This window comes from Desulfobacter curvatus DSM 3379 (genome assembly GCF_000373985.1).
In the GTDB taxonomy this organism is placed as follows: domain Bacteria; phylum Desulfobacterota; class Desulfobacteria; order Desulfobacterales; family Desulfobacteraceae; genus Desulfobacter; species Desulfobacter curvatus.
In genome coordinates, this window is sequence record NZ_KB893064.1 from 1 (window position 1) to 49847 (window position 49847).

41 protein-coding genes are annotated in these 49847 nt (G+C 47.9%); 15 read left to right on the top strand and 26 right to left on the bottom strand.

Annotated features, from left to right (window positions below; all coding sequences use genetic code 11):
* Window positions 1–465 precede the first annotated feature (465 nt).
* The 3 genes from B147_RS0114400 to tesB all read left to right on the top strand — a co-directional run bounded on the left by B147_RS0114400 (window position 466) and on the right by tesB (window position 4253).
* Window positions 466–1560, top strand: a complete 1095-nt coding sequence (locus tag B147_RS0114400) for a hypothetical protein (protein ID WP_020587900.1) — start codon at window positions 466–468, stop codon at window positions 1558–1560.
* A gap of 685 nt (window positions 1561–2245) precedes the next feature.
* Window positions 2246–3007, top strand: a complete 762-nt coding sequence (locus tag B147_RS0114405; RefSeq protein ID WP_020587901.1) for a C40 family peptidase — start codon at window positions 2246–2248, stop codon at window positions 3005–3007.
* Window positions 3008–3365: 358 nt separating this feature from the next.
* Entirely contained in the window at window positions 3366–4253 is an 888-nt protein-coding gene (gene tesB, locus B147_RS0114410; protein ID WP_020587902.1) for an acyl-CoA thioesterase II, read from the top strand.
* Between the two features lie 15 nt (window positions 4254–4268).
* Here tesB and B147_RS0114415 read toward each other — a convergent pair whose 3' ends face one another.
* From B147_RS0114415 to arfB, 11 genes are all read right to left on the bottom strand, one after another.
* Window positions 4269–4661 (bottom strand): hypothetical protein, encoded by a 393-nt coding sequence (locus B147_RS0114415; protein ID WP_157237894.1) that lies wholly within the window; start codon window positions 4659–4661, stop codon window positions 4269–4271.
* 6 nt (window positions 4662–4667) lie between these two features.
* On the bottom strand, window positions 4668–5717 hold the full coding sequence (locus tag B147_RS0114420) for a prolipoprotein diacylglyceryl transferase family protein (RefSeq protein WP_020587904.1): 1050 nt from the start codon (window positions 5715–5717) through the stop codon (window positions 4668–4670).
* Window positions 5717–6748 carry a phosphatidylserine decarboxylase gene (locus B147_RS0114425; RefSeq protein ID WP_020587905.1) on the bottom strand — a complete coding sequence of 344 codons (1032 nt, stop codon included), beginning with the start codon at window positions 6746–6748 and terminating at the stop codon, window positions 5717–5719. The genes B147_RS0114420 and B147_RS0114425 overlap by 1 nt, the downstream gene beginning before the upstream one ends.
* 190 nt (window positions 6749–6938) lie before the next feature.
* Window positions 6939–9791 (bottom strand): SUMF1/EgtB/PvdO family nonheme iron enzyme, encoded by a 2853-nt coding sequence (locus B147_RS30340; RefSeq protein ID WP_020587907.1) that lies wholly within the window; start codon window positions 9789–9791, stop codon window positions 6939–6941.
* Window positions 9792–9814: 23 nt separating this feature from the next.
* The gene (locus B147_RS0114440; protein WP_020587908.1) at window positions 9815–10102 is read right to left on the bottom strand and encodes a hypothetical protein; all 288 of its coding nucleotides are present in this window, start codon (window positions 10100–10102) and stop codon (window positions 9815–9817) included.
* A gap of 83 nt (window positions 10103–10185) precedes the next feature.
* Window positions 10186–11352: an ABC transporter permease gene (locus B147_RS0114445; RefSeq protein WP_020587909.1), complete on the bottom strand. Its 1167-nt coding sequence runs from the start codon at window positions 11350–11352 to the stop codon at window positions 10186–10188.
* 23 nt (window positions 11353–11375) lie between these two features.
* Window positions 11376–12533: an ABC transporter permease gene (locus B147_RS0114450; protein ID WP_020587910.1), complete on the bottom strand. Its 1158-nt coding sequence runs from the start codon at window positions 12531–12533 to the stop codon at window positions 11376–11378.
* Window positions 12496–13203 (bottom strand): ABC transporter ATP-binding protein, encoded by a 708-nt coding sequence (locus tag B147_RS0114455; RefSeq protein WP_020587911.1) that lies wholly within the window; start codon window positions 13201–13203, stop codon window positions 12496–12498. Before B147_RS0114455 ends, B147_RS0114450 begins: the two co-directional genes overlap by 38 nt.
* Window positions 13196–14407 (bottom strand): efflux RND transporter periplasmic adaptor subunit, encoded by a 1212-nt coding sequence (locus B147_RS0114460; RefSeq protein WP_020587912.1) that lies wholly within the window; start codon window positions 14405–14407, stop codon window positions 13196–13198. Before B147_RS0114460 ends, B147_RS0114455 begins: the two co-directional genes overlap by 8 nt.
* A 197-nt stretch (window positions 14408–14604) precedes the next feature.
* Window positions 14605–17010 carry a hypothetical protein gene (locus B147_RS0114465; protein ID WP_020587913.1) on the bottom strand — a complete coding sequence of 802 codons (2406 nt, stop codon included), beginning with the start codon at window positions 17008–17010 and terminating at the stop codon, window positions 14605–14607.
* A gap of 113 nt (window positions 17011–17123) precedes the next feature.
* On the bottom strand, window positions 17124–17534 hold the full coding sequence (arfB, locus tag B147_RS0114470; protein ID WP_020587914.1) for an alternative ribosome rescue aminoacyl-tRNA hydrolase ArfB: 411 nt from the start codon (window positions 17532–17534) through the stop codon (window positions 17124–17126).
* A gap of 267 nt (window positions 17535–17801) precedes the next feature.
* Here arfB and B147_RS0114475 point away from each other — a divergent pair, with 267 nt between their 5' ends.
* Window positions 17802–18542 (top strand): cytidylate kinase-like family protein, encoded by a 741-nt coding sequence (locus B147_RS0114475; RefSeq protein ID WP_020587915.1) that lies wholly within the window; start codon window positions 17802–17804, stop codon window positions 18540–18542.
* Window positions 18543–18588: 46 nt separating this feature from the next.
* Here the strand turns inward: B147_RS0114475 and thiM are convergent, their stop codons facing one another.
* The 14 genes from thiM to B147_RS0114550 form a co-directional block, all read right to left on the bottom strand.
* The gene (thiM, locus tag B147_RS0114480) at window positions 18589–19488 is read right to left on the bottom strand and encodes a hydroxyethylthiazole kinase (RefSeq protein ID WP_245569021.1); all 900 of its coding nucleotides are present in this window, start codon (window positions 19486–19488) and stop codon (window positions 18589–18591) included.
* Between the two features lie 99 nt (window positions 19489–19587).
* On the bottom strand, window positions 19588–20019 hold the full coding sequence (locus B147_RS0114485; protein WP_020587917.1) for an acyl-CoA thioesterase: 432 nt from the start codon (window positions 20017–20019) through the stop codon (window positions 19588–19590).
* Window positions 20020–20239: 220 nt separating this feature from the next.
* Window positions 20240–21100, bottom strand: coding sequence for a hypothetical protein (locus tag B147_RS0114490; protein ID WP_169400717.1), 861 nt, complete (start codon window positions 21098–21100; stop codon window positions 20240–20242).
* A 148-nt stretch (window positions 21101–21248) separates the two neighbouring features.
* Window positions 21249–22277 carry a U32 family peptidase gene (locus B147_RS0114495; RefSeq protein WP_020587919.1) on the bottom strand — a complete coding sequence of 343 codons (1029 nt, stop codon included), beginning with the start codon at window positions 22275–22277 and terminating at the stop codon, window positions 21249–21251.
* Window positions 22274–23848 carry a B12-binding domain-containing radical SAM protein gene (locus B147_RS0114500; RefSeq protein WP_020587920.1) on the bottom strand — a complete coding sequence of 525 codons (1575 nt, stop codon included), beginning with the start codon at window positions 23846–23848 and terminating at the stop codon, window positions 22274–22276. Before B147_RS0114500 ends, B147_RS0114495 begins: the two co-directional genes overlap by 4 nt.
* 8 nt (window positions 23849–23856) lie before the next feature.
* Window positions 23857–25638 carry an SEL1-like repeat protein gene (locus B147_RS30345; RefSeq protein WP_020587921.1) on the bottom strand — a complete coding sequence of 594 codons (1782 nt, stop codon included), beginning with the start codon at window positions 25636–25638 and terminating at the stop codon, window positions 23857–23859.
* On the bottom strand, window positions 25620–25967 hold the full coding sequence (locus tag B147_RS32170) for a hypothetical protein (RefSeq protein WP_020587922.1): 348 nt from the start codon (window positions 25965–25967) through the stop codon (window positions 25620–25622). The genes B147_RS30345 and B147_RS32170 overlap by 19 nt, the downstream gene beginning before the upstream one ends.
* Complete coding sequence (locus B147_RS0114515) at window positions 25948–27330, bottom strand: radical SAM protein (RefSeq protein WP_020587923.1); 1383 nt, start codon at window positions 27328–27330, stop codon at window positions 25948–25950. Before B147_RS0114515 ends, B147_RS32170 begins: the two co-directional genes overlap by 20 nt.
* On the bottom strand, window positions 27323–27775 hold the full coding sequence (locus B147_RS0114520) for a PqqD family protein (RefSeq protein ID WP_026259666.1): 453 nt from the start codon (window positions 27773–27775) through the stop codon (window positions 27323–27325). The genes B147_RS0114515 and B147_RS0114520 overlap by 8 nt, the downstream gene beginning before the upstream one ends.
* A gap of 7 nt (window positions 27776–27782) precedes the next feature.
* Entirely contained in the window at window positions 27783–28976 is a 1194-nt protein-coding gene (locus tag B147_RS0114525; protein ID WP_157237895.1) for a hypothetical protein, read from the bottom strand.
* 1435 nt (window positions 28977–30411) lie between these two features.
* Window positions 30412–31647, bottom strand: coding sequence for a phospholipase A (locus tag B147_RS0114530; protein WP_020587926.1), 1236 nt, complete (start codon window positions 31645–31647; stop codon window positions 30412–30414).
* 306 nt (window positions 31648–31953) lie between these two features.
* Window positions 31954–33564 (bottom strand): acyl--CoA ligase family protein, encoded by a 1611-nt coding sequence (locus tag B147_RS0114540; RefSeq protein ID WP_020587928.1) that lies wholly within the window; start codon window positions 33562–33564, stop codon window positions 31954–31956.
* Between the two features lie 197 nt (window positions 33565–33761).
* Window positions 33762–34427 carry a response regulator transcription factor gene (locus B147_RS0114545; RefSeq protein WP_020587929.1) on the bottom strand — a complete coding sequence of 222 codons (666 nt, stop codon included), beginning with the start codon at window positions 34425–34427 and terminating at the stop codon, window positions 33762–33764.
* 21 nt (window positions 34428–34448) lie between these two features.
* Window positions 34449–36335 (bottom strand): cache domain-containing protein, encoded by a 1887-nt coding sequence (locus tag B147_RS0114550; protein WP_020587930.1) that lies wholly within the window; start codon window positions 36333–36335, stop codon window positions 34449–34451.
* Between the two features lie 148 nt (window positions 36336–36483).
* Here B147_RS0114550 and prmA point away from each other — a divergent pair, with 148 nt between their 5' ends.
* Window positions 36484–37464 carry a 50S ribosomal protein L11 methyltransferase gene (gene prmA / locus B147_RS0114555; protein ID WP_020587931.1) on the top strand — a complete coding sequence of 327 codons (981 nt, stop codon included), beginning with the start codon at window positions 36484–36486 and terminating at the stop codon, window positions 37462–37464.
* Window positions 37465–37490: 26 nt separating this feature from the next.
* On the opposite strand, the gene nhaD is transcribed toward prmA, so the two are convergent.
* Complete coding sequence (gene nhaD / locus B147_RS0114560) at window positions 37491–38930, bottom strand: sodium:proton antiporter NhaD (protein ID WP_020587932.1); 1440 nt, start codon at window positions 38928–38930, stop codon at window positions 37491–37493.
* A 212-nt stretch (window positions 38931–39142) separates the two neighbouring features.
* On the opposite strand from nhaD, the gene nhaR reads away from it, so the two are divergent.
* The 10 genes from nhaR (at window position 39143) to B147_RS0114620 (ending at window position 49111) form a co-directional block, all read left to right on the top strand.
* The gene (gene nhaR, locus B147_RS0114565) at window positions 39143–40048 is read left to right on the top strand and encodes a transcriptional activator NhaR (protein ID WP_026259667.1); all 906 of its coding nucleotides are present in this window, start codon (window positions 39143–39145) and stop codon (window positions 40046–40048) included.
* A gap of 236 nt (window positions 40049–40284) precedes the next feature.
* Window positions 40285–41400, top strand: a complete 1116-nt coding sequence (locus B147_RS0114570) for an ABC transporter permease (protein WP_020587934.1) — start codon at window positions 40285–40287, stop codon at window positions 41398–41400.
* Entirely contained in the window at window positions 41397–42143 is a 747-nt protein-coding gene (locus tag B147_RS0114575; RefSeq protein WP_020587935.1) for an ABC transporter ATP-binding protein, read from the top strand. Before B147_RS0114570 ends, B147_RS0114575 begins: the two co-directional genes overlap by 4 nt.
* 21 nt (window positions 42144–42164) lie before the next feature.
* The gene (locus B147_RS0114580) at window positions 42165–43229 is read left to right on the top strand and encodes an MlaD family protein (protein ID WP_020587936.1); all 1065 of its coding nucleotides are present in this window, start codon (window positions 42165–42167) and stop codon (window positions 43227–43229) included.
* 6 nt (window positions 43230–43235) lie between these two features.
* Complete coding sequence (locus B147_RS0114585; protein ID WP_020587937.1) at window positions 43236–43895, top strand: ABC-type transport auxiliary lipoprotein family protein; 660 nt, start codon at window positions 43236–43238, stop codon at window positions 43893–43895.
* 19 nt (window positions 43896–43914) lie between these two features.
* Entirely contained in the window at window positions 43915–44679 is a 765-nt protein-coding gene (gene hisA, locus B147_RS0114590) for a phosphoribosylformimino-5-aminoimidazole carboxamide ribotide isomerase (RefSeq protein WP_020587938.1), read from the top strand.
* Window positions 44680–45209: 530 nt separating this feature from the next.
* Window positions 45210–45596, top strand: a complete 387-nt coding sequence (locus B147_RS28475; RefSeq protein WP_020587940.1) for a GNAT family N-acetyltransferase — start codon at window positions 45210–45212, stop codon at window positions 45594–45596.
* 330 nt (window positions 45597–45926) lie between these two features.
* On the top strand, window positions 45927–46277 hold the full coding sequence (locus B147_RS0114610) for a DUF1330 domain-containing protein (RefSeq protein WP_020587942.1): 351 nt from the start codon (window positions 45927–45929) through the stop codon (window positions 46275–46277).
* A 137-nt stretch (window positions 46278–46414) separates the two neighbouring features.
* A complete protein-coding gene (locus B147_RS0114615) occupies window positions 46415–46906 on the top strand; it encodes a GNAT family N-acetyltransferase (protein ID WP_020587943.1) in 492 nt (163 codons plus the stop codon).
* 387 nt (window positions 46907–47293) lie between these two features.
* Window positions 47294–49111, top strand: coding sequence for an eCIS core domain-containing protein (locus B147_RS0114620; protein WP_020587944.1), 1818 nt, complete (start codon window positions 47294–47296; stop codon window positions 49109–49111).
* The last annotated feature ends 736 nt before the right edge of the window (window positions 49112–49847 follow it).

The window sequence follows — 49847 nt, forward strand, 5'->3', positions numbered from 1 at the left end:
GTTTTTTGCACAACGAACTGTTGGACTTCCATGAAGAGGTACCACGTATATAAAACTTTTATAGTATAAACCGACCGCCGCTGATGATTTAAAAAGTTGTCTTCTGTGCTTGAATTGTTATCCGAAAGAGATAGCTTTATTGATTTGATACCTTCAATTTGTAACGGTAATAAAAGTGTTGTGGAACAAAAAGCCATACAACCAATGGAACGCTATTCCCTTTTTTGAGGGGAGTGTTTCATATAAAAATAAAATACCGGATACTGCAAAAAAATGATTCCAATTCTTGATATCATATTGAAAGAAGTGATATTCCGATGTCATTGTGTATAACCGCCACGGACTGACCTGACCGATCAGCACCCAGGCTAAATCCACAAGAAAATTGAAAGATCTATGTAGATTACACAGACTTTCTTAAAAAGACAAGCGCCATAAACATGATTTAAAAATTAAGATAACGCCATGATACCGATCCGGCTTCTTAAAAAAATTGAACTTGGGCCCAGGCAGATGACCTTTGGATTTGACGACTCAAATGCCATAGATCTGGATTTTGTATATTCATTTATTGAAAAAGAATGCCGGACCCAAGGCCCAGTACCACTGCACTGCCTGATTGAAGCACAACACCTTATATCCAGGATACCCGAACCCCAGGATATCCTGCAGGCTGTTTTCTGGCTGGCTGAGGAACTAAAAATTCATCTGTATGTTGTAGACCATCCCGTTTCCCCCTTTCAAGCCAAACAGACGCTGCTCAAAAATGTGGACAGCACCATAGACATTGTAATCAACCAGCCGGTGGATGAAAACCGCTTTGCCCGGGCAAAGGATACAGCAGAAACGTTCCTGCCGTCTTTACCAAGGGATTCGGATCAATACACCTTTTCCCGTGCGGTTGCCAATGAACTCGAATCATGGCACACCCGGCTCACCGCATACCGGGACCATGCAGGGCAGCCAAACCTGCCGGGTAAATCCCTGATCAATAATTGCATAGTCCTCATGGACAGGCTGCTTGAACAAAAAGATTCCCATGCCATCATTCTGGCTCTTGTCAAATATCAGTCAAAAATACCGGAATTGGCGGGCAATGTGCAGATGCTTTCTGATTTTTATACCCACAAGTGCTCATTCTGGATCACCTTTGCCGAACAGATGGAAGATTTTAAACAAAACATGGAAATGATCCGTGACAACAAACAGATCCATTCAATTTACCGCAAACTCAAGGGAATACTCAACCATTCCCATCCCTTTGCCCAGGTTGAAAAAGCAGAACAGCTGTTGCCCGAACTAAAAGAATTTCATAACCGGATTGAACAGGAAAAAACGGAACGCCTTCGCAAAGCGTGTCTTGAACAGACCGACAAAATGATACGCAAACTGAGCGCATTGTTTGACACCTTTGACGCCGAAGATGAATACAGAAACAACACATTGCATGAACTCAGAGCGTTAAATAAAAAAATTGGGTCACGCCGGGATATGGATGAAATCAAAACACTATTCAACGATGCCAAAGACCTGTTCGTGGACATCATAGAGACGATGTAATAAGTGCTTTGTCCATGACCTCAAATATAAAAAAACATGGAGATCAATCAATATTAATTGATTCTTGGCATTCCAAGGCAGGCACAATTTATGGGAGTTTGAATAATCTTGGAACAGAGTTCAATCATATCCATTATTGATTTTTTTACCGATACTTTTATCTATTTCTTTCGCATTGTGTGATATAGCAATTATGAAATTTTTGAAACAATATTAATTCAAATCAACTTACTTTAAATTTAGAGAGTTACATTGACAATTAAGGGAAACCCTTAGGAAATATACCACCCCAAAAACCCACATATTTTTCTCACTAAAAAACTACCCAAAAAGCCTGTGAATGTTGACAATCAAAGCATTCGGCAATTTTATATTTTGGCATAAAATTCGCATAAAATTCAAGCAATCTGTTTATTATAACATGCATTATTTAGATAGGCTCAAGGTCAAAACAAAATTGCCATCTGCTTGTATTTTAAGCCACCTTAAGCGTTACGCCAAGGGAATAGATATTACCCAACATGCTTCTTGGCATGCTTTGGCAACAGCTTAAAATCCGGCGTATCTTAGGCCCATCGAATCCTAACCATAGGCCGAAAACAACGAGCGGCAATGGGTAAAAACACTTTCAGAAGTATTTTTTCAATAAAAGCCTGGGGATCATAATCAGGCAAGGAGTTACTTGATGACACAATCAAAAAAAATAGGATGGGTATCAGTTCTTTTCGTATTAATGTTTTCCCTGCATCCAGGTATTGTGGCGGCATCGGATTCAACAACAATTCCTTTTCCAGGAAATGGTTATGTGGGTGTTTGTTTACATACAGAAATACCTGTTGACCTGATGCAGATGATTTTTGCCATCACGGGTCAGACTGCAATGACTCATTGCTGGGTCACGGCAACTGTGAATGGGGTTCAGGGTGCTATCCATTCAGACGGTCGCATCCGCGAAGACGGCTTAAACGGTGTCCATTTTCTTTGTTGGTCCGACTTGTTAAATCTTTGTGCACAAGGGTCCATCCGGTTATTTAAGCCGAATAAAAAGGCCATCGGATATGCAGAACTTGAGGGGCTTGGTATCAATTTTTACGGCATCCCACCGTTTTTCATGAAATTACTGGCTCACCGGCTGGGAAATCTCATGATAAACATCTGGATACAAGAAATGCTTGCGTACTCCGGAGTTCCATATGATTTGGATTTCATGCCTTCGGATGATGAGATTTACTGCTCTGAACTACTGGCCCATGGATGGAACAATACAGGATCTTCTTTTGAACTGTTTCCATCGCAAAAAGCCGACACCCTGGACGGATGGAGCACGGTTGGGCCGCTGTTGGAACCCTTAGGATATAGCATTACCGAAGAGACGGATGTTTACAATATAACATATATCTTGAGCGATGAAATCCGCCCCTATTTTAAAGAAATAAGCTTAGATTAAACCGACAGAAAGACATTTTCCTTCCTAACAAACATCAGGCCACAGGCGCAACATAATGTGTCTGTGGCCCTTGCAGAAAAAAGGGACGTATCAAAATTTCAGCATTAGGATGGGTTGCAACAGAAATTACCAAAACAAACCTACTTTCCGGGCCGGACAAATAATGGTGTCGATTTGTGCAGACGAAATATAGCCAACCTCTTCCAACCGTTGCTGCACATCAAATCTCCCCTTTATTTACCTTCTTGTAATTGCCCCCCTAAAGAATTATACATAGCAATCACACGATTAAAAGGGCAAGCATATATATCCCATGATAATGGACGGCCCGGCCAGTTTAAATATTTAGGTGAATATCATGCCAGATGATGCCAGACAAAATGTACTTAAAGAACTTCTGGGGTTGCTCAGCCTGGAAAAAATTGAAGAGGATCTCTTTCGGGGCCAGAGCCAGGATTTGGGATACGGCGCCGTATTCGGCGGCCAGGTCCTGGGCCAGGCATTGTCTGCAGCCTCCCGCACAGTGCCGGACCATCTTTGTGCCCACAGCCTGCACGGATATTTCCTCCGGGCCGGAGATGCCGCCCGGCCCATTGTCTATATGGTGGAGCGCACCCGGGACGGCCACTCGTTCACCACCCGTCGGGTCAAGGCCGTACAAAAGGGCCGGACCATCTTTTCCATGTCAGCCTCATTTCACAAACTTGAAGAGGGATTTGATCACCAGGACCCCATGCCCGAGGTTAAAGGCCCTGACGGTCTGGAAAGTGATTACGACATGATCGTGCGCTATGCAGACAAGATTCCTGAAGATATCGCAAAAAAACTGTTGTATCCCAACCCCATTGAACTGCGGGCCGTCAATCCGGTAAATCCCTTCCATCCCGTTCCCATGCCCCCGGACAAGTATGTCTGGTTCAGGGCCACCGGTCCCTTGCCTGACGATGCCGCAACCCACAGGTATATGCTGGCCTATGCATCGGATTTTCACCTGGTCCCCACAGCCCTTTATCCCCATGGCAAAACCTTCTGGTCCCCGGACATGCAGGTGGCAAGCCTGGATCATGCCATCTGGTTCCACAGGGATTTCAGGATGGACGACTGGTTGCTCTACGTGATCCACAGTCCCAGTGCAGCCATGGCCCGGGGACTTAATCGCGGTGCCATCTACACCCGGGACGGGAAACTTGTGGCCAGCGTGGTCCAGGAAGGACTGATCAGAAGGTTGGACAAAAACAAAGTATAAGGTGAACCGTGTGTTTCACTGCTTTTCTGCAATCAAGCCGGCTCTGATCGTGCGAATCAGATTGGCAAGCATCAGTAAAATCAGTGCCCAGAACACCACCCAGGCGGCGGTGTCAAATTGCGGTCCGCCTGCAATGGCGGCATACACATAGGGCAACAGGGTATTAACCAGCACGACGAGTCCCCAGAAAAGGACCTTGGGCCATGCCATGACCCGGCCGCTCAGGGAGTTGACCAGCCGGGCACACCCCACAATAAATCCGGGCACGGTGATCATGTCAAGGAATAGAAATACCAGGGGATCTATCCCCCGGCTTTCCAGAAGGTCTTTGAATACCACATACTTTACAATATCGTAGCACCACAGAAAGCACATGCCCGAAACTTCATGGCACCTTCTAATTTTCATGATCAATTAAATATTGTCTTTAACCACATGAAAGGAAATTTTTGATGCAGTAACAGTGCTTCGGCCCGAATGAAGAAAACCAACAATCCAGACGCCCTGGAAAAACAAAATCATGCCCGGATGCCACAGGGCTTTAAATCCTTTATCCAGGGAAACGGCCACCTCGGGATCAGGGAAAAAGGCCAGGAGCGCAATAGTATAAGCAATGGCTGCCAGGGCCATGATCTGGTACATGGAAAATTTGCGTTGGCCCCTGAAATCCGCCCGGAAAAATTCAGACACCACCCGCCATACCTGGGTCACCACCAGGGTTTCCACAAGAGCGGTTCCGGCAAAGCCCCGGAGAAACAGCAAGGTCCCGGCAAGAGCAGATATCGCATAAATCACGGCGGTGATGATCTGGATGGGAATCAATGCTTCACCGGCCAGATCCGATGCATAGGCCACTTTTTTGGTCTCCCCTGTAAAGACCACATTAAAATGTTCAAACAGTTTGCGGGTGCGCCCGGTACACTGGTTCAACGGCTTGCCGTAACAGCACCCAAAGCTCAGGCAGGCAAGACGCCCCAAAGACTCCCCGAAGGTATACCCAATGCTTAAACAAGCCAGCATCACCGCAACGGGCACATGAAATTTAAAGGCTGCGCCCAACGTGGCATTCACCAGCATGATGATCCAGGGGGCGGTCACCACACCGGCAAACACGGCCCCGCCAATGGTCAGGGTGGCTTTTTTCTTTTCAACAATCCGGGCAATAATTTTAGACGCCGGAATGGTTACAGCCAGAATCAGAACCGTCAACAGCACCAAAACAGGGATGGGCATCCCGGCCGATGCGGCCAGAATCACGGCCATGATCACGCCAAAGGTATACGCATTGGCGGACAAAAGCCCGTACCAGGTCAAATTCATCCCCCGCCACTGGCCCTGGTCCATCTTTTCCAAGGGGAACGCCGCCACCATCTGCCACTTCTCTTTGGGCAGGGTTTTAAATCCCCAGCCCAGTACAAGACCCATCAATAACCCCAGCCCAACAACAAAAAAAACAGGCGTCATTACACATCTCCTAAAGATGCAGTTTCTGCACAAGCGCAGGCGTGGCCGATCCCTGAACGTACGGTCACTTCGGTTTCCACAAGGGGCCTGCCAAACCCTTCGCTGAAACGGCTGCTCACATCGGTGCGCATCTGGTTTTCCAGTAAATCTTTGGAAAAACAGATGCGCTGGTTTTGAAATATCACAATGGTTGTGGATGATCCCGGACGGTACAAACTTTTTGGGCACCCCTTTTTCATGAAAAGTCCGGGCATTACATTCTGGGGATTTTCATATCCCGTTCCACTGTAACACTGGACAATTTTTCCGATCATCATGGCCACCACTTCCACCATGCACACAAGCCCGCATCCGGTGCCCCCGGGCACATCCGTATCAATGATAGTGACCACCCGCCGATTCTTCGAATAGGGCGTCACCTCCCGGACCACAGCCCCGGGGTTGCAGGAATGAAAATGCCCGTCTATCTCATAAATATCCAATACAATTCCTGCAACGGGCGTATGATTATAGTGATATTTATCCGGGGTAAGCCGGGTCACAGCGAAACTACCCTGGTCAAAGGCGTAAAGCCACTGGGGTTTATCCCGGCCGATAAGCTCACAAAAATCAAAAAACTTGCCTTTGATAAACAGGACGGACTTTTTTGAAAAAGCCCCCACCAGAAGACGTGAATCAGCTGGAGAGACTACAGCATCAGCGTCTTCCGGCATGGGGCGAAGTTGTTCATACCGAATTTTGCGTTCAAAAACTTTTCGAAGGGTATCAAGTGCTGCAGGGTCTCCCACCACCTCATTTAAATCAATGCCATGGGTAGCTAGAAAATTCCCGGCATCACCCGGGGGAATCAAAAAAGGCAGGTCATAGGAAACAGCCCCGATCAGGCTGGACATCCGAGCCGAAATCATTAGACGAAACAAAAAAGAAGCATTTTCGCGAATCGGCGAATAAATGGTGCTGATAACGGGATCTGCTTTAAGGATCTCGGTTTTGACCTGCCGGGTTTTGCGGTCTATATATTGATGTTTCATAATGCAGGCATTATGCCCGCACTTTGTTTTAACCGTGTTAATTTACGACTAAAAGAATATGTGTGACGTATGAGAAAATCTTGAGATGTGCACAAACACCTATTAGGCGGATTTGCCGCTGATGCCGGGTCCGCATCCCAGCCGGCCAAACAGCGGTCCGCCGTTCCCCTCCGGGACGATGCGCCTTCCTTCACTGGCCGGACTCACCCTGCTGACCTGGGAGGCGGACAAGCCGGAAACCAATATAGTCGTACCGGAAGTCAGGAGGGATCCAGAAGCGGTTCGCTGACCGGCAGAACTCGGCGGAGAAGATCCACGACCCGCCGCGCAGCACCCGGAACGCACCATGTCCTATAGGGTCCTCAACCGTTTCTTCGTTATACTCCCTCTTATCATCCAAACACCACTCATATACATTCCCTGACATCTCCATTATTTCATAAGGACGTCTCCCTTTCGGAAAACATCCAACGGGACTGGTAATGCCGATTCCAGTTTCACGACAATTGGCCTTGTTCGGATCAAACACATCTGCCCAGGGATAAATTTTTCCATCCCTGCCCTTTGCCGCTTTTTCCCATTGCGCTTCCGTAGGCAGCGTAATGCATCCGGCAATATCCAGTTTCTCAGCAATCCATTCACAATACGCCTTGGCATCATCCCAGGAAACCTCGACAACCGGGTGATTGTCATATCGATTGTATCGCTTCCAGTCATCATCAAGATTCCGTTTTGTTTCTTCAGCGAACACTTTGTACTGGGCAACGGTTACCGGATAACGGGCCATGGCAAATTCCGACAGCACAACGGTATGCTGAGGGAACTCATTATCACGGGCTTCTGCATCTTTATCTTTGTCACTGCCCATCTGAAAGCCACCTGCCGGGATATCCACAAAACCATGGTTTTCTTCAACGGGCAGGTACCATTTTCCCTTGTCAAATCTGGGGTCCCCAAGGCGACTCAACACATTCCCCGCTGCCACACGATCGGCCGGTGCAAGCGCATGATCCGCACCCATGGCATCCTGCAGCCATTGTTGTACTTTTCGAAGAACGGTTTTTCCCAACCCCACCTGCTGAATGCTGACCAGACCGATCTCCAGCAACGCTTCTCCGGCGACAGCCGCCAAATGAAACGTACCACCCTCATAGCATTCGTCCACTTGAACACATTCCGATAAAAGATGGTTCACCAGAGAAACCGCATCACCCGGACGATCCTGACAGGCCGCATAACCAGCGGCCAAAACAAAAACAATCCGCCACCGGTCGGCATCCTCCCGGAGACGGCGGGCGGCCTCAAGGGGAAAATCGTTCATTCCCACCAGGTGACAGGCAGCCATGAACTCCTGAAAGGTCCGGTGGGGAAAGGTGTAGGCAGCGGGCTTGTGACGAATCAGCAAACCGACCCGGTCACGGATGTATTCAACCAGTTTACCGGCTTTGTTCCAGTCATCATTGAACATTTGGGCAAAATGCTGCCGCAGGTCTCCTTCCTTTATCTCACCGGTATCCTGGTTGTTTTTGCTTTGTGAATGGGCATCAAACGCGGCCGCATAAAACCCCGAATATAAATTCCGCATTTTCAACCCCGGTGTTTCAAGGGTCTCTAAAATCCCCTTTTCGCTACTGTAACGTCCTTCCCACCGTTCCATCAAAAGCTCCACCGTTTTTTGATATAACTCCACCCGGTCTTCGGGCAGTTGGCCCCGGAACGTATGCAGCAAAGCCATCACGGTCAGCAGCAGCGGCCGTTCTGCCAGACCGATCAGATCAGGCTTTACCGCCACGTCTTTGAGTTTTTCAGCCTTTGAATCGGCTTCGATTTCCGTAAAGCGACCCCGATGTTCCAATTCCCGGTACCATGCGCAAATAAAGGATTGGATTTGTTCCTTATTAAACGGCATCAGCGTGGTCTGCTGAAACCCGCCCAGCTGATAGGATTGCCCAATGTAAGCATAAATACGGCAGGTAACCAGATAACGATGCCACGTGAACTGGGCCGCAAAGGTATCAATGATGCGCACAATGATTTTCCGTTGACTTTCCGGGACTTCGTCCAACCCATCCAGCAAAAACAGGCAGGTGATCTTTTCGTCGAGCAGAAAGGCATTTAAAACCGGCCAGAATCCTGTCGGTTTTACGGTGTTTTCCAAATAATCGAGAAGAACATCTGCCGTTCCGGCTGCATCACGCCCGGAATTCAGAACCTGTGCCTGTACCGCAAATTCCCGTAAAACCACATGAACAGGAAACACCAGGCCGGTGGTCCAGGCCCCTTTGTTTTCCAATTGTGACAGCCATTTTTCAGAATCAGCCAGGCCGGCCTGGGCCAAGATATGGGTCAAATAATTAACCAGGGTCGATTTCCCCGAGCCGGGATCGCCCAAAAGAACCAGTTTTGACTCGGTGTCGATCATTTCCTGGGCCGAAATCCGCCGGGCTTCTTTTTGCCCCCGGAGATGTTTTCGAACCTCATCTTCCGATTCCGGCCGTTCCATGGTGGTTGTATCCAGGGCGGTATAAACCTGGGCCAATGACAGATTCTCACCCCGCCGCGGATCTGCGTAATCTTCGTTCATGGCGGCCCATGGCAGATGATTGGTTTTGATGGACAGGGCTTTGAAGTATTGCCCCAACAACGCTTCGGGATCATCCTTGCCCTGCTGAACCGTTACATTTTTTATGATCAGCGCCACCGCCTGATCCTTGGCAAAGGCCACATCCCCCTTGGTTTGGATGTCAATGTGATCGCCCGCTTTAATAAGCTTTTCCAGTGCGGCTAATACCTGAGGGTGATCTTCAATCTTGATGGCTGACATCACCTCTTCAAGTACAATCCGAAAGCCTTTGGATGTTGAATTTTTCTCCAACCGGCCCAAGGCATCACAAAAGTCGCTTTCAATACCAAACCCATCCTTTATGGTAGCTTTGAGTGTTTGATAAGCGGTTTTTACCGCTTGGGGAGCCTCATTTCTCGCCAGTTTTGAAACCGCCGACACAATGGCACGCACATATTGATTTAAGCGATTATCCATCATAACATTCCAGTAACCCCCTTTGTTTATTTCACGTTCACATCCCCTTTGATTTCAGCGTGATCCCCTACCACACCAACTTTGGAATTGATGATCTGAGTCGATATACTATGATCTTTGACAAATGCGACATTGTTGCCGCTAATGCGGATATCATCGCCTTTATTGACAACATTCACGTCACGGCCTGTGTGCCCTTGATCATCCTTTTCTTTCCTTTTTTTAAATATTTTTCCCAACACCCAACATACCGCAACCACACCAATACCTGAAAACATCCACTCCCAGACCTTATTTTCAACCAACCAATCCATTTCAGTCCTCCTTTTCTAAGAGCCTGTTTGGTACTTTTGCCTGAAGTATACACACAAAATAAAAGACAGACCAAACTTTCTTCCTAACTTTCCCGTAATGCCTCGATGATATTCATGCGCGACGCCTGCAGTGCCGGTAACAGGCCGCCGGCAAAACCCATGATCAGTGAAAAAGCAATGGATTTGTAAACGATTTCAAAGGTCAGATGAAAGGAAAAAGCCAGTTCGGAAAAGGTTTGAAAATTGGTTGTGGAAATGCTTGCAAACTGCAGCACAGAAGCCATAAGCAGCCCTGTAATACCACCGATCAAACCCAGAAAAAGCGATTCCGCCAAAAAGGCAGCAAGAATGCTCGTTTTCTGAAATCCCAGGGCACGCAGCGTGCCGATTTCCCCTACACGATTGGCGACTGCCGTATACATGGTGATCATGGCACCGATCACCGCACCAATGGAAAAAATAAGGGTCAGTGCCAGCCCCAGGATTCTAAGAAACGTGGCCAGTGCCTGGGATTGGTCCCGGTAATAGGTGGTTTCACGTTTGCATTCCACGGTCAGCCGGGGATCTTTTTCCAGACGCGTTCTGACTTCTGAAAATCGTTGAGGGTCTCGCAGTTTAAAAAGGATACAGGAATAGACGGTTCTTCGGAAAGCTTGCATGAACTGATCCACATCTCCCCAGATCTCGGAACTGAATCCGGTCTTTCCGGCATCAAAAACACCGACAACTGTCCAGGTTCTCATGCCAAAGGAGAGGGTTTCACCCATCCCGGCACCTTGAAACCGTTTGACAATACTTTCACCACCGATAATTTCAAAGGAACCGGGCCGGGGCAACCGTCCTGCAATCAATTTAATCTGGGGCCGAAGCTTGAGTGAATTTTTGTCGATGCCCCGAATGATAACGTTTGACGGTTTGTTGCTGCCCCGCTTGGACAGATTGATGAGCACCACCAATTCCCTGGCGGACAAACGTTGACCGTCGGTTCCGAATGCGATTTCCGGCTGGGTTTCCACAATGGAAGCCTGGAGGCGGTCGATGGTGCTCTGCATCTCGGAAGTGGAGGACTTTCTAAGGACGATGAGGTTATCTTCCGATCCGGTATCCACCAGGGTTTTTTTCAAGCCTTCGGACAACATCAGCAAGGCGGCAAAAACAAAGACCACCAACGCCATGCCCCCTGCGGTAAACACCGTGGTCAAACGCCGCGTCAGAAGGTTCCTTACACTATATAAAAAAGGAATTTTCAAAATACACCCCTTTTGTTCACTCTTCACTCCACCCGTCTCAATCCATCGGCAATACTGATTTTGCAGGCATGCCGGGCCGGTAAAATCGTTGCCAGTGTACCCACCGTCAGAGCCACCCCAAAATCCATATAGATCGTGGTGATATCGACGTTGAACACGGGAAAAATCGTTCCCACGGCATTGCTGAAAGCCCTGGCGGCAGGATAGGTTAAAGCCATTCCCAACAGGCCGCCGCTCAGGGTAATGACAAGGGCCTCTCCCCAGATCAACCCCCAAACATGGAGCGCACCGAACCCCAACGTTTTATAGATGGCATATTCACCAATCCGTTCACGCGTCGTCATGACCATGGTATTGGCCACAACAGCTAAAATAATCACGATGATCACCCAGGAAACGATCTGGATCACCCAGATCAGCGCATCACTCATGGCCACAAAACTCATCTGAAACGCTTTTTCCGTTTCAGTAAGGGTTTCGGCCAGGGAATTTTTAAAATTTTTATCAATAGCGGTGCAAACCTCTGCCGCCCGGTCAGGATCGGTCAGTTGGATGATGTAATATCCGACCTGATTGGCACGTGCCGGAGCCGTTTTTTTAAGGGACTCGTTAAGATAATCCCAATGAAAGAAAAACATCGATTGATCGATCGTCTGGTCCCGCCCCCGGTAGATTCCCTGTAATAACAGTTCCCAGTTACCGGGGAAAATCGTACCTTTGAGGGTGATGGTATCGCCGATTTTCCAGCCAAAGCGTTCAGCCAGTTTGACCCCGGCGGTACAGGCTTTGCGGTTGGTTAAAAAAGCCCTGAGCTGACCGGCCGGCAGAATGACTTCAGGGTAGAGGGCCAGATAGGTTTGGGGTTCCACGGCAAAGTTGGCAAAAAAATTTTTTCTCTCAATGTAAATCCCCCCAAACCAATTGCCGTAAGAAACCCCTTTAACCCCATCGGTTAAGCGGATTTTATCACGATAGGCCAGGGGCAATGGAAATACCAGTGAAATGGCGTTCCGGGTCACCAGGCGGTCTGCGGAGGATGCAGCCACACCGGCGGACCAAGCACTGATGACGGTGCGTATCAATCCAAAGGCAAGAATGGCGATACACATGGCAATGATTGTCAGGATGGTTCTCAGCTTGTGCCTAAAGGCATTCCGGACCAAAATCTTCAGTATATTCATGTGCCAGAACACCTTTATCGAGATATTGCACACCGTGTGCCCGTTTGGCGGCGCGCGGGTCGTGGGTTACCATAATAATGGTCTTGCCCAGGTCGGAACGAAGACGATCCAGGAGGCGCAGCACATCGTCGGCTGATTTGCGATCCAGGTCACCGGTCGGTTCATCAGCCACCACCAGGGTCGGATCGGTCACAATGGCACGGGCAATGGCCACCCGCTGCTGCTGACCTCCGGAGAGCTGACTGGGATAATGATCCCTGCGATCGGATAAATTAACCAGATTTATGGCAGCCTGCACATGCCTGTGACGTTCCTTCTTAGAAAGGTTGGTCAAAAGCAGGGGCAGTTCAACATTTTCAAAGGCGGTCAGCACCGGAATAAGATTGTAGAATTGAAAAACGAATCCCACATTAAGCGCCCGCCAGTCAGCCAGTTCGCGTTCCGAAAGCGTTGTAATATCCACACCGGCGACCCGGATAATACCGCTGTCGGCCTTATCCAGACCTGCAATAAGATTGAGCAGGGTACTTTTTCCCGAACCCGACGGCCCCATCAATGCCAAAAACTCCCCGACCCCGATGGTCAGGTTGATGTTTTCCAACACCGGTAACACCTGGCTACCGCGTCGGTAAGATTTGTACACCTCAATGATTTCAACCAAATCAGTCACGGATCACAACCTTCATGCCCTGCTTCAGGCGGTGGAGGGGTTTTAAGACAATAACATCATCTAACGCCAGACCGGACTTGACTTCAGTCATATCACCCAATTGCCGGCCCAAACGGACGGTTTTCTTCATGATTTTGCCGTCCTGCACCTGAAAAACAGTGTTTTCCCCCTTTGCTTCTCTCAAAGCCGCCGTTGGAACCGCCATGACCGGCTCTTTTTCGGAAACAGTCAGGGGCTGCGACAAGAAGGCCGCTTTGGCGCTCATTTCCGGCAGCATCTGACGGTCTTTTTCCAGAAATGCGATCTTGACCATCACAGACGCTTTGCTCCGATCAGCCGTCGGCACAATCATATGGACCCTGCCTTCAAACCGTGCCTCAGGCAGTGCATCCAAACGGATTTCACAGGGTTGTTTAACATAAACTTGACGGATATTGGATTCCGACACATCCACCTCGACCATCAGCGAGTCCATGTCCGCAATATTCACAACCGCAGCTTTGGAATCGGCAGCAGCACCCAGCGGTGTTACAATATCACCGATGTCGGCATTCTTGGTCAATACAAGTGAATCAAAAGGCGCTCGAATGATGGCATATTCCAGGTTCACTGCCGCAACTTGAAATGCGGCACGGCTTGCTTTAAGGGCTGCCTCCTGCGCCGATAGGGCTGCCCGGGCCGTGCGGTAGCGTGCCTCGCTGGCATCGCATTCCGCCCTGGAAATGTATTTCTTCGGCAGCAGCTGTTTATTGCGTTGATGGGAGCGGGTTGCATCGGTCAGCTCGGCTTTGGCCTGTTCGATTTTAAAGCGCACAAACTCAAGATCAGCCAAAGCCTGGTTACGGACAGCCTCAAGATCATCACTTTCGAGCCGGGCAATCTCCTGACCGGCTTTGACGGGACTTCCCTCTTCAACAGAGAGCGAAACCAGGCGGGCGGTTATTTTGGACGCCACCGCCGCTTTACGCTGGGCCACCACATAACCGCTGGCATTGAGCAGTGTATAGGCTTCGGAAGGATAAAGCCTGACAACCCGGGCAACATCCACTTTCACTGCCAATGTTAAAACGCCCTGGTAATACAACGCACCCACAATTATGAGGAGCACCGGCAGCAGGAGTAAGTAAACAAAGTGTTTTTTCTTTCCCCGGCGAGAAATACGTGATTTATCGATTTTGAGAACGGAAAGATCGTCGTTTGCCACAAAAACTCCCCTTGTGAAATATACTGATGATATTTAAAAATTGTTGGATTTCGTATCAAGATTTAAGTTGGAAGTAAAGGAATTTGGCTCATCGCGGATTAGTGTGTTCCTGAACGGAAACCCTTGTTCGGACGAGAAGTTGCCCGGATGCAATTTTTCTTGCAACACCGCAGAGGGGGTGAGTTTTTGTTCAAACACTAGCTATCTTGCCAGGACTGCATCTCCCGGCTGATAACAAGGATCATCAAAAAAATAAATTTTTTGAGCGTTTCAGGCGCACAGGTATCGTCCATGAAATCCTGACGCATGGACTTTAAAAACTTGAGTATATCCTGACTGCCCAGAATATGGCCAAGGGCCTGTCCGAAAGAGGGATCCCGGTACCTTGCCCACAGCTCCATCTGCTCAAAGGCCTTGCCGAGCAGGTCAAACCCCTGGCTGACATGGGCCTCTCTCAGGGTTTTTCCGTAATAGTTTTCAGCTCTTGTATTAAACAGTTTACCCGGCATGGACATGGGTTTATGCTTAGTAGAACCTTCAAGAATCCCCCGGGTGATCCGCCCCCATGCGGCATGGGTCTGGGGCCTATGGATCCGATTGTCAAGATCATCCAGAACGGACGCCCCGTCCAAAGCCGATACAAGGTCAGACGCGTCCGTTTGAATCAGGGAAATCAGGGCCCGCTGGTATTCGGAGACCAACACCCGGGTGTAACCGGGATACCTATGGCTGTACCTGGTTTTAGCGGTATTTTTCAAAATTTTGGTCAAAAACCGGTTCCGGGTCCGGGTTTTCACAAAAAAAGTGGGGATACCGATGGCTGTACAAAAGAATATCTGGCGGCGCTCGCTTTCAACAATCGGGGAATCGGGTATCATGGCATGGTCCACCTGCCGGGAATAGATATACTTCTGGGCCAGGGCAGTGATCAGCACCTGCAGATCGGCGGCCTTGCCCATATCCCTGACAACGTCTTCGAACACGCTGAAATAACGGTGTTCAAACCCGGAATACCCCATCTGGCGGTATTTCCTCAAGCGGACCAACTGGTACAGGGCCATGCGCCCGTCAAACACACCCATTTCGGTCAAATCTTTTTTAAGGTCGGCCTCGCTTTCCAGACTGCCGTTCAAGGCCGGACTCTGGAAGGTGCTCATCACCGAGGTAAAATAATCAATGAGCCGGCCATCCGGCACAAAATCCCCTTTCAACCTGAATATATTTGAAATCAGGCGGTCCAACCACACCGGACCAAAAGGGGTTAAAGATTTGCCCATGACCTTGAGATGTGCCTTTTTCTTCCACCGACGCCAGATCATGCGCAGATGGGTATGGATCAGTTCGTGGGGCATAAAGCCCAGGACCTGTTCCGGGTGAAACTCCTGGAAATCAAGCCTGTGGGGGGCAGCAGAATAGGTGGTGGCGAACAGGGGCAAAAAATGCTCCCAGATCTTTATGGCCAGATCGCCCGTATATTTTTCATCCAGGGCCGTAAACCCCGACCCCGGATCAGCCAGGCACCGAGACAATTTAGCGCTGCCAAGACTGATATGGGTGCCGTTATTGGCCAAACTGATATTAGACGTGTTGGGCAGCACCACAAGATTCGAATTGATAATACCGGCTTCCTTGAGCTGGGCCACGGCATTGATCTGGCTGCGGGACAACACCTTGTGGCAGACACTCATGTACTCTTTTTTATCTTCCCCCCGGTCCCATCCGGACAGGCACGGGCTCATGAATAATTCGCGGTAAAACGCATCTGAAATAATATCATTAAGACGTTTTTGGTCCCCGGGCGGGGTGGCGGAAAAGAAAACCTTTACCTTCTGGCCGTTTTCTTTGAGTTCAAATCTATTTCCGGCATAGGCCACCAGGGCCTGGGTCAAAAGAAAGCGAAGCAGGGTTTCGCCGGCAAGCTTTTCTCCCAAGCTCCCTGCCCCATCCGGTTTGACCGGATAAAAGGAAAAAAGTTCAGGCGAACTGTTGTCATTGGAAAAATGGGCGAGCATTTTTTCACCCCAGTTTCTTACCGGTTCCGGCACACCTTTGTCATCACCAATGGCATCGGCCAAGGCCAGCTTGAGCAGATAGGAAACAGGCACCCGAACCTGATTTTCACCATCTTTTTCAAATACGAAACAGGCGGCATCCCTGCGATATTCTGATGCGGGAATGGATTTATCTGACTTAAGATCCTGGTTAAACACCTGATTGGCAAACCGGTTGAGTACCCGGCGGGGAAACCATACCCAGGAATTTTCCCAATCCCGCCCATCCTTGTCTTTGAGCAAACGTTCCAGGGCGATGACCTTTCGTTGGGACGTTTCTCCGGTTCTGGCCTGTTCCACAAGATTCCGGTAATAATTGGACGTCTCAATGACCCGGGCCAGATCTATACATTCCCGCTTTCCGGCAACCACCGCCTGAAATTCATTTTCAGCACCTGCCGTGGCATCCCCGGCCATGAAAGGCAGATTCAGGACAAAGCTGTCAGCGGTCAGGTCACTCAGGCCGAAGGCTTCGCTGATCCGATCTATGCGCCGGGCCATGTCAGACGGCGTGAACACCTTATCTTCGTCATATTTTATGGCTGAAAACATGTTGGGGAGTCGTCCTATCAGGAATGTTTGTGACTATTTAACTTTAAGAAAGAAAGTAATATTCTATTATTATATTAACGTTACAAGGATGCTAAGATTCTGTGAAATCACTTTTAACTATCTATCTTTTTTCTTAATGCTTTAATCTTGCTGCGCCTGTTTTTCGAATCAAGGCGTCTGTTTTTCGATGCCCGTGTGGGCCGGGTGGGTTTTCTTTTTTTAACAGGTCTCAAAGCGCTTCTAATCAGTTCTGCAAGCCTTTCCAAACCGTTCTCACGGTTTTTTGCAGCGCTTCTAAAAGTCATGGCCTTGATCACAATAACCCCCTGCCGGGTAATGCGCTTGTCGTTAAGAGACAAAAGCTTTGCCTTAATCTCATCCGGAAGATTTGAGGCATGAATATCGAAACGAATATGAACACCTGAAGAGACTTTATTTACATTCTGCCCCCCGGGTCCCCGGGACCGGATGGGGTAAAATTCAATACTGGTGTCAGGGATGGATATATGATCGGATATTTTCAAATGCACCTTCCTTTATATTGGGGGCAAACAACTTCTAATACGGCGTACCCGGCCAACCTGTCAACAGGATTTACACATCGAAAAAAAAGCAGACGCAAATCACGGCTAAGTTAAATCCGCCGCATGTGTTAAAAGCATCAACTCCGTTTATTCACAGGCGATCCGCATTTCCTTTATAAAATCTCACCATGGCATTTTTATTGCTCTGTAAAGATAGTGTAACTGATAGTTCTTTTATGCTAACCGAATAGAGAAGAGGGGAAAATTATGACAAAGGAATCTAAAGTAAAATATTCACCCGGCGATTACGGTAAAAAAAGACTGAGCGCTGCTGCATGGGCGGACATCAATGTCAAAAACTGGCGCCAGGTGTCTGAAAAAAAATCCCAAAAACAGCCTAAGGGTGGTATTTTCCCCTGCATCTGCTTCTCTCGACAAATCGGAGTAGGCGCCCTTAAAATTGCTGATATCTTGTCCGAACGGCTGCCGTTCCGGGTTGTTGACCGGGAAATTATAGAATTCATGGCCAAAGAAAAGGATCTAACCAAAAAAGCCGTTGAATATTTTGATGAACGGTACCCCGGCATCATGAGTGAGTTGTTTACCATGCTCACCAGCGAAAAAACCTTTTTAAAAAGCGACTATGCAAGGCAGCTTGCCAAAACCGTAACCTCCCTTGCAGGAATGGAGTCCACCATATTTGTGGGAAGGGGTACCCACCTGATCTTACCCAGAGAAAACGTCCTGGCTGTCAGATTCATTGCCGGCCGTGAATACCGGATTTCAAGGCTGTCAGGGTTGCTTGGCATATCCTGGGAACAGGCTGAAGCCCGAATAAAAACCATGGACAAAGAACAGAAAGCCTTTTTTAAAAGTGTATACCAGAAAGATGCGGCCGACCCGGATGAATTCGACCTGGTCATCAACTTAAGACACCTTAAGGATGCTTCCCAGGCCGTGGAAATTGTTGCCTGTGCCTTTGAACAGAAATTTGGCTCTACATCGTAGCGATTTTGGGCCGAGCGCAGTCTTATCTTATGCCCGGCCCACAGACCTAATCAAGGCAAAAAACTTCAGCCCTCAAATGTTGATGGATATCCGCTTCATCAAGTGCGTACAAGCTGTCTATAAAATGGGGCAGAAAAAAGCCCGGGCCCGTCAGCTTGGATGCTGCCAGTTCCCCGGCAATCCCCGTAACAGCAACGCTTGCAACCGCAGCGTCAAAGCCGTTTTCAGCCACAGCGAAAAAAGCGGCACAGATGGCGGAAAGCATACAGCCGGTACCGGTTACCGCGCCCATGAGTTGAGATCCGTTGGAGATCTTAACCATTTTATCCGGCCCCAGCACCATGTCGGTGTTTCCGCTGACAACAAGGGCAGATGCGGATTCAAAAAGTGCGGTTGCACCGCTTGGCAAGTCATCCGCATCCCGGTCGGGCCGGCCGTGGCCGGTCAGGATGGCCCGGGCCTGTTCAGTAGAAATCCCGCTGTCCACCCCCTTAGTGGATGAATGGCCCGCAGCAAGGGCGCAGATTTCCGAAGGGTTGCCCCGGATAATTTTTGCCGGGGCAAGGGCGCAAAGCTCCCGGGCAATGTCCGTGCGGAAGGGCCCTGCGCCGGCACCTACGGGATCTAATACAACGGGTTTTCCGGCGTCCCCGGCAAGGGACATCAAGGATTTCATCACCGAAATCCGATCCGTAACCGGGGTGCCGGTGTTGATGCAAAGTGCGTCCGATACACCTGACATATACGCCGCATCATCTTCCGCCCAGGACATCATGGGTGACGCCCCAAGAGCCAGAAGCACATTGGCGGTCTGGTTCATTACCACAAAGTTGGTCACCACATGGACCAATGGTCTTGTATCGCGCAACGTGGCAAAAAGACTATACGTATTTTCGGCCAATTCATGGGCGCGCATATGATCACTCTTTCCTTTCCGTTCAGGCACTAATTATTGTTTCCCCGGCAGGGAGCTTAAACAAAATGGTCGGCAATCAATGATTTGTCAATACATTTTACCCCCCCCCAAAAAAAACAAAAAATCCTTTCAATCCGACACAGAAGGGGGCGGGGTTTCTGCATCTCTAAGTGTCTCGAAAAAGTTAAGGAGATCTCCCTCAAAGGGGAGCGCCTTCTGTGTATTGCGATCCACCATGGCGAAGGTCACATCAGCCTCGGCAACAACAGTGTCCGTGCCTTGCAGAATTATCTTTTGCCGAAGTGCGCCGCTCTTGGCGCCAAGATGTGAAATACATGTTCTTATTTCTAAAGTATCTCCTATACTGGCGGACTGTCTGTAGCTGATATTGATGTTGACGACAACAAAAGCACTCCCTTTGGGCCATTCCATGAAATTAGGGGTTTCTTCAAAAAATGCCCATCGTCCTTCTTCAAGGAATTCTATATATCGAGCATTATTAACGTGACGAAACATGTCAAGATGATATCCTCGAACCTTTATTGTAGTCCTATTAACCATGATTTTTGTTTGCTCCTATTATAGTAGCCGGTACTCATTGCGCTATGGGCATTCTGATTAGTGCATCCTTACATTCATCGTAGGTGCCGAAAACAGACGTTAAGTTGAGCCGCCAGGACCGACCGGGCCTTAAAATTACTGCAACTTTGGAGGTTAGATCTTGAAATCTTATTTTTCAAGATCTAACCTCATTTGCTTCGCGCAGGTTCCTATAGTTGGATTAGGACCCAATGTTTTCGGCATTGAATACGATTCTGTCAATTGGCAGCCTGTCAAGATTTGCAGGCAATTCAGGCCATTGATAATACAATGCATTATCGTGACGAAATAGATCAACAGGGAGGTCATGGTGACACCACCACACTATTTTTTGATTGCTGTTTATGCCCGGACAAGGGCATACAGCCTCCTGATTCAAGTTTTCGCCATCCCCAGGACATCTGCGCATGACAGATACCAAGACCTCCGGGACGTGCAAAGAATAGGTGTATCCGGAAAGATTCAATTCAATGCCTTGGGCCACGTTATTGAGCTCACAACGATGAATACCGCTATCCGTCAGGAATGAGATGGTTTCATGTTTGTCGATGGAGCAGCTTTTATAGTGTTGTTTTAATGCATTGGATGGCATCTTACGTTTCAAAACGCAGTGATGGCCGTTCACATGGCGGATCTTTCTTGGTTCGGGGGTGTGGTTGTCATCAACAATCCGAAGGATGCGGGGGTCCGAAATCTGTCCGGCAAGCAGACGGCCGACAACAGGTGTGCCGATTTTATGCCGGCTCAGATAGTACAACAATCCCCAATCCGAGCAAATCACTTCAAGTTCATAAAGAACAGTCAACAAACAATCAATGAGTTTCAGGGCTTTTTGTATGCCGGCGTCTGTTAAAAAGGGTGTGACCAGGCATAGCTTGGAAGACCTATGATCTGAAATATACTTGGCAAATTCAGATGCGGTATGTTGATGTGGGAGAAGATGCTCACATGTTTCGTGTCCGTAATAAAGTCGTACATCTTTGGGAATATTTTCCGTTTTCTTTCGCCAGTCATACCAATATGCGTATTCAATATTTTTCATAATTGCACACAAAAACGCATCCATAAATGTACAAGGATGTTGCCTGTATTTCTTTTTTATATGAAAGTTTCCAGCAAGTAGATGGATTCTTTCTATCTTTGTTGTGGGCTGAGTCTGGGTGCTGATAAACCAGATCAGCCCATGGCTGTTAATCGGAATCATATGACAATCTATAGTAGCATTTCTGATTTCTGCAAGATTTCCCGAAATAGCTGATATATCGTTCCCTGATGGTTTCTCTGATTTCTTCTGTGTTATCATTTTCCCGGAACAGTGTAATTGATTCAGCAATGAAACCAATCGCGCGTGTAATCATATCTATAGGATAGCCGCGTCCGGCAATTTTTAAACACCGGACCCCCGCTTCATAGAGTTCAGGTAGAAAACAGGCCGAGCAATGGGGGGAATGATAATCATCTACCGTCATGGTTTGAACTTTAAAAGCGCCTGTATGGTATCCAAGCAGGCAGCCGTGTCCGGCATAAGCTGTATCATGGGTTCTGGCTATGTACTGGCCATCGGTGTGAGAGGCTGTTTCATAATCAAATACAGCAGGAATATCAGATGGAAGACGCAATCCATGGTAGAACCCGCACATACTGTCAATGAACCGGCACTTCTGCATCATGGCCAGCATTTCGTACTCGATTTTATCCGTTTTACCGATCAAGTTTTTCACTTCATCTATTGACAAGTGGCGTGGGAGAACAACCCGCGACACACCTGTTTGCCGAAAAAAGTGAACACTCAAGTGGTTGAAGGCCCCTGCCATTATTGACAGGTGTCGTTCTAAACTTGAACCCTGCCGCTTCAACGCAAGCAGTAGAGACAAATCACTGACCAGAACAGATGTGCCCCCGACATCTTCCCATAGTTTAAGCAGGTTGAGGATTTCATGTTCCTGAATGCGAGTATATCCGACATTCAGTGTGAGTGCGATCTTCCGGTTGTAGTCTGAAGCCAGTTGCGCGACGCGGGATAATGCTTTAGGTGTGGTGATATGGGAGAGGCGTCCTTGCCGTCTGCTGACTAGGTCAGAGTCTCCGAAAATCCTTACCCACTCTTCAAACATCGCGCCACAATAAAGCTCGTCTGCGCCTGCCGCCACAGCTTTTGTGACGTCATCCTCCGATGAAACAGGCGCAATGATACGGAATGGTTCTAATTCAATAGTCATAAGCCGGAGTCGATCCGAATTGCTTGTCTTAACGTGTCATATGAAATTGCAAAACCATGTTCAGACAGGTCTTGCGTTGCAGTGAGCGCTGTCTGGAAATTGTCTTTGCGAAGCATGGACACTTTTACCGGTTCGATGGTGTCTGTTTCGTAATATTCAAGCAGCAGGAAAAGGGTCCGAGAAACGGCCTCATCAAGATAGTCGATGATCCTTCGCAGCTCATAATAACGATCATCATACTCGTTTCGAAATTTACATTGTGAAATGAGAGGCGGCAATGAGCACACAGCATGCATGGAAGGTGGTCCTACAGGGCTTAGCGCCATCGTCAGGTCTTCGTAGAATGCTTCAATTTCCTTGTTATGAAACGGAAGCCTCCTGGGGCCTGGGGTCCGGTCTAAATTCTCTTTTTGAAACTCTGTTTTGTAAAACATTGATCCGGGCATAGCATCCATCCGATTGATGGCGGATCGATAATTCAATAATTTGTATTTTCTCAGCGTACAAGAAAAGCGGCGTATGCTGTTCAGGGTAGAATCCGGATGAAACAGCAGCGTACCCGCCCCGACCTCAACATGATGCCTTTGTAAACGACGGATTAGGGGCCAGGGATTGTCCACCCATGGACGGCCCCAATTTTTAAAATCAGCCGGATTATCGGATTCAATGCCGATAAAAATATAGCTAAGGCCATTTTCACACAGCAGATCGATAATCTCATCATTCAATGAGTCGGGCCGAACTTGAATACTAAACGATATTTTTAGTTTTCGGCGTTTGAGTTCTTGAACGAATTTTTGGGCGCGCGTCAATGAAACGCGATTGGGCCCTAAAAAATCCTCATCAATGAAATTGAAGGAAGCGGCGCCAAAACGGTGATGCAGTTCAGCGATTTCGGCAACAATATGTTCCATGGATCGACCCCGCCAAGGAGCGGCTTGGGCGCGCCTTGCCCCAGGTGAAGCGCAGTATTTACAGGCACCGCAGCAACCACGAGACCCTTGAAGGGTGAATGCCCCCCCCATATTCTCGATATGGTGTGCAAAAGGGCGGAATGGGAAGTGGAGCGTATCCAAATCGTGGACCTGTGGTCCGGCAATGACGCGTTGGAATGATTTTGCCGCGGGTTTGCCGGTATACGGTGTTGAACCCCACGATTCGGCTAACTGCTCAAGCGCGCTTTCGCCTTCAAATCGAACCAGTATAAAGTCATCCGGAAGAAGGTTAAGTGCTCGATTTGTTTCAAAGGTAATAAAATTTCCACCTGCCAGCCAATACACCTTTTTTCCGTTAAGCGCTCTTTTAGTTTCATGATATATGGCTGTGGCAGATTCAACTTCTTGACCGGTCATGATGGAGAAACCGATAGCGTCCGGCATAAAAGAAGCTGCCCGGCGGGCAAGTTTTACTTCGCTGATTGAATCCAGGACTGCATCCAGCAGCAGGACATGGTCTCCCTTTTTCATCCGGGAGGCTGTCAAGTATTCGAGACCCAGCGGTTCCTGTATTTCAGGATCATAATAGGGGCTATGATTGCGGGGGCGGATAAACACCCAGCGAATTGTTTTCATACTTTTGTTTAGTTATACGATTCCAGGCGGTTAAGGGATTGCTCGGCAAATGGGCTGCCGAGTTTTGATGCTTTGCGGTACAGGCGTCTTGCTTCTGTTAAGTTCTTCTTTACACCGCTGCCTTTTTCATACATAAACCCGAGATTCCCGGTTGCTCCGGGATGGTTTTTGCGCATAGCCTTGCGATACCATTTGACGGCTTGTTGATACTCTTTTTTGCTTTCGTAGATCAGGCCCAGGTTATTCATTGCATCGGCATTGCCTTTTTTTACCGCACACAGGTACCAGTGGATTGCTTGATCGGTATTTTTATCCACCCCCTTTCCCATGTCATACATCCGGCCGAGGTTTTTCATTCCCACGTCATGGCCTTTTTCTGCCGCCATCCGATACCATTTTATTGCGCCGCCATAACTCCGGGTGACACCCATCCCTTTCTCGTAAATCACACCAAGGTTGTTCATCGCATCAGCATCCCCCTTTTTTGCAGCCTTTTGATACCATTCTGCAGCTTTGGCGCCGTTTTTTGTTACGCCCTTTCCTTTTGCATACATGACGCCCAAATTATACATGGCGGTGACATGGCCCTTTTCCGCTGCTTTCCGATACCATTTTACTGCAGTAGCTGAATCTTTTTGAACCCCTTCGCCATATTCATACATAATGCCGATGCTGTTCATGGCGCCGGTATGACCTTTTGCTGCGGCTTTTTGGTACAGCTTGAAAGCGGCGTCATAGTTCTTTACGGAATTATGGAAGTGTTGTGCCTTGTCGAATATGTTTTTATAATTGTTTTCTTTAATATTTGTTTTCTTCTGTGTGCGTTTTGTCTGATGGTATTTTTCAAGATCGATATTTGTTTGATAAAAAGTTGTGTATTTCTCTTTGATATTCAATTCAGACAAGGGTTTCAGAAGTTTAATAGCTTTGCTATACTCGCCGTTTATGCTGCGATACCAGGCCGCATTAAACGCAGCGATAGCGACATCATCTCTTTTTTTATTGATCTGAAAAACCAGTTCTTTTGCCCGGTCTGATTGACCGGACCGCTCCAGAACAACCGCCAGGTTGATGGCTGCCGGCAGGTAATCCGGCTGTATTTTGCTGAGAATTTCCAGTTCAAACTGAGCGATAAGATCATTGGAGAGATGTAATTGGGCAAGCGCCAGATTATTCCGTGCGTCCGGATACATGGGAAATCTTGACAACATTGCTCTGTAGATTTCTGACGCCTTGTCAAAGTCGCCTTTCAAGTAGAGGTCATCTCCCTGGATTTGATGCGAATCCCATGTCTTTGCCATGTATTTTTTCGCACGGTCGAAAATGTTTTTTTCTGTTACATTGCGTTGGTTCCGAATCCGTTGGGCAGATACGGCAGCCCAATGTGTCACTGCCTCCTGAACCTCTGCTGTTCTGCGATACAGGTTCAGATTTCGAAGAAGCGCTAAGACGCTGCTGTCTTCACTGCCCGAAGTTGTGTTTTGCAGTTTCTGTTCTATTTCTTGAATCAGACCTTGAGCAGACGTGTCAAATGGCTTTACCGGTCCGGAAGTATACATGGCCTTGGCTGTTTTAAAAGCAAAAGGGTCCTGACCAATGTTTCCGCCTTCAATGTTGCGTTCTTTTTTATCCGTGTTTTGGGGGGCAATTGTATAGGTGTTTTCCGCTCGGGCTGAGTTTTTGCCGACAAGTAATATGACAACGAATACTATGCAAAACAACAGGGAAATACATTTCGCATACCAATCTTCAGTGCGACTATTGTTACGCATCAGTGGACCGGGGCACATCGGCAACCTCCATAGCCACCGCCGCCTGAACTGGTATGCCCCACACACCCACATACCGGCACACAGCTGCAGACCTTATTGCCGACGCATCCGCATACCGGCACACACGTACAGACCTTGTTACATGAACAATAAGAGCCGCCAACAGGGGCGCAGGTAGATTTAGGGCGGGCAGAATCGGTGTTGGTCTCGGCTTTGGAAAAAAACGTTTCAAGGCCGGGTCGCGGCAGTTTTTTGTTATTGACGATAATATATATTTGCGGTTCCAAATCTTCCTGATCAATTTCCGGCAGTGTTTTTTGTATCCGGTCATCTGGTTTGTCGGGCATCATTTTCTCCGGTATCACGTGGTTGTATGTCTTCTTTTTCTATTGTCATCTTCAGCCAGGCAAGGGTCAGGGCCCTGTTTATCGTACAACGGTTTGTTCCTTGGTGGATGGTTGACTTGGAAACCTCAAACGCCTTGGACAAGCAGTCGCCGGCACAATGCCACTTGCAAAAACAGTCCTTGCAGAACGCCAGATTGTTCACCGTCAAATCCCTCAACTTTGAAATGCGGTATGCATCAAAATCAAATGTATTTGTGAGGGGATTATACTGTCCATAATGAAAAATGCTTGCTTTTGGATCAGTAGGTTCCAATACTTCGTAGCAGGAAGTCACAATCCCCTCGGGAAGCACTGTAAAACCATCTCCGGGTGCAGCACAAAATTTTGAGGTCAGCGTATCAAGGCGGGCGCCGGAATAAGTCACTTGAATCCCCAGTTCCTGACCGCGTTTGAACGCTTTTATGAAGTTGGTGATGAAGTCTTCGTCCAACGGCGGCGGCTCTTCACTGGTAATGCACCGCCCACAGTGCCAGACCGGTTCCAGTTGAAGATACATGAAATTAAATTGATGATGCAGACTTTCAACAATTTCCACCATCCGGTGAACACTGGCTTTGGTGATGGTTGATCGAATTCCGTATTTCAAACCCGCATTGTCGAAATATCTCAATGTGTCCCTTACCTGATCGAATGATCCACGGTTGTCCAATGTGGGACGGTTGTAATCCTGGATGCTTTTAGGCCCATCCAGGGATACATTAATATTGGTAAAGTGTTTGGCCATATACTCTCTTTGATGAAGAGACAAAAAGCCGTTTGTGGCGGAAAAGATCTCAACATCAAGTCCCTTGGACTCAGCCTTTTCTTTGGCGTACTCCACACAACGAACCATCATCCGCCAGGCGACTGTCGGCTCTCCGCCGCCATGAAATCCCACTGCAAATGCTCTGCTTCCGAGCAACCCGGCATTGTCGGCGCATAGGTCAATTGCTGCTTTTGCCACTTCCCATGGCATATCGATGCTTTTATAGCCGGCATCTGCATAACAATACCTGCAGCGAAGATTGCATCGGCTGGTGAGAAAAAGGGTTACTTCATGAGGGCAAAAAGTATAATTGTCAGGAAAGAGCGGGGGTTCAGGCATCTCATTACCAAACAACCCGCCATCCTTGAGTTGGTGAATTATTCCAATTTCTTTGGATGTAAGACCCTTTTCGCCGGTTTCCAGATATTTAGAAATCACATGGGCGGCTGTTGCATTAATGATTGCCGTGGTCCGCTGCAGTGGTGCATACAAGCAATATTTACCATCTGTGTATGGTATCAGGAAAAGTTCATCCGCGGTTCCCGATCTGTTAGGCATGGGTAGTTTCACTTTCAAAATAAATAGTGGCGTAAAACGGATCGCAAAGAAAACCGATCATACCAAGTTGAGCGACAAAGTATGCAATTTTTGCATTCAAAGGTTCATATTCCGGGATATTGAATTCAACTGCCACAGCTTCTGCAATGCCTTCAATAGTGTGCTGGCCGTCAAGTTTGTTGAGAATTGTCCGGCCTATCACGTTAACGGCGCATAACACCTCATCATCGCCGGTGGTGTAGCCAATGGTGGCCATATCCTGATAGCTGCCGGAAACAATATCTTTCCGCAGCTTCGGCAAAGAAGCGTTTATGATTGGATTAGAAAGGGCGGGGGGGCAATCCGGCCAGTGGTTTATTAAGAAAAAGCCACCGATGCAGACGGCAGCGCCCTGCCCCAAACTGATTAAAAAATCACGTCTGTTTAAATGGTTATCAGCGGTCATTGTATGTTTACCTTTTTGTTCGTATTTCATCCGGCGTAACATCTCTTCTCAACAATGTATCTTCCGGATATTCGATTGCTTGTTCACTCTCTTCGTGAAAAGGCTGCGATTCTATAGCGGAAAGGATTTTTGGGGGAAATTGTGTGACGGTAATATGATCAATTTCAACTTTCATTTTACAGTAGATCAAAAAGCCGACTTTTTGGCCCAAAAATTTTTCATAAGGGTGTTCAGCAACAAAATGACCATTGATATATAGTTTCAGTATATCGCCTGATTTCTCAACAGCCAGTGTGTTTGTCAAGTTTGATTTATTGATATAAGGGGATTTTGTCCAATTGATCATATTCTTCCAAACACCGTTTAATTCTTTGCAATATTTGAAATGTCCGTCACCCGTAATGCCAAACGCATAGAAATTGTCTCCATCTTTCAGCCCCCATACAATGGAATAGAAGTGGTCCTCTATACCGTCGATCTTTGTAATGGTGCTCTCAATTCGAAAATCACCCGATTCATTTATGTTGAAAAGCTCTTTCGACCAGGAAAACCAACCGCCGGCATCTCTTTTATGTTCGAAAAAATACTGGCCGTTCTGAATCCTGCATGCCACTTTTTCATCTGTTCCTTCAAACCAGCCGTTTTGATTATCGTTGAAGTGTTCCTCAAGTAGGATTATCTCGTCGGGGTTTCTAATAGACCAACCGGCCTTTTCAAGATGGTAAGCGGCTGACTGGGAGTTGCTGTTAGCCAGATAATATTCTGCAATCTTTACATGGGCTTCATTTTTTGAGTAGCCGGCTTTTGCACAATGGTTAAGAAAGGACAAATCATCACCATTGGTAAGGCGGTTCTCCAAAAAAGTTTTGTAAACTTCCTTTTTATTTGGCACTTGTGTTATGACGATATGCTCAATGTTAACCTTCATTTTATTTGTCAGGCAAACGCCGATTTTTTTTCCAAAAAAATGTTGGAATGGGCTTTCAGCAACCCGATAACCGTTAATGTAAAAGTTCAATGTATCGCCCACTTTGGATACACCTAACGTGTTGCGGGCGTTTCCCTTGTTGATTTGTGAGGATTTTGTCCAGTCGATAACCGCCTTCCATTTCCCTTCTTCAAATTTACCGAATATGTAACTTCCATTTCCACTGACCCCAAATGTATAGCAATTATCGGTATCTTTAATGCCCCAAGCCATATCATATGAATAATTATCGACACCGTCTATCTTCGATATGGTGTATTCAATTTTAAAGTCCTTGGATTCATTGATATTTACATCAAATTTGGGCCAGGAAAACCAGCTGCCCTTTCTTCTTTTATGTTCAAAGAAATAGCCCCCATGTTGGACTTTATTGGAGACTTTTTCATTTGTCCTTTCAAACCATTTGTTTTTATTGTTCGTGAAATGATCTTGAAACACGATCACCTCATTGGCTTTTATATAATGGTCTACAGCGGTGTCGTAATCTCTCCTGGCCAGGAAAGCATCGCTCAATAAGGCGTAACAGTCTTTCCGCTCTCCTCCTTCAAGTTTACTGCAATGCTCTGCCGCCTGATTTAAACGCCCTGTCTCTATCAATTCATTTACTTGAATACCTACACATCCGGGAAACAAAACAAGAAGGACGGCCACCCCCATATGAAACAGCACCTTGATCATATGTAATCTCACGCGTATCACCTCACAGTTGACTGTTATTTAAAGCTTCCATAAACGCTAAAAGTGAAATAATGTTTTTAAAAGCTTTATCCCGCGCCCCGCGTAAAATGATTCAAGTAGAGCATCTTTTGAATCGGTTAAAACATTAAATTTAATATTATTATCATAAGATTGCGTTTATAGCACCAGATATTGTGGGATTTGGATTATCCTTAGCTCTAACTTAAGTACCGTGCCCCCCTAAACTAAAAAAATTACCCGGGGCTGCCTTAAAAACCTGTGGTAATACTATCGGCGTCTTTGATATGATGATTGCAGCCCATGCCGGAAGACGGAATATGGTGCTTGTAATCAATAACGAAAATTCATTCCTGCCAAGTATTCGCCAGAGCGAATCTGTTCTGCCCTGTTATGAAAAATGGGAACCAATCCTACGAGATTAGGTGTCAATAACGACAATGCACATCCGGAAAAGAGTGAACCTGTTCTTGGGTGCAGATATGCCTGGCCTATGAAAATATCTAAGTTTTGGTTAAGGCATAGGCGTTCTGTGATCTCGGCCAAACTGCCGGTATGGTCACGGAGCCAATGACTAAGACAGATTATAGTGATCCGGTATCAATATTTTAAAGTCCAGTAAAGAGTTTTGATCATTTGGAGGAATAAAAATTCGATGTTCGAGTTTTTTGAATTTGACTGCCAAACAATCCTTGATTAAAATCAGGCCACTTTTTTCCGGAAGTGTTCCAAAGATGGTGCCAGCATCATTTAAGGAAAATGCGACTGCTCATATGTTTTGTAGGAGGATTGAGAGGATTAAGACTTGGTTCATACAAAGGTACGAAAAGTCTCATAGGAGTTAACACGCTTTGGATATGACAATCCTCAAAGGTCAGTTTTAAAGGTCGGTCTCCTCGTGATGATAATATGGATGTGTGACCCAACACTTTTCAGATAGAAAATTTTTCATTTATCGAACAAGAGCAAAGCCTAAACTAAAAACATCCTCTCGTTGGCTGTACTCGAGCATCTGTTCAGAATAGCCGGAATGGTACCGGGCATAAAGGTAGAGATCCAAGAACCCCCTGAACAAGGGAATCTGATCCAGAGGATAGGAGAGGTCGAGCCGGATGGTCCCCCCTTTTTCCCCGTGCCTGTAATGACTTCTCAATGCCAGTCCAGTCGGATCTCCTATGGAGGTTTCAAGATCAAAATAGCCCCGGTAGTCCGAAAGATCACCATTGGTATCATTGTCGTTGTTAACATAGATCCAAACTTTGGGGCTCACCTCCAAGAACAGATTCCGGCAGATCTTGAAGACAAGAGACGGTTGAATATATGCATAGTTAGTGCTTCTTGAATCATCACCCGAGCGGCCGTTGGACTCATGTTGATAACCGATCTTGAAACCTGAACCGATCAAAAAGGGCAGCTTCAGCCCCAAATCATCTTCGTAATAGAAAATTTCAGGCATGTACCGTGAATCCTCAAAAGGAGCGGAATCTGATTTTAGATCCCAGAAGGAATGCTGGGTATAGGCCAGATAAACTTTCTCCAGTGTATCTTTAATGAAGTTCTCTTCTTCATAATTGAACGGCTTATATTTAAAGGAAATCTGAAAGGAGGAATCCTGGGCGCCGGGGTCCACCCCAAAGAGGAAGAAGACCGGCTTGTAACTTGAAAAGTTCACAAAATAAGGCTGAATAATCGATTCGTAATGGTTCATGGGCCGGGTGTCCAGGTCAGAGACATCGGCCAGAGCCGTCTCGGGAAGATCCGTATAGACCAAGACGGCATTGGCCTTTTTTTGGCTGTCCTGAACGCTGACAATACCAGTAAGCCCCACAGGAATTTTCACCTGAAACCTGGCCCGTATAAATTCGTGGGCATTAATCAAAGTATCGGCACTATCTTCCATTACAGCGTCGGCTGTGACCGGTTCCATCCCTTCGGCGCTAAAGGCTATTGTCACTTTCCTGGGCAGTTGCAGATCCTTTGGTGTATTATTGGTAAACAATAGGGTGATCTGTGTTTGCCGGCCTGAAGACAGCGGCTTTTGCACAGATGAATCCGGGGCAACCAGCACAAACGGACAGTCCTCCTTAGACGCGTCGGATGATGCCTCCGCCCATAATGGTACCTGCCCTCCAAAAAAAGCCGGGCTGACAACTGCTGTCAATATTAAAAACCACCTCTTTATTTTCATCTTCCAACCTCCTTAATACCCCCCATTCCCTGGCAGGCACAACAAACCATGAACCACTTGAACTCATTATGAAATGGCCATAAGGAACTCAAAGGCGGAGAAGACTCTATCACACACAGTATAGGAGTGCAAATATCATGTTATCTGGGGGAGGCCGTACCAATGAAGCTGGTGACATCGGTGACAAAGTTGAATCTCAACTACCGAATTTTGATTTTTACATGCGATTTCCCGGAACACCCCAAGGCAAGGGAGGTGGGCAAGGCGGCGCCTTGCCCTTTTCTCATGAACTATACAACAGGAAAATTAGTTGACCATACGGTCGTGGCCTGCCCACTCTTTTTCCCGCAGCTTGAACTTCTGCAGCTTTCCTGTGGCGGTTTTGGGCAGGGGACCAAATTCAATGGACTTGGGTGCCTTGAACCGGGCCATATTTTCCTTGCAGAATGCAATGATTTCCGCCGGATCCGGGTTGGTTCCGGCCCGGGGTACGATAAACGCCTTGGGCACTTCACCCCATTTTTCGTCGGGCACTGAAATTACGGCCACTTCCAGCACATCCGGATGGGTGTACAGCACATTTTCGATTTCAACGGTGGAAATATTCTCTCCGCCTGAAATAATGATGTCCTTTTTGCGGTCCATGATCTGTACATAGTTGTCCGGGTGCATAACCGCAAGATCCCCGGAGTGGAACCATCCGCCCCTGAATGCCTCGGTGCTGGCCTCCGCATCCTTATAATACCCCAGCATGACGTTGTTTCCCCGCATGACGATCTCGCCCATGGTCGTGCCGTCTCTCGGCACCGGTTCCATGGTCTCGGGGTCCACCACATCCATGTGCTCGGCCACAATATAGGGCACGCCCTGGCGGGCCTTGATGCCTGCCCTGGCCATGGGAGGAAGATCATCCCATTTGTCCTGCCACTGGCATACGGAGTGCGGACCAAACACTTCGGTCAGACCATATGTCTGGGTGATGTTGGCCCCGATATTTTCCATGTTCTGGATCACCATGGGTGCAGGCGGTGCCCCGGCGGTCATAATTTCCAGACTGTTGGAAAGTTTGACATCGTTTTCCGTGGCATAAACGGACATACCGATGAGAATGGTGGGCGCAGCGCACAAATGGGTAACCCCCACCTCTGCGATAATCTTGTAAATTTCAGCAGGATCAACCTTTCTCAGGCAAACATGGGTGGCGCCCATGGCGGTGATGCCCCAGGTAAAACACCATCCGTTGCAATGGAACATGGGCAAGGTCCACAGGTATTTGCTGTCCAGGTTGATTTTAAACTCCAGCAACTCGCCCAAGGCGTTGATATACGCGCCCCGGTGGTGGTACATCACGCCCTTGGGCCGGCCTGTGGTGCCGGAGGTATAATTGATGGCAAGGATTTCGCGTTCATCTTCAATGGCCAGGGCAACCGGATCAGCCGGGCTGTCTGCCAGAAAACTTTCATATTCCGGGCCGTCCAAGGGCATGGAATCGTCAATGTCACAGATATTGATAAAGGTCTTTACGGCAGTAAGTTCGGGCACGACCTTGGTCAGCACGTTACCGAATTCATTATCCGCCACCACGACTTTGGCGTCGGAATGATTGATGATATAGGACATTTCATTGGCGGATAAGCGGATATTAATGGAAACCAGGGCTGCACCCAGCAACGGTACGGCATAATGGGCTTCCAGCATGGGTGGCGTATTCGGACAGATAAATGCGACCTTATCACCCCTGCCGACGCCATTGGCCTTCAGGCCATTGGCCAGACGAAATACCCGTTCCTGGAACCCTGCCCAAGTAAATGATTTATCCCCATAAATGACCGCAGTTTTATCCGGATAAACTTTTACGCTTCTATCAAGAAAATTGGTGGGGCTTAAAATTTCATAGTTAACACTTCTTTCCGACATGACAGGGCTCTCCTTATTATTGATAATGACAAATACGTTCCATGCCTCATTAACAACGAATCTTTTAATCGTTCAATCGGCAACGGTCTCATATTTTTATGGCCGACAACCTGAAGGAGACTAGGTTTAAAACCTACAAATATTTTCCATTAATTTTTACAATAAACCGAACAGCACCGCCGGCAAAGGTTCCAATGCTATTTTTTCATTTCATAGACCCAGTGTACGGCGGCCTTGACAAGTTCCGTATAATGTTTGAGCTGAAGCTTTTCCTTGATATTTTCCCGATGGGTGCCCACGGTTTTCATGCTCAGCTTCAGTCTGGCTGCAATTTCCTTTGAATCCAGCCCCTCACCCATGAGCCGGAACACCTCTATCTCCCGGTTGGTCAGGGTATCCAGGCTGAACCCCACGGCAGACGGCTTTCTTGAAATCATCCGGTTGAGCAGTTTTTCCTTGATCTTATCACTGGCATAGATATGCCCGGACAGGACCTGCCGCACCGCCTCCACCACCAGGGCAATGGCCCGCTGCTTCATTACATAGCCCCTGGCTCCGGCCATCAACGCCCGTTCGGCATACATGGAATCATCATACATGGACAAAACCAGGATCGGCAAATCCGGGCATTTGCTGCGCAGCTCCGCCACCAGCTCTATGCCGTTGCTTTCGGCCAGGGAAATATCCACAATCACAAGATCCGGCATATCCTGTTCAATGATCTGCCGGGCCTTTTCCGCCGTATTTGGGCACGCCACCACCGTCAGATCCGGTTCCCGGTTGATCAGTTCACTCATACCCAGGCAGAAAATGGGGTGATCATCCACAATGACAATTTGAGATTTTTGACGGGTTTGAATCATGCCGGGACATTCTCCTTTTTATCAAATTTGATCCGGGGCCGACGAACTTAAAACAACATGAATCTGTGTTCCCTTTGGTCCTGTATCAATATTGAACTGCGCATCAATGATTTTAGCCCGGTAAGCCATAATCTGCAAGCCAATGCCCCGGCCGGAAGGCTCGGGATCAATACCGGTACCGTTATCCGTCACACTCAAATGGATCAAACCATCCGCGGCATCCCGGACCAAAGAAATTGTTATCCGGTCGCAGTTTGAATGTTTAACCGCGTTGTTCACCGCTTCCCTTGCAATACGGTAAAGATGAATGGCACAGGAATCTTCCAGAATATCCACCTCCTCGTCCATATGGCACTCAAACCGGATACCGGGGTAATAGGCAAACTGATCGGCAATCTCTTCCAGGGCAGACTGAAATCCACGGCTGACCAGATGGACCGGGCAAAGGCCCCGGGCAAGCTGCCGGGTCTTTTCCACGGCATCTTCCATGAGCACGCCCATTTTCCGGGCAAGCTCTGCGGTGGGATCGTTCCGGGATTTAAGATCGTCCCGGATCACCGCTGTCAGCCCGGAAATACCGATGAGATGTGGACAAAGATCGTCGTGAAGCTCCTGGCCGATGTTCATCCGTTCCCGGTCTCCGGCCTGCATCAGCTGTTTTTCAAGATTTTGGGACCGGATAGTATCCATCTCTAACTTCTGCCGGGTGGTTTCAAGCTGGTCCATGAACCGGTTAAAATACCGGGCAAGCTGGCCGACCTCGTCCCCGGAACGGCTCTCCATCCTGGTGGAGTAATCCCCTGCCGTAGCCGTGCTGAACCGGGCCATAAGCTGACGAAGCGGTGTGGTAATGGTGCGGCTTATGCCAAAGGTCACGGCCAGCATGATGCAAAAAAACAACAGGGAGATGCTTATAAACACATTGCGGATGGTTTTTAACGGCTGATAAAGCTCATCCAGGTAGGATGACGAGGCCACAATCCACTGGTAGTCGGGAATATAATTGAAAATCACCAATTTTTTTCGTGCCCGGGTCTCCTGGGGATTTTTCCAGTAGTAAACCGACCGGCCCTTTTTGCGTTGCATCATGTCTTTGAGATATTGATCGGGCAATTCAGGGGTCTGAAAAATATTAACATCCTGCAAGGCCGGATGGATGATGGCCCGGCCGGTCCTGTCAAAGACAAACGCATATCCGCTTTGTCCGAATTTTAGAGAGAGAATGCTTTGCCTGAAATCCTGGACATTGACAAGTCTGATGAATTCAGACCGGTAAGCAGAGGCCGCAATGATCCAGTCCCAGGGTTCAAAATGGGCCATATAAAGGGCCTTAGGCCTAGGATTTTTCTCCCCGGGATTTTTCCATTCATACTCCAGATAGCCCTGTTTTTTTTCCATCATCTGCCGGGCAAAGGCGTGTTCGGCCACGTTGGTGCCGATAAGTTCGGTTCTTGGGTGTACGGCCACATCCCCATGGCTGTCCAGGCAGTAAAGATAGCCCGATGTCCCGATGGTCTGGCTTAAAATCACTTCAGCCGCCCTTTTGCGGGCATCCTCCCTGGAAATAGCACCTGCCAGGGCTTTTTGGTTCAAGGCGGTCAGTATGTCCAGATTCTTTTCCGCCACGGCCCGCAGATGATTTTTAATGGCGACATTCACGGACGTATTGACCATATTGTAAATCATGGCAGTGGTATTGCTCAGCTCGCTTTCAATGCGGGCCTCGATACTGTGGCGCACATAGACATAGATAAACAGGTTACACAAAAGCATGGACAGAAAAAAAATCAGGGCAAAACTGAAGAGAAACTTATACCTAATTTGAAGAGAGCTTAAAAAAAGCCGGAGCCCGTGGAATCTCCCCGGTTTAGTCCCTTTTGTCACATCTGTTGTTCCAAGTTCAGTCACGCCGCCGTCCCATCAATTAATTGTGCATGCTACCTGTTGTCAGCGTTAGGACAGGCAGGTATGGATTGTCAACGATAATGTTGATATAACAGCCATGCGCTGACCCGACCCAGCATAGGATAAAATAACCAAGAAGGCCAACAATACCATGAAATTCAAAAAAGTTATTGTCCGGTTCCATGCAGACAATATTGAACTTGCCGAAGAAATGATCTGCCATATTTTCTTTTCCTTCAATCTGAAAGGCGTCATCTGCGAAGTACCCATCCCTGAACCGGATGAAGGGTTTGGTACCCAGACCCTGAAACCACCTGAGCACAACAGCATTATCGGCTACCTGCCGGACACGGATGATTCCGATATCATAATTTCCAAAATCAAGGAACGTCTGGCAAAATTGTCGGAGATGGCGGTCCAGGTCGATGTTTTATCGGAGATCGTGGATGAAAAAGATTGGGCCCATGCCTGGAAGGAGTATTTCAACGTTACCCGGATTACGGACAAAATCGTGGTGAAACCCGAATGGAAGGAGTATACCCCGGTACCCGGTGAAATTGTCATCCATATTGATCCGGGCATGGCATTCGGCACGGGGACCCACCCCACCACATCCATGTGCCTGGCCCTTTTGGAAGAGTATGTACGGCCGGGCAAAACTTTATTGGATGTGGGATGCGGGTCGGGCATACTGATGATCGGTGCCGCAAAGATGGGGGCAGGCACCATGACCGGCATCGATGTGGACCCTGTGGCCGTGGATATCACCCGGCAGAATCTGGAAAAAAACGCAATTGCACCGGACCATTTCACCCTTGGGGCCGCAACGTTGGAGAAAACACCTGAAATCCAATACGACCTTATCTGTGCCAACATTATTGCCCAGGTTATCGCAGCTATCATGCCGGATATCGCAGCCCGCCTGGCACCGGACGGAAACGCCATCCTTTCGGGCATCATTGAGGAGAGAGTACCGGACATCTACACAGCCCTGGAAAGGCAAAATCTTGAGTGCGTCAAAAAGATCACCCAGGAGGAATGGGTGGCACTGGTGGTTTGCCATAAAAAAATAATCCGGAGATCCAGAAACCCGGAGATGAAAATAAAAAGTAAAAGCCATGGGCGGATTTGAATGCCCATGGCCTCTATTGTTTTTGTTTACATCATCGCCCTGTTGAGCCACAGGTGGCATATAATACTTAAGGCATAGCCCAAAGCGATCACCGGGGTCCATTTCAGGTGCCCCCCGAAGGTGTAGGTACCCCGTGCAGCGCCCATGAGCGCCACGCCGGCCGCGGAACCGATGGCCAGCATACTGCCGCCGGTACCTGCCGTCAGGGTGACCAGAAGCCACTGGCCGTGTGACATGGCAGGGTCCATGGAGAGAACGGCAAACATCACCGGAATATTATCCAAAATGGCCGACAGGACACCCACAAGGCTGTTGGCCCAGGTGGCCCCGAGATCCAGGTACATAAAATTGGAAATCAGCGCAAGGTATCCGAACTGGGCCAACCCGCCCACACAAAGGATAATGCCATAGAAAAATAACAGGGTATCCCATTCGGCCCTGGATATTTTCTTCATGAGATCAAAGGGTATAACATCAGATGAGGGGATGCAGTCGGTGTCACGGACCCCGAGAATGGGGTCGTATTTATTCGTTCGGTTCTCATGGCGCTTGATATGATAGGAAAACACGCCAAGATATCCAAGGCCCAGCATCATACCGGCGGCCGGGGGCAGATGCAGCACATTGTGGAAACATACGGCCGTCACAATCGTTGCCAGAAATAACCCCATAATGACCCAGGCCCCGTACTTCATGGTGACGGATTCGTCCAGGGCCTCGGGAACATCCTTGTCCACAAACAGGCTCATGACCACGGCCGGCACCAGCCAGTTCACCAATGAAGGGACGAAGATGGTAAAAAATTCGGAAAAGGCCACCTTGCCTTTCTGCCAGACCATCAGGGTGGTAATATCCCCAAATGGGGAAAACGCGCCACCGGCATTGGCCGCTATCACAATATTGATGCAGGCAAGGCTGATGAAGCCTTTATTATTTCCGCCGACAGCCATGGCCACCGCCCCCATCAGCAATGCCGTGGTCAGATTGTCCGCCACCGGGGAGATGAAGAAAGCAAGAATCCCGGTAATCCAGAAAATTTTCCTCAAAGAAAAGCCCCGGGAAACCAGAACCGCCCGCAGCCGCTGGAAAACATTGCGCTCTTCCATGGCGTTAATGTAGGTCATGGCCGCCAGCAAGAACAAAAACAATTCCGCATATTCAATAAGGCTGTGCTTTATGGCATCATGGGCGGTGTGGGTATCTCCGATACCGGTATAGGCCAGCGACACCAGAACCCATATTACGCCGGCGGCCAGCAGCACGGGCTTACTCTTTCTTAAATGGATATTATTCTCCAGGGGCACCAGGGCATAGGCCACAATAAAAAAAATCACCGCAATATATCCGAATGCGCTGTCTGTCAGTCCGGAGCCCGCAGCATGGGAGGCCTCTGCCTGGGCAAAAACCATGACCGGGAGGACCAGCAATCCGGTCGTAATAAGTATTGATTTAATTACATTTTTCATCTACGTCACCTCCACTATTCCATTGGGTTGATCGGCTGTTTACAAACCACATGATCTTCACGTCAAAACCGTGGACCCTCTTGCCGGCTTCATGATAGGATGCCCACATATTTAATGTTCCGCAGCAAAGAAAAAATTAAATGATAAAGAGCGAAATTTATTCGGTCAAATAGATAATATAGTAATTACTATTCGAAAAAAGCGAACAAAGCATGGAATGGCTTAACTATCATCATCTTTACTATTTCTGGACAGTTATGAAAGAAGGGAGCATTACTGCAGCCGGCAGCAGGCTCAGACTGGCGCAATCAACCATCAGTGCCCAACTGACCAAACTGGAGGAATCTTTCGGTGGAAAACTGTTCAACCGTCAGGGACGAAAACTGGAAGCCACGGATCTGGGTCAGCTGGTGTTTCAATATGCTGACAAGATCTTTCTTTTGGGGCACGAACTGATGGATCAGATTCACAACCGGCCCGTGGTCGGACCGCTTTCACTGAACGTGGGGATCGTGGACGTGGTCCCCAAACTCATGGCCAGAAAGCTGATTGAACCGGCCCTGTGTATGGAAAAAACCGTTCGCCTGGCCTGCCATGAAGGCAAGGAAAAAGACCTGCTGGCGGATCTTGCGCTGCACAATCTTGATCTGGTGATTTCCGACGGATTACCCAAGCCCGGCCTCAGCGTAAAAACTTACAATCATTTTTTAGGAGAATGCGGCATCACTTTTTTTGCCGAAAAAAAACTGGCGGAAAGTCTGCCCGAAAAATTTCCCGACTGCCTAGATAACGCCCCCATGGTAATGCCCATGACCATGTCATGGCTCCGGGGCGCCATCGACCAATGGCTTGACAATTTGTCCATTCGACCGGTGGTGGTGGCTGAGTTCGAGGACAATGCCCTGCTGACGGTTTTCGGGCAGGCAGGGGACGGTGTGTTCATGGGGCCCACGATTATTGAATCAGAGGTTAAAGCCCAGCATCAGGTGGAGATCATCGGTCGGTGTAACAATATCAAGGAGCGATTTTATGCGATCTCTGTTGAACGAATTCTTAAGCACCCGGCGGTTGTGGCCATCACCGACACCGCACGCCATTCAGTATTTTTCAACGCGTAATGCCCAGGGTCACGGCATCATCATTTTCTCTGGACAAACGATTAAATCCAAAAATGCCTGAACCCTTCAAAATTGATATCAAACAGCAGCCGGGTTATCTGCGATTGTTCCGTGGTCCGTTTGATAACACCTTGATTACCCGATATAGATATGATTTAATCTTCAGGCATTAACACGGTGTCCCAAGGGACATAAAAAATTGATTTAACGGACAATTTAGCGGACAAGGGGATATTTTGCCGGAGCTGAACATTGAAACCGTAAACCAGACAACGGCAATGCTTTTTTCAGGACGGCTGGATGCCCAGGGCGTAGCCCGATTATGGGATATTGCAGTAAAAACGGTAAAAAAAGCAGGGCAAACGAAAATCCGGATAGACCTTGAATCCGTTGATTACATGGACATGGCCGGTGCCACCTTTATATCCTATTTAAGCCGCCTGGCAGTCAGCACAAAGGCGGAACAATCCGACCTGGTGACCGGTGTCAAAAAAGAGTTCGTCCCCCTTCTGGATCTGGCTGAAAAATCAAAAAACGAGGCATCAGCCCCGCCGCCGAAGGTGGCCTACATTGAAAAAACCGGTAGAGATCTGGCTGCATCCCTTGAAGATACCAAGATGTTCATTACCATGGTCGGGCAGATCACGGTCGCTTTGTTTTCCTGCATTAAAAATCCGGGCCGCATCCGGTGGGCCGACACCTGGATGGTGGCGGAACGCTCCGGGGTCAACGCACTGCCCATTGTGGCGCTCATCTCATTCATCGTAGGTCTGGTTATGGCGTTTCAGGCCGCCATTCCCATGCGTATGTTCGGCGCGGAAATATATGTGGCCAATCTCATCGGCATAGCCATGATCCGGGAACTCGGCCCCCTGATGACCGCCATTGTGCTGGCCGGACGTTCGGCCTCCGCCTTTGCCGCAGAGATCGGCACCATGAAAATCAACGAGGAAATTGACGCGCTCACGGTCATGGGCATGGAGCCGGTCAGGTTTCTCATCGTACCAAGGATCATTGCCGCCACCCTGATCACACCGCTGCTCACGGTTTTTTCCAATTTTGTGGGTATCCTTGGCGGCATGGTTGTTATTCTTTCCTTTGGCTACCCGCCCATTGCTTATTATAATCAGGTGGTGGGATTTGTCTCCTGGGAGGATCTTGCCGGCGGGCTTGTCAAATGTTTTGTATTCGGTCTTCTCATTGCGGCCACCGGCTGCATCCGGGGGTATCAGACATTGAGGGGACCGTCCGCCGTGGGCGATGCCACGACAAGGGCCGTGGTCTCCTCCATTATTTTAATTGCTGTGTTTGACGGTATCTTTTCCGTCATTTACTTTTATCTGGGCATATGAACGAAACAATCATCAATGTCCGGCACCTTTTTGCCGGATACAACAACAACGCCATTATGGAAGATCTCAACTTTGATATCCAAAGTGGAGAGGTGTTTGTTATCCTCGGCGGTTCCGGCTGCGGCAAAAGTACGGTGCTCAAACACATGATCGGCCTGGTGCCGCCGGTGTCAGGCCAGGTTTTCATCCATGGCGAAGATATGATAACCGCCCAGGGTGAGGCACGCAACCGCCTGCTTGCAACCATTGGCGTAGCGTTCCAGAACGGTGCGCTGTTCGGCTCCATGACCGTGCTGGAAAATGTCATGCTGCCCCTCATAGAGTTTACGGATCTTCCCCGGGAAGCCATTGAAGCCATTGCCCGGGTCAAACTGGATCTGGTTGACATGGGGCATGCCCTTTATCTTCTGCCCGACGAGTTGAGCGGCGGCATGAAAAAAAGGGCAGCCATTGCCAGGGCCATGGCTCTTGATCCGGCTATCCTGTTTTTAGATGAGCCCTCTGCCGGACTGGACCCCCTAACCTCGGCCGAACTGGACCGCCTGATCCTGGAACTGGCAGGGTCCCTTAACATCACCTTTGTCATTGTCACCCATGAACTTGAAAGCATTCTGACCATTTCCGACCGGGTGATCATGCTGGGCAAACAGGAAAAAGGCATCATTGCCCAGGGCGATCCCAAAAAGCTCAAAGCGGATCAGTCAAACCCATATGTATATAATTTTTTTAACCGGAACCCCTAATAAATTTTTGGAATCCAACCCATGACCCAGAAAACCAATTATTTTAAACTCGGCCTTTTTGTCATCCTGGCCTTTGCACTGACTGCGGCCATGCTTATTGCCTTTGGTGCAGGCCAGTTTTTCAAGACAGAAACCCTTGCCGAAACGTATTTTAACGAATCGGTCCAGGGATTGAACATCGGATCGGAAGTTAAATACAAAGGGGTAAAAATCGGTGCCGTAAAATCCATTACCACCCCCACAAAGGTTTACGACATTGCCTCAAATTATGTGTTGGTCACCTTTTCCATGTCCGAAGACTGTTACGTGGGACAGACCGGGAAAAATCCCAGAGAACGGATGAAAAAAGCGGTAGACGACGGGCTTTCCGTATTTTTATCCTTTAACGGCCTGACCGGATCGGCATATCTGGAGACCGATTATAAGAAAAACGGACCGGATGACCTTGAAATTTCCTGGACCCCGGAAAACCTTTATGTGCCGTCCAGGTCCAGCAACATCAAACAGGTATCGGATGCAATCACCCGGGCCATGGAAACCTTGGGTTCCATGGATTTCAAAGAGATGAAAAATGATTTTTCGGACCTTCTCAAGGGCCTGAATATCACAAAGGTATCGGCCCAGGCAGAAAGCCTTCTCAAGGAACTTCGTCAGACCAACAAGGACCTGGCCAAACTCCTGACATCCGGCCGGATGAAACAGCTGTTGGCGGATGCCGGCTCATCAATGGCAGACTTTAAGCAGATTGTTCAGGCAGCAAAAATTCCCATCAAACAGACCCTGGCAGATATCAATAAGGCATCGGGCAGCTTCAAACGCATGGCTACCGGGCTGGAACAAGGCTATGAAGTGAAATTGACTGAAATGTCCGATAAAATGGATACGGTTTTGGCCAACCTTGAAAAAACATCCCGGTTACTTGAAAACATGATCTGGACCAATGCCGACGTCATTGAAAAAACAATCGGCAACCTGGAGAATACCACTGAAAACCTCAACCAGTTCACCCGGGAACTGCGTGAGTACCCGGGCAGCATTCTCATGAACGCCCCACCTAAAGCATCAACATCAGGAAAGGAGAAATAATTTGTTATGAACAGCCTTCGCCCCTTAACAGGTTTGCCTCTTTTCGTGATGATAACCTGCATATTAACGGCTGCCGCCTTTTTGGCCGGATGCGGGATTAAAAATGATTACACCAAAAAACAGATGTTCAGGCTTGATGCCGGCGACAACAGTCCTGCTGACCAAAGCAATCGGTCAACCGGAGCCCCGCTGGTGGTCAAACGCCTGGATATTTCACCGGAATTCAACGGCGCGGGATTTGTCTACCGGGTGGGTGAAAACCGGTTTACCCAGGATTATTATAACACATATATGACACCACCGGCCCGCATGATCAGTGATGTGATGCTTGAAGCCCTGGTCAACTCGTCCCAGTTTGCCCCGGCCCCCAACAACCGGATTCCGGACGATATCTTCCAGTTATGGGGTAAAATCACAGCGCTCTATTGTGACCGGCGCAATGCCTCCCACGTATCGGCTGTGGTGACCATGGCGCTCAACCTTGACCGGCTGAACAAAGAGGGATTCACAAAGGTTTTGTCAAAAACCTATTCCCGGCAAATCCCCCTGGGCAAAAATACCAGTCCCCAAGCTTATATCCAGGCCCTTAATCGTGGATTAGCCGAAATTGTCAAAGATATCCTGTCGGATTATCAAAACGTAACAATCCAAGCGGATAACCAATAGTTTTTTAGGATGTTTTTATATGAAATTTCGACCCTGCATTGATCTTCGGAACGGCAAAGTGGTCCAGATTGTGGGCGGCACCCTGTCCGACAAAACCCAGGACAGCCTTGTCACCAATTTTGAAAGCGCGCGGACTCCGGAACAATTTGCACGGATGTACCAGGCGGACCAGCTATTCGGCGGTCATGTCATTGCCCTTGGACCGGGCAATACCAAATCAGCACTTGAAGCGCTGCAAGCCTTCCCCGGAGGTCTCCAGATGGGCGGCGGCATTAATCCTGAAAATGCACACACCTTCCTGGACGCCGGCGCATCCCATGTCATTGTCACCTCGTATGTTTTCTCCAAAGGCCGCATGGACATGGACAAGCTCAAAAACCTGGTGAATGCCGTGGGCAAAAACCGCCTGGTTCTTGACCTGAGCTGCCGGAAACGGGACGGACAATTCTGGATTGTGACGGACCGCTGGCAAAATTTCACCGAAATGGCCGTAACCCCGGCTACTCTGGAACATATGTCAGCATTCTGTGACGAATTTTTAATCCACGGCGTGGATGTGGAAGGCAAAATGCAGGGTATCCAAAAAGAACTGGTAGAGCTGCTGGGGGAACACAGCCCCATTCCTGCCACCTATGCCGGAGGGGCAAGCCGGTTCTCAGACCTGGGCCTTGTAAAATCCCTTGGCAAGGGCCGTGTGGACCTGACCATCGGCTCAGCCCTTGACATCTTTGGCGGCACCATCCCTTACCAACAGGTGGTGGGCTGGCACAAGGATCAAATCTGATCCATTTATATCTAAAGGAAGCGGCAAAAGGCGGCGCATCAAAATACTGTTTGCATTGGCTCGGAATAATTCCGATTTGGGCTTTGGTTATACCTTATTTATACCTTATTAGGTTAGTACTTAGGTTCAACATTTTATGTTAATGAACTCGAAACAACTCAAAGAAAACCCACTTTATACATCAATAAAATTTAAACCTCGGCATCATCAATATCAAAAGAAATCAACACAGCGTCAATAAAAGACTTAGGCTTAAATAATACCATTTTGTGGGGTTTCAGATTCCTGCTTTCAAGGGAGCGACTGAGAATTATTGCAGTAAGCTCACGATTTCGTTTTTTAAATACCTGGCGTATCATATTTACATCCGGTTGGTTGGCTGTTATTGAAATCTTATCATGTTTTTATTCTTTTATAGAAAATAACACTTAACCACTTATTATACGATGAAAACGAACAAAACAGATTTTAATTTAAGAGATGCAACTAATGATGATATCGAATTCATTTTTCAGTTAAGGACACAAACTATGAAAAAAGATTTCGATAACACTTTTGGCTGGGATGAAGATGAGCAAAGGAAGAGAGCAGCGGATGAGATACAGCATGCTAAAGTAATAATGATAAATCAAACAGATATCGGTGTCATTAAGGTAATTCACAGGATCAAGGAACTGCATTTACACCAAATGCAAATCTTACCTAACTATCAAGGGAAAGGCATCGGTTCTCAACTCGTTAGTCAAGTGCTTGAACGTGCGAAAAACGAGAATGTCCCTGTAACACTTTTGGTTTTAAAAGGCGCAGCTGCAAAAAGGATTTATGATCGTTTTGGTTTTTCTGTAGTAAATGAATATGAGAATAATTATATGATGCGTTGGCAGCCCGAAAGCTTTGATGAAAATAATGATGGATAACGAATACAGGCAGGCCGTCCCGTGGATAGTAGCAGTTTTTGAAAATACTCGGTTTTTGAACCATTATCAGGAATCGCAGCCCCCCAAATGGTACAGAAACGCTGTGGTGCTTGTCATTGAAGGTGGTGGCTACGTTTGTTATTCCTGCCTGATTTCAAACTGGGCGTAGCGAGCCTGAATACCATAAGTCCTTGGTCAACTATGTGGTAAATTGAAAAAAATTGCACGTCTTCCCAGATGTTGTTAATGATTTCATCATTGATTTTTTAAACAGTTATGCATATCAGATTATTCTCACTTTTCGGATGTTATCCCGTTAGATAAGTGAATATGAAAGATAAACGGAAATCACAGATCAACTTGTTCGGCATCGGAATGAGGAAAAATATGTCAGTTTACATGATTATTCAGTCATCAGTTAAGAATGAAGAGAAATATAATCAATACATTGCCCAAGTCTCTCCAATTGTTGAAAAGTATGGCGGTTGTTATCACGTTCGGGGAGAAAACATACGGTCATTAGGAAGCTGGAATCCTGAAAGAGTCATAGTTATTGAGTTTCAATCTGAAGATCAAATACAGAATTGGCTAAAATCACCGGAATATGCTGCCATTGCCCCACTACGTGAAGGAGGTGCAGATGCGCAGGCGATTATTGTTGAGGGGTATCAAAAAGATTAACAGTCTCGAACAACACTCCACACTGGATTGGCAGGATTGGGCGGCCATATTTTTTTTATGGTGTATCGTTAAAACCTTTTTAACCACAGTTTCATTCCCTGCTTACCCGTATGGGTGAGCGTTCGGCAGAAAAATATATGAAAATAAGAAAAGCATCTAAAGTAGACAAAGAAAATATTTCGAACATGCATATTGCATCAATCAAGAAACTATGTTGCAACCACTATACTCATGAGCAGTTGAACGCTTGGACCAGTGTCCTAACTCCTTCGGTATACGATCAAGCATTGAAGGAAAAAGTAGTTTTAGTTGCATATGATTCACAACAGGATTTACTGGGACTCGGAATTTTAGATATTGAAAATTCAGAAATTAGCGCAATCTATATTAATCCTGATGCCGCCGGAAAGGGGATTGGAGCGAAACTCCTTAACGAACTTGAAATGACAGCTCGAAATAGCAAAATTTTTAGAATAACCGTTCATTCCACACTTAATGCAAAGGGCTTTTATTTAAAGTACGGCTATATAGATCAAGAATTAACGCTTCACAGTTTGCCGAATGGATCAAAGCTTGAGTGTGTACGAATGATCAAAGATTTGTCAGCGAATGCCAAACAACGGCATTGAGAACAAAAGCAAAAAGCCGCTGGCACCTCATGCCGGACGTTAACGAGCACATTTATATCAAAATCCAACCTCTGATTAAATCCTGGAAAAGCGATACGTCTATGATCAGTCGCTATTGATCAAATTTCCCGAACCCCAATATATGGTGTTTGATTTTTTTTGAAAAAATGAAAACTAATACCATAAATGCTCACCTTGAAATTTTAAAAAATCTTTACACCATTATAGAATACTGATACGCTCACATCAATATATGGCTTGGTTATACGTTCTTATACGTTCTCATTTTTCATGTTATACAGTTAGCTAATCGATAATAAATATTATCCAGATCTGTTGGATCGAATTGTTAGGCTCATATAATCGAAAGAAAGAGGGGAATTAACCATGCACACTTTCGCAGAAAAACCGAAGGCAGGTCATCAGCCTATCTCTGCCAAGGCTAAGGTTCCTGCTCGGTCACACTTCGGGCACAGCCATGAGGTGAATTCGATCCTTCAATTGCAGCGTAAGATAGGGAATCAAGCAGCCCAGCAATTGCTGCAAAACAATTCTGAAGAACGCAACACCTTATTTACTGGTTCAACATCGCCTCACTTCAGGCACGATTTTAGCCGAATTTCCATCCATTCTCCTTCAGCGGGAGAGATACAGACGAAACTGGCAATCAACACGCCGGGGGATGAGTACGAGCAGGAAGCCGATGCTTTGGCTGAACGTGTTCTTGGTGAGCCGATTTCATATGCCGGCCCCAGTGATGAGTCCCGGCTCGTCGCCACCCCTGGTATTTGGGCTGAGAAAGGGTATGGTGCGCCGCTTAGTGATCACGATAACCGTTTCTTCTCGACACGTCTTGGTATGCCCCTTGATCATGTTCGCGTTCACACAGATGAGTCTGCTGAGCGCACCGCCAATGCGCTAAACGCATATGCCTTTACCGTCGGTCGCCATATCGGTTTTGCACCAGGAGAGTATGCACCAGTAACAAGCCGTGGACGTAGGTTGTTGGCCCACGAGTTGTCCCACGCGGTGCTGCATGAGGATACAGGGCGGATTCACATGGCCGCTCGCTATTCGAGTTCTGAACGAACAGCAATGAGCAGCGGTATCGTGACGGGCGGCACGCTGGATACCACGGTTGCCACCGAACGTGGATTTGTGCCCGGTGACATCGTGTTCAGGATGGGCAGTTCCAGCCTGGGCGCGATTATTAACGAGCCCGTGACTCATGGAGGTATCTACATCGGCAACGGTTTGATTCACGATATGGTGGGATTCGGTAATCGCAATGTGCGGCTAAGCGATTTCTATCTTGAAGCGGATGATCCCAGCGTCATTCGCATCATACGATTCTCAGGGCCAAATGCCACACTGATCATCAGGCGCTTATTAGCCAATATCAACTCGCGCAGTTTTCGGCTGCCGACCGATGCAAAACCGTGGAATCTGTTTAGTTCAGCAACCGACTACCGAACCGCAACCTGCCTTGAATATTCACATGCGCAATTCCTTCATGCCATCAACGAGCTGAGTGCCGACACCCGGGTGCCTGCTGCTACCCGCAGTAACCTCCGGTCCGAGTATTTCTCAAGCGGATCGAGTTCTGCCAGGCACCTGATTTCACCTCGGTCCATATCCCAGTCCGGCACGCCCAATGCGCCGCCGGGACTTGTTGTTCATGGCTTGATTGGCGCAGCTGACTATCTGGCGGAGGATGTGGATTCCAGCGTGTTTGAGAATCGTTGGGAGGGCACAACGACGACCAGGGACTTCGGTACTTCGTGGTTTCCTAATCTCGTTATGACTGCCACCTTGCAGACTTTCACCTACCGGTCTTTTGTAGACAGCCGGCGCTATTTCACCGATGTTACAGTGCCCGCGCTTTCCTCAAGTACACCCGGCAGCCAGCTATTGATCGATGCTCATGCTGCGACTGGGGACGGCGATATCCGTAGTTTTGTCAGCAGTCATACTTCAACAGAGCTGAGGTCACTCCCGGTCGCCGAAAAAGTAAGAATGATCACGCGCCTGCTGGAAGGTTGGATTGCCGATGCGGATGTCGTTGCTGTCGAGTCCATTTGTTCGAGCGTTAGTACGAGATCGGAGATGGTAACCATTGATGCCCGTATCCGGCCGAAGCTTTTGTCAATGACTTCGATAGGACAGCGAATGCGCGTGAGAATTGCGATTAGTCACAGGCCGTAAGAGAATGGTTGGTCAATTCTTGTCTTAATTGAAAAAGAAAACGCACGTACGGAGTCACCCAATAACCTCTACAATCTATGTCAAGACCACTTTGCTTAGAATTTCCAAATGCGCTTTATCACGTGACATCGCGTGGAGGCCGGCGCGGAAACATTTATGAAAACGATGATGATCGACTAAGGTTTTTAGAAATCCTTGAAACGGTTGTTGTTGATTACAACTGGTTGTATTATGGCTATTGCCTGATGGATAACCATTATAATTTCATCATTGAAATACTTGATGGCAATTTGTCAAAAGGTATGCGCCAGCTCAATGGTGTTTAACCGAGCGAAGATCAGCGAGGAGGCGGTTATAAAGCTATTCAAGAAGGCCGTGGCGAGCGCTCCGTACCTGAAGGTCAAGTAGTCCCAAGGCGCGGCTCTGGATCGCGCGCTCGACGACATTATCGAGATGTTCCCACCGGCCACCCAATCGGGATAGGACTCCCCATCACTGAGGAGCCCTCCCACACCACCCGGCATACGGATCTCGTACCAGGGCGGTTCGGCTGATTTTATGAATCAGTTCCCGGGCAGATATAATCCTTGATCAATAAAATATCGTTCAGGCATGGCAATGGCCACCCATTTGATTTTACTCATGTGCCAATACTTTTTGCGGGCATTGCCGCATAGCATGGCATCCTGGTGAGCAATACCAAGTTTCTCAAGGTTGCGAACCCTGGTTTTGGGAT

Coding starts and splice junctions, on each gene's coding strand:
- B147_RS0114400 (WP_020587900.1), top strand. CDS start 466: ATGATACCGATCCGGCTTCTTAAAAAAATTGAACTTGGGCCCAGGCAG.
- B147_RS0114405 (WP_020587901.1), top strand. CDS start 2,246: ATGACACAATCAAAAAAAATAGGATGGGTATCAGTTCTTTTCGTATTA.
- tesB (WP_020587902.1), top strand. CDS start 3,366: ATGCCAGATGATGCCAGACAAAATGTACTTAAAGAACTTCTGGGGTTG.
- B147_RS0114415 (WP_157237894.1), bottom strand. CDS start 4,661: ATGAAAATTAGAAGGTGCCATGAAGTTTCGGGCATGTGCTTTCTGTGG.
- B147_RS0114420 (WP_020587904.1), bottom strand. CDS start 5,717: ATGACGCCTGTTTTTTTTGTTGTTGGGCTGGGGTTATTGATGGGTCTT.
- B147_RS0114425 (WP_020587905.1), bottom strand. CDS start 6,748: ATGAAACATCAATATATAGACCGCAAAACCCGGCAGGTCAAAACCGAG.
- B147_RS30340 (WP_020587907.1), bottom strand. CDS start 9,791: ATGATGGATAATCGCTTAAATCAATATGTGCGTGCCATTGTGTCGGCG.
- B147_RS0114440 (WP_020587908.1), bottom strand. CDS start 10,102: ATGGATTGGTTGGTTGAAAATAAGGTCTGGGAGTGGATGTTTTCAGGT.
- B147_RS0114450 (WP_020587910.1), bottom strand. CDS start 12,533: ATGAATATACTGAAGATTTTGGTCCGGAATGCCTTTAGGCACAAGCTG.
- B147_RS0114465 (WP_020587913.1), bottom strand. CDS start 17,010: ATGTTTTCAGCCATAAAATATGACGAAGATAAGGTGTTCACGCCGTCT.
- B147_RS0114475 (WP_020587915.1), top strand. CDS start 17,802: ATGACAAAGGAATCTAAAGTAAAATATTCACCCGGCGATTACGGTAAA.
- B147_RS0114485 (WP_020587917.1), bottom strand. CDS start 20,019: ATGGTTAATAGGACTACAATAAAGGTTCGAGGATATCATCTTGACATG.
- B147_RS0114490 (WP_169400717.1), bottom strand. CDS start 21,100: ATGAAAAATATTGAATACGCATATTGGTATGACTGGCGAAAGAAAACG.
- B147_RS0114495 (WP_020587919.1), bottom strand. CDS start 22,277: ATGACTATTGAATTAGAACCATTCCGTATCATTGCGCCTGTTTCATCG.
- B147_RS0114500 (WP_020587920.1), bottom strand. CDS start 23,848: ATGAAAACAATTCGCTGGGTGTTTATCCGCCCCCGCAATCATAGCCCC.
- B147_RS30345 (WP_020587921.1), bottom strand. CDS start 25,638: ATGTGCCCCGGTCCACTGATGCGTAACAATAGTCGCACTGAAGATTGG.
- B147_RS32170 (WP_020587922.1), bottom strand. CDS start 25,967: ATGCCCGACAAACCAGATGACCGGATACAAAAAACACTGCCGGAAATT.
- B147_RS0114515 (WP_020587923.1), bottom strand. CDS start 27,330: ATGCCTAACAGATCGGGAACCGCGGATGAACTTTTCCTGATACCATAC.
- B147_RS0114520 (WP_026259666.1), bottom strand. CDS start 27,775: ATGACCGCTGATAACCATTTAAACAGACGTGATTTTTTAATCAGTTTG.
- B147_RS0114525 (WP_157237895.1), bottom strand. CDS start 28,976: ATGGCTTGGGGCATTAAAGATACCGATAATTGCTATACATTTGGGGTC.
- B147_RS0114530 (WP_020587926.1), bottom strand. CDS start 31,647: ATGAAAATAAAGAGGTGGTTTTTAATATTGACAGCAGTTGTCAGCCCG.
- B147_RS0114540 (WP_020587928.1), bottom strand. CDS start 33,564: ATGTCGGAAAGAAGTGTTAACTATGAAATTTTAAGCCCCACCAATTTT.
- B147_RS0114545 (WP_020587929.1), bottom strand. CDS start 34,427: ATGATTCAAACCCGTCAAAAATCTCAAATTGTCATTGTGGATGATCAC.
- prmA (WP_020587931.1), top strand. CDS start 36,484: ATGAAATTCAAAAAAGTTATTGTCCGGTTCCATGCAGACAATATTGAA.
- nhaD (WP_020587932.1), bottom strand. CDS start 38,930: ATGAAAAATGTAATTAAATCAATACTTATTACGACCGGATTGCTGGTC.
- nhaR (WP_026259667.1), top strand. CDS start 39,143: ATGGAATGGCTTAACTATCATCATCTTTACTATTTCTGGACAGTTATG.
- B147_RS0114575 (WP_020587935.1), top strand. CDS start 41,397: ATGAACGAAACAATCATCAATGTCCGGCACCTTTTTGCCGGATACAAC.
- B147_RS0114580 (WP_020587936.1), top strand. CDS start 42,165: ATGACCCAGAAAACCAATTATTTTAAACTCGGCCTTTTTGTCATCCTG.
- B147_RS0114585 (WP_020587937.1), top strand. CDS start 43,236: ATGAACAGCCTTCGCCCCTTAACAGGTTTGCCTCTTTTCGTGATGATA.
- hisA (WP_020587938.1), top strand. CDS start 43,915: ATGAAATTTCGACCCTGCATTGATCTTCGGAACGGCAAAGTGGTCCAG.
- B147_RS28475 (WP_020587940.1), top strand. CDS start 45,210: ATGAAAAAAGATTTCGATAACACTTTTGGCTGGGATGAAGATGAGCAA.
- B147_RS0114610 (WP_020587942.1), top strand. CDS start 45,927: ATGAAAGATAAACGGAAATCACAGATCAACTTGTTCGGCATCGGAATG.
- B147_RS0114615 (WP_020587943.1), top strand. CDS start 46,415: ATGAAAATAAGAAAAGCATCTAAAGTAGACAAAGAAAATATTTCGAAC.
- B147_RS0114620 (WP_020587944.1), top strand. CDS start 47,294: ATGCACACTTTCGCAGAAAAACCGAAGGCAGGTCATCAGCCTATCTCT.